This window comes from Nostoc sp., assembly GCF_054880495.1.
The window spans coordinates 1-42000 of sequence record NZ_JBTYKD010000403.1; the positions used below are offsets into that span (position 1 = coordinate 1).

The following is a 42000-nucleotide window of genomic DNA, read 5'->3' on the forward strand; positions in this document are numbered from 1 at the left end:
TAAAAACGCCTGTGGAGAACTTGTAAGACCTGGAGTAATTCAGGCAGAGATCGTTGAAGCAGGAATCACGCGACTTTTAGTCGTGTGAGGTTCAATTCTCCCAGTCTGACACAAGTAGGACTTACGCAAAACTACACTCTGTAGGTGCAATTCATGTAGCTTTAGCTGACCGCAGGGTATTGCCCCTAAGAAGAAAATCATTTTTTTCGGCTATTGTTTGCGTAAATCCTGACAAGTTGAAGATTATGGTAGCTAGTAATTCAGCTTTAGAGATTTAAACATAAGGGAAGTTGAATAAATTGGAGAACAAAATCGTGAATAAGGATGATTTTCTGTTTCCTCGTGGTCGCTACTACGGTCAGGTAAAGCCAGAAAACTTGGTTTTTAATGCAAATCTACAGGAATTTGCCCAACGAGTAAGCTACATTTGCAACTTAGAAACAGGTGGAAAAGTGCCTCCAGGTCAAGCTTACGAACAAATAAAGGATTTATGGAAACAGTTGAAACGCTCAAAAAAAGAGCTAAGGATTGGCGAAGACCCGTTTCAGGATGACCAGGGGGAGGTTCAAGGTTGAATGAGGCCATTGGGCATTGGGCATGGGGAGAATAATAAATGACTAATGACTAATGACTACTTAGTAAGCATTGTCCAAATACCATCCCAAGACTCTGGGGGCGGCGTTTGTTGATAATTATGCGCCCGTTCTCGGTAGATATCAACAGCTTGGTCTTGGGGTTGGATGCATTTGGCGGCTTCAAAACAGGCGATCGCTTGTTTTGAAGTTGCGCGATAAATAAGCCGAGTCTTCAGTATGATAGTGAAACAAAAACTCTTGGATTTTGGCATCTAGGGGAGTAGTGCGATCGCTAATTAACTTGTAGATATTCACCCTCAATTAGCACCATCGTCCGCTTAGTAATTCATTACTAGGCGGTTGTTGGAATTGGTGCAAGATTTAAGTTTTAACGGACTCAAAAGCTTACTTTAGCTATGAGATGGGGAATTAATTGGCGGACTAGGGGAAAACGAATTAAATAATTCGTAATTCGTAATGACGCTCGATGACTCGCTAACGCTTCGCTAACGTAATTCGTAATTAAAGACATTTTCAAACGGGGATTTAAACCCCGACTGAAACTGATCGGAGGCGGAGTGGCTCCGACTCCGCGCTACGTGTATACGTAGGGGTCTTAAACCCTTTTATTTACGATAATCCTGCCCAGTCCCCACTCCCCTATTTTGTCAACTGTTCAGAAAATATCACTTTTTGATAGTAATCTTGTAGCTGCTTAGTGGCAGCTGCCCAACCCCAACTTTCTGCTTCCTGGCGAGCATTTTGACGGATGATGTCTCGTTGTTGTTTTTGTTCTAAGAGGCGAACAGTAGCAGCGATGGCTCCTTGAACATCTGCTGTTGGCTCAAAAAGATATCCATTTACTCCATCTGTCACAATATCGGGAATTCCCCCCGAACGGGCTGCTACCACTGGACAGCCAGCAGCCATCGCTTCTAGTAGTACTAAGCCTAATGTTTCTGTACGGGAAGGAAACATAAAGGCATCAGCACTTGCAAAGGCAGAACCTAATTCTTGGCCGATGAGATACCCAACAAAATAAGTGTTTGTGCCAGCAAAGTGTTTTTGCAATGCTTGACGGTGTGGGCCATCCCCAACCAATGCCAACCGCGCTTGGGGAATTGCCTCTAAAACTGGTTTAATGCGCTCAATTTCTTTTTCAGCAGAAAGCCGCCCAACGTAAAGTAGCAATGGACTTTCTGGATGATTTTGCGATAAGCGCGATCGCATCTCTACACTAGCTAAATCGGGGTGAAATAATTCCGTATCCACCCCACGCTGCCACAAATCTACACGTTCAATACCGTGTGCTGTCAGTTCCTCTACCATAGCTGTGGAGGTACACAGATTCAAAGCTGCTTGATTATGAGCGCTTTTCAGCAATTCCCAAAGAAGCCCTTCTAGCATCCCCAAGCCGTAATGTTGGAGATATTGGGGTAAATGCGTATGGTAAGATGCCACTAAGGGTATTTTGAGGATTTTGCTATAGAATATGCCAGCTAAACCCAAAACTGCTGGATTTACGACATGAATAACATCTGGCTTAAACTCTTCTAAAATATAACCAATGGCTGGGCGGGGTAATGCCATTTGCAATTCTGGATACAATGGCAGAGGAAAGCCACTAATGCCGTAAACTTTAGCGCCTTTGTATTCTGTGATGCCTCCATCAGGGGCAATTACCAGCACTTGATTACCACTGCGCTGTAAATGATCAACGGTATGGCGCAGGCGCGTTACAATGCCGTCAACCTTGGGTAAAAAAGTTTCGGTAAATAGAGCAATTCTCATATAAAACTATTCAGTACAGGCAGATAATCTCAGCTTTTCTTGCGTTTCGGTATCAAACACAGAATAGACTCTCTCCTGTGGTGTAATCAATTCTGCACAGTCAGACTTAATGTTTTGCCGCTCTTTTTGTACAAAGTCCGAGATGTCCTCAATATTCACAATCCAATCTTTGGCGTAAGCGGCTAGCACTTGACCACGTAACCCTAACTGAATAGCGCGTCGTTCTAATTTTGTCCCAGATGGGTGATGGTCTGGGTCCCATTGTAGGCTGACTTGTGATTGCTTCAATGCTCTTTGCCATGCACTTTTATCGGGATAAAGTTCTGGAACGTAGCTGGAATGAACAGCCGCCGCTAAAATTTCATCAAAAGCTGAACGCATAATCCAAATAGCTAATACTACCTCTTGCCCATTTTGTGTACCCCATCCAGAACGATACATCATCCAGAGGAAGTTAGGTTTGATCCAACTCATGCGGTTAAAACTGAACTCACCACCAAAATAACCGTAGGTGGCGGCGAAGCCACCAATAGCTGGACGATACGCCTGATAAACAACAATTGAATGGTCGTCATATTGTGCTAAAATATGACGACCATTTTTAGGCCAATTACTGACTTGAGTTAAATAAGGTTCTGTTATCAGCCGCACGCAGGGTTTACCCTAATTTCTGTGCCAAGAGACTTTCGGCAGAATTTGTTTGTGATCAACTCGTTTTTGATACTTGATGGCAAAGTTTAACAGAGAATCGAGTAGAGAATCAGAGAGCAAGTGTGGCTCTAACCCTAAATCGAGCAATTTAGTGTTTTTAGCGTTGAAGTAATGTTCTTCTTTCTCGACTCTGGGATTATCTAGGTGATTGATTTCTACATTCAATCCCATAGCGCTACCAGCTTTTTTCACCATCAATGCCAATTCGCCGACGCTGAATTGTTCGGTAAATTGGTTAAATACGCGGAATTCACCAGCCTCGGCAGGGTTAGCGATCGCTAATTCTACACATCGGACTGTATCCCGAATATCCAAAAATCCCCGAGTTTGCCCACCTTTACCATAGACGGTTAAGGGGTGTGCGATCGCTGCTTGAATACAAAAGCGGTTCAGTGCCGTACCAAACACACCATCGTAATCCAGCCGATTTATCAATAGTTCGTCCATCCCCGTTTCTTCGGTTAAGACGCCGTAAACTACACCCTGATTTAAATCCGTTGCCCGCAATCCCCAAATCCGGCAAGCAAAGTGGATGTTATGACTATCATGGACCTTGCTTAAATGGTACATTGAACCGGGCTGCTTGGGATAAGGTAGGGTATCCTTGCGTCCATTGTGTTCAATGGTGATGTAGCCTTCTTCTATGTCGATATTGGGTGTACCGTATTCACCCATTGTCCCCAACTTCACCAAATGACAGTCTGGGAAATCTTCCCGCATGGCGTACAACAAGTTCAACGTACCAACTACATTATTGACCTGGGTAAGAACTGCATGTTCACGGTCAATCATCGAAAATGGAGCCGAACGCTGTTCACCAAAATGCACTAGGGCATTTGGCTGAAATTGATGTAACGTTTTATGGAGAAATTCGTAGTTAGTAATATCGCCGATGAACAAGTCGATAGATTTGCTAGTCAAATCTTGCCAGCGCTGGAGACGTTGCTGAATTAGTGCGATCGGCGTGAGAGTTTCGACACCCAGTTCATTATCCCAGTGCCGCCGCACCAAACTATCTAAAATTCCAACTTCATAACCTCGATTGGAAAGGTAAAGAGCAGTTGCCCAACCGCAATACCCATCGCCACCAATAACCAGGACTTTCATCTTAACCAGTTTTTACTCGCTGATAGCTAAATCTATCAGGTTTCTGTCCTATCTCACTCATCATTCTGGGGGAGATAAGAAAAATTTTCCTAACTTCTAACCCTTCTCTACGAGACGCTACGCGAACGCCAGGGGTTACAGGTAGCTCTGCCGAACTGCTCAAAGCATCGCTTCTCACTCTTAACTCCTAACTCAAGATTTGGAAATCCGATACTGCTGGGCAATGTAATAAAAGAAACGATAGTAATCTGGAAATTCTTGGCTCTTGCTTCGTCCTTGCCAGTAATATTTTACTTGACTCTGAGTTAGCGTTAGTGTCATCGAACCTACTCGTTGATCAACTTCTACAACCATCACCCCAGCTACTCCTTGGGTAGTCTGAAAGTTAGGTTTGATCTTTTTCATAGACTCTTGGTCTGTAACAATCGAATTTGGTAGCTGCTGACTTGCCCACCCCCGAATTTCCACTGAGTTATCCTGTAGTGAAATAAACGCAATTCCATCATCATTTGCTGGCGCTGCTAAAGAAGTCCAGTTACTCGGATATGGAAATTCAAAGCCATAACGGGAGTTGCGATAAGTTTTCCAGGCGATCGCTCCGGCGTGAAAATCATTTGCAGTACAACCCCACAGAATTATTAACAAGGCAATGACTCCGAAGAAGCTGGCGGCAAACCAATAAATTTTTCGCCCTAAACTACAGGTTTTCTTAGCAGTAGCCATTTACATTACGCATTTTGCCAAAGTTACTGATTTTATAGAAATACCAGAAACTCAGATCAATACCTTCCCCAATTTATGAGTTATTCCCGAATCGGGAAACTGCACCAAAAGAGCGCTCATTAAAAATTCAATATGCGATCGCTAATTCCAATCAAGGTTTCAGGCTTAGAATCCGTAAGTCCTGATTAATTCTCAGAGGTTTATAGGCAGCATTTATCACTCAATCAACAGCATTTCATCTCCGATTGTAAACAAATATAACAAAACTACCGTTAAAACGTTTTACCGTCTTGACAACCAACAAAAGAACCGATAACTTGATATACATACCCGGGTAAGACCGTTAAAGAGTTATATGCAAACGCAAACTAAGCAAAAGGTCACTTTGTATTTATCGCCAGAGTTGCACAGAAAACTGAAGATTCGTTCAGCAGTCGATTCCGAACCAATGTCAGAACTAGCCGAACGCGCCCTCGTTTTTTACCTGTCTAATGCAGAATTGGTTGACGAGGTAGAAGATTCTTCTTATGGGCGGACTCATAGAGTTTATTCATGTCCAACTTGTGATAGCTCATTAGTCTTACGTGATGGGGAACTGGTTGGTTTGGGCAATCAACCAGGATTAGTTGGTCAAAAACATCATTCCATTGATATGGATGAAGATGAGACCAATCCCAAGGGTGAGGAAGAGTTAGTTCCTTGCTAAATAGATCGGAATTATTTCGGTTGTTTTTACCAGAAGCAATGTCTCTACTGTCTCTATAAGGTCTCAAGTAGGTCGAAGTATGAAAGAAGAGCTCAATATCCTAATTCAAGCTCAATACCCTTTAATCTACCTTGTTACCTCCGAGGAAGAGCGGGCCGAGCAAGCAATTTCCGCAATCGCCCAGTCAGAGTTAAAGCCTCAGCGCCGAGTATTTATTTGGACAGTAACACACGGGATTGTGGAGTATGGTCAACCCCGGAATGTCACCCAACATAATACCGTGTCTCCAGAGGCGGCGATTGAGTGGATTATCCGGCAGAAAGAACCTAGTATATTTATTCTTAAAGATTTACATCCATTTATAGATGCGCCTGCAACTAATAGATCGTTGCGTGATGCGATCGCCAGCTTTAAAGGTACGCAAAAGAATATCATTTTGATGTCGCCGATGCAGCAAGTACCTATAGAACTGGAAAAAGAAGTTGTCGTTCTCGATTTTACATTGCCAGATATGGCTGAGTTGAATAAGGTATTAACTCTCCATATAGAGCAAAATCGTGGTCGGCGGGTGACAACAGAAGCCAGAGAAAAGCTTCTCAGAGCCGCTTTGGGTCTAACTAAAGATGAAGCTGAGAAAGTCTATCGGAAGGCACAGGTAACTACCGGGCGTTTGACGGAAGATGAAGTAGATATCGTTTTATCTGAGAAAAAGCAACTAATTCGGCGCAATGGGATCTTAGAATACATTGAAGAAGATGAAACCATTGAGGCTGTAGGTGGCTTAGAAGAGTTAAAAAGATGGCTCAAACAACGTTCTAACGCTTTTACAGAAAGAGCGAGAGAGTATGGTTTGCCTCAACCAAAGGGGATGTTAATTCTCGGAGTTCCCGGTTGCGGTAAGTCGTTAATAGCCAAAACTACTTCCCGGCTGTGGGGTTTACCACTGTTGCGGTTGGATATGGGGCGAGTCTACGACGGCTCAATGGTGGGACGAAGTGAGGCAAATCTGCGAAACGCCCTGAAAACAGCAGAATCTATTTCCCCAGCGATTTTGTTTATCGATGAATTGGATAAATCCTTTGCTGGTAGTGGAGGTTCTTCTGATTCTGATGGGGGGACTTCCAGCAGAATCTTCGGTTCTTTCCTCACATGGATGCAAGATAAGAAATCACCAGTGTTTGTGATGGCAACTGCCAACCGAGTAGAACGCTTACCTGGGGAGTTCTTGAGGAAAGGACGCTTTGATGAAATATTCTTTGTGGATCTGCCAACACCGGAAGAACGGCAGCAGATTTTCAATATTCATCTGACCAAGCGCCGTGAAGACATCTCTCGATTCGATCTTGAGCAACTAGCCAAGATGTCTGACGGCTTTTCTGGGGCAGAAGTTGAGCAAGCGATCGTTGCGGCAATGTATGAAGCTTTTGCCCAAGATCGGGAGTTCACCCAACTAGATATTATTGCTGCACTGAAGGCAACATTGCCGCTGTCTCGAACGATGCAAGAACAAGTAACGGCTCTGAGAGATTGGGCCAGACAGCGCGCACGCCCCGCAGCATCCTCCGTAGCTGAATATCAGCGAATGGAGTTTTAAAAGCTTTCCTCTGCCATCCCAGGGGGAAAGGCTAGCTCCCAATGCTAGCAGTTATAAGAAAAGCCGCATCCTGATAAGCGCGGCTTCGCCGAAAACAAACCGTTGTCGTTTTTCTCAATCTTCTCATTGGAGGAAACCCAAATGTCTCACTTTAGCACCCTGCGTACCAAGATCACCGATGCCGAAATCCTCAAGGCTTCCTTGCGCGACTTAGGTATCAGCGTAAAGACTGAAGCTGATGTCCGTGGTTATAACGGTCAGCGTGTCCGTTCTGACATCGTTGCTATGTTGGATGGCGAATATGACCTCGGCTGGTCTCGCAACAGCGATGGTTCTTTTGACCTAATCGCTGACTTGTGGGGAGTTGCTAAGAAGCACAACCAAACCGAGTTGATCAACTCTATCAACCAAAAGTATGCAGTTAACAAAACTTTGGCTGAAGTAAAACAACGCGGTCTGCAAAACGCTAACGTGAAGTTGGTATTGCAATAACAATTTCTCTGCGCGTTCCCAAAGCTGCACGGGTTAACTATATAAATAGCGGTTAACCCGCTTTTTTATCGGGACTGAGATGTATTTCTCAGTCCTGATTTTTATCATGTTTTACTTTTTACTCGTACTCAGCTAAACATAAATAAGTCTAGTTCATCTAAATTGTGAATAATATTTGAATCAGGAACGCCATATGACTCAGCTAGTTTAATGCTAGCTTCCAATCTCAATTCTAGGTTTAATTTAGGGTCAAAAGCTGCTCTAGCTAGGTCGCCCAATTTGTCATAAGTAGCGATAATATTAGCAATAGTAGTTTTGTAATCCTGATCAATTTGAGCAAGTAACTTTTGATAATATTGTTCTACTTGTTTGCACAGTTTTGTATTTTCTCCTAATAAATTTTTGCATAAATCGGAAACTATACGACCAGCAATTGAACCAATAACCGCACCAATAACAGGAACAGGTATCAATGCTTGTCCTATAGCTGCTCCAGTTGCCACTATTGCAGAATCTGCACAAGCAAATAAACTTAATTCTACAAATTCTTCTGAAGAAATTTCTCTGCGATTCCAACTTCTGACCAAACTGGCAACTTCTATACCAGCACTGACAAATGCACCAGCTAAGGGTGCAGACATCCAACTAAAGCTGCACCTCCAATAGCCCAGCCAACAGGTCCAGCCATTGCTAGTAATGCACTTCCACCTGCCATGCCAGTACCTTCAGCAATAAGCGCACCACCTCCTAAGAAGGCTAAAGCAGCATTAGTAGCCGCAGCACCGGAAAGAGAAGATATTGCCACACCTGTTGATGCTGTACCGAAAGTGGTTGCAAACGCCATTGCAGCTGTTGGCCCAAGAAAGGCAACTCCAGCTCCCGCGACTAATCCAGCACCAGCAGTAGAACCTGCTACGAAGTTTTTGTTGGTATTTGCATCAATTAGCTCCCAGTCTTTACCTGTAATTTCTTTAAGCTGAAATTTAAGTTCAGCAATAACTTTGCTAAATTCTTTTGGTGAATTTGCCAGTGTGTTTATGTAACTTTCGCAAAGTTTAATAGTCTCAACCCCACGCTTGACTCGCTTTTGATAAAGACTTGCAGCCGCATCTTGTAAAGACTTATAGATGTTTTCGTATTTATCTACTGCACTGCGTAGCCTCTGTTGAGCCTCTTTCCGGTATGTTCTTTTAAACATTGATTCCTCAAAAAATAAAAATAAGTGTTTGGCTTCAGATGAGCCATTGAAGACAATATATTCAAAATATAATTAAAATGATAATTGTATAAATACTTAAATCATCCTCTGAAACCATTTTTTTAATTATGATCTGAGCATCAAATTATTTTAATTTAAAGTAAAAGATATAGCTTATTGATTTAATAGTATAAACTTAGTTTCCTGAAAAAGTTATTAACTGTTTAAACTTATTGATAAAATAAACTTAGGATAAAGTATACACTCTAATTAAGTAATATTTCTATAGCAATTTTTCTGTGATCCCCAAAAATTTATATACTTGTTAAAAGTTTGAATTCATTCTCTAGCAAACCTGACTTAAATCTAAAACAACCCCAAGTACCAAAGCTTCACAGTATAGTGTCTTAAATTACATTCTTCATTTATGACCCTGAAACACATAATTACTAATTGCAAGTGAGAATAGAGAGGAGTATTTACAAGAGCTATGAGTACCCAAATCATCATTACCCTGCCAGACGATATTTACCAACGTGCAGAACGCTTTGCACGGTTGGCAAATAGTGATGTCGCCAGCATTTTAGTAGATACTATTCAACTTTCAATTCCGCCCGTCAGTGGGGACGTTACCGACCTTGAGCCTGTCTCTGTCCTTTCTGATGAACAAGTCCTGGTGCTGACCGAACTGCAAATGGAACCAGAACAGGATGCCCGGCTAAGCGAACTGCTCGCTCGCCAACAATCAGGGACTCTTACTGAAGGCGATCGATCAGAGTTACAAACCCTGATGCAGGTCTATCAAGAAGGACTTTTAAGAAAAGCCACTGCGTTGAGCGAAGCTGTCAAACGTGGGTTGATTGAACCCTTAAGCTAGTGAGCCAGATTCCTGAAGAAGTCCGGGCGCAGATACGGATACAGGCGAATCATCAGTGTGGTTATTGCCTTAGTCTGCAAAAGTATGTTTTAGGAATTTTAGAAATTGAACACATCATTCCCAGAGCAGCAGGCGGTACTGACGATGAGGAGAATCTGTGGCTTGCCTGTAGGTTATGCAATGCCTACAAAGGTATTCAGACCCATGCCAGAGATCCAGTAACGAACCGTAAAGTCAAACTCTTCAACCCTCGTCAACAAAAATGGTCGCGTCATTTCACTTGGGCAAACAACGGCACTCAGATTACAGGTTTGACTGCCTGTGGTCGTGCAACTGTATTAGCTTTGCAACTGAACAATTCTTATGCTGTAACCGTTAGGCAAGCTTGGGTGTCTGCTGGCTGGCATCCACCAACTGAAGTTTGAGCAAAATTACAGGCAAACTAAACCCACCACTGGAACCCAAACATTAGCGGTTAGCCTACTTTTTTATGACTTCAAATCTTCACGCCATGTAAAAATAATTTGCTCCTCAGCTTGCCTAAATTCAATATTAAATTTATCAAATACAACTTCTCGCCCTAAAAGCAATTGTTCTCCGCCTGTGTTGATTTGTAACCATGCTACAGGAGTAATAAAATTGTGTCCATCAATTGTCATTTCAACATTGCGTAAAACATACTCAACTCTGCCACCTATAGTTTCTGCCAACAAAGTTGATTCTGAATCAGCCAAAGCATAGCCTAAATCTTGACCAACTTTCAATGAAATTAAACTTAATTCAGCACCAGAATCTACTAACATTGTTGTATTAGATTCTATATCTCTATGTTTTAAAATAACCCTATAATTTGGTTGCCAATCATGACGAGCGACGGTGCGGAAGCGAATTGGTAAAATTTCTATAGAAGCAGTGCGACGGGGAACTAAGTAAATTAAAAAAGGCTGTTTTGCAGCATTAGCTAATGCTAAAACTTCGCGTAAGTTTTCGCTGTGAGCAATTATTCCATTTGCATTATAAGCGATATATTGATTTTTATATAAGTCTAATAACATCTGGCGGTTACGATTCAACCACTTGAACATTTCATCTGTTTCTCTTTTAGAGGGCGTTGTGTTCATATATTTAATATTGTGCGTGGATGTCGAATATCTCTGGCACTATTTTTAATCGTTTGGTGTAAGATGTGAGCTACCAAACCTGACTTAAATCCAAAAGAAAACTAGATAGCAACGTTTCACGGCAAAGGGTTCTAGGGTTATTTAAAACTTCAATCGCAGTATTAGGACGATAAATAAAAACTTGGCGTTGTTTTCTATCAATTAACCAACCAAGTTGTGTCCCATTATCAGTATACTCTTGCATCTTATCTTGTAAAACTTGCAAGCAATGCCTACGGCGGTAAACTACGCTCTGGGAACGCAACTCAATCACGAATTCAGGACAAATCGGTGCAAACTTTTTTCGCAGTTCTGGTGGTATCGCTTCCCAGCGATCGCGTTTTATCCACGCTGCATCCGGCGATATCTACGACGGCTACGCTTACGCACCGCACCATTGGGCAAAGTAAACCCACCACTGGAACCAAACCCTACACCTGTACCATCTTGCTTTACCCAAATACCCAACTGAACAATAACGTCAAAGTTATGTTGAGCAGTTTCGCAACCAGTAGGGGGCATAATCACTAATTCTCCAGCAGGATTACGTTCGATGCCAAAATCGCGGTTTAGTAAAACTGGTCTTCGGTTAGTGCGATCGCAGGTTGCAGCTACAACACCATTGGTACAATTTCTGTAATGACTGGTAAGTTGGTGGTCATAATTACAAAGAAAGGCAGAGGGCAGAGGGCAGAAGGCAGAAGGAAAGAAGTACTAATAAAAACTTTAGTTCTGGGTCTAAAGCCCAACTTTTGATTGATGAACGTCGTGGTCGCATGGTTACATAGGGATTTTAGGGATCTTGGTTGAAGCTAAAAGTCAAAGGCTGATTTCTGCTGTGAAGCCTTTGTTTAGATGCTCTGATTAACCAAGCAGGATTCTGGGTGGCTGAACCTTTATACAAGAGCGTTTTGCAGCTTGTTGATGAAAATTAATTTTTGATCCTGTCCAAGTAGCTTACATAAAAAAAACATCAGTCAGCCAAAAAACCCAGGATAATGAATCATAATTAACCTCTATAGCTTTGAGCTATCAGCCATCAGCCACCAGTTCAAAGCCGGAAGCTGAGATGCTGAATGCTAAAGGCTTTTGATTCAACTTAACTAATTGACTATGAATTCTGAAAAGGTCAAAAATTCTCTAAATATTTCGCCAGCTATCCGCGTGGGAGTACTAGGTTTTGGCGGACTAGGACAAGCAGCCGCCAAGCTACTTGCTGGCAAACGGGAAATGATTTTAGTTGCAGCAGCAGATCATAAAGGCTACGCTTACGCTGCTGATGGTTTAAATACTCAAGAATGCATCGCCACCTACCAGTCCCAAGATTCGGTAGGTCATTTAGAGCCAGTTGGTACTTTAACAAATCAAAGTATTCAGGATTTAATTGAAATAGCTCAATCTGTGGATGGGTATTTTCTGGCTTTACCCAACTTGCCAAATGACTTTATTCCCACTGTAGCCAAGCAGTTTATCAAATCTGGTTGGCGTGGGGTGCTAGTGGATGCGATTAAGCGCACTACTGCTGTAGAACAGCTATTGGCGATGAAAGAAGAACTGGAAGCAGCCGGGATTACCTACATGACAGGCTGTGGTGCTACACCGGGATTGTTAACCGCCGCCGCCGCATTAGCCGCCCAAAGCTACGCCGAGATTCATCAAGTCGAAATCACCTTCGGGGTGGGAATTGCTAACTGGGAAGCTTACCGTGCTACCGTTCGAGAAGACATTGGGCATATGCCTGGTTATACAGTGGAAACTGCCAGGGCGATGACTGACGCACAAGTAGAGGCACTACTAGATAAAACTAATGGTGTGCTTACCTTGACGAATATGGAACACGCTGATGATGTAATGCTAGAGGTAGCGGGAATTTGCGATCGCGATCGCGTTACTGTTGGTGGTGTAGTCGATACTCGCAATCCCAAAAAGCCCCTCAGCACCAACGTTAAGGTAACAGGGCGCACCTTTGAAGGGAAGATTTCCACCCATACATTTACTCTGGGAGATGAAACCAGTATGGCAGCGAATGTCTGCGGTCCTGCCTTTGGCTATCTCAAAGCTGGTAAACAATTGCACCAACGCGGCATTTACGGAATATTCACTGCTGCCGAAATTATGCCCCAATTTGTCAGGTAATAGTTAGGAGAGACGCGATTAATCGCGTCTGTACAGGAATTAGGAGTTAGGAGAGACGCGATTAATCGCGTCTGTACAGGAATTAAAAGTTTGGAGTTAAAAACCTAAACTTGAGACTTAAAAACCTCTAGCTTTGTTCAAAATTTGCAATTTAAAACTCTTAACTCCTCACTCCTCACTTTTTCTAAGCTGGTGGAATTTGTGGAGAGAAAATATCTGTGAAATTCTCCTCAAGTAGCGAATCTAGTGTTTGCATAATAAATGGAAGTTCGGCTCCCACTAAACCTCTTTGGATGCGTTCTAAAGTCTCACTAAAAACGACAAACAGAGGATATATGATATTAGATCCCTCACTCAAAATATGACTGTGGCGCAGAGGCATCAACCACTCATAATCATTTTCCAGCCAAACTTGGGTTTGTCGCCAACGTCCTAACAAATCAGAAAAGTCTTCATGAGCGCGATGAATAAAGACTAAAATTTCTGGTTCAGTTTTGATTTTCCACTCAGGATCGCACATCAAAATTGCCACATCACAGGGTAAGCAAATCGTTTGTGGGGCTGTGGTAGCAGTGTTGTGAAAACGGACAATTGGCAAAGGTATAGTGATCACACTTTCATCTGGACGGCGCAAACTGGGAATCATCTCCAAGTATGGCCGATATTGCTTTAGTAAGGCGATCGCAGCTAGATGATTACTGTACTCTGCCAAACTCGCTTCGTACTGAGATTTTTGCACAGTCATAATTTATTAAATAGTGAGTAGTTAGAAGTGATAAATTAAGAATCAAATTTATAAGTTAGAAGTTAGAAATACAAGTTTTAACTCCTAACTCTTAACTCTTAACTATTAATCCTCTATCCCAAGGTTTCAAATACTTTAAACATAGGTAGATACATCGCTAGCAAAATGGTTCCAACCATCCCCCCTAGAACTACAATCATCACTGGTTCCAAAATACTGGTCATTGCTTTTACTGCCTGCTCAACTTCATCTTCATAGAAATCGGCAACTTTCATCAACATTGCATCTAATTCTCCAGTTTCTTCTCCGATACTAATCATCTGAATTGCCATAGCCGGAAAAACGGTTTCACCTTGTTGTAAAGCAATGCTAATCATACCTCCTTGTTGAATCTCAAGGCGGGCTGCATCTATGGCATTGGCAATCACTTGGTTTCCTGATGTATCTCGGACAATTTCTAAGCAAGTTAAAATTGGCACACCTGAACGAGTCAAAGAACCAAAAGTTCTACTAAAGCGGGCGACTGAAGATTTTTGAATTAAGTCGCCAAACAACGGTACCTTCAAGGAAAGACGATCAATTGTTAGGCGACCACCAGGAGTTTTACCGAATTGTCCATAGGCAATTTTCAGTCCGACAATAATAAAGAGAAGGATGACAGCCTTCGGACTTCTCAAAAATTTACTAGTATCCATCAAGAATTGCGTTAGAGGTGGTAATGTAATTCCAATTTGTACAAAAATCGTGGCAAAAATGGGAATAAGAAAAATGGTCATGCCGAGGAAGATAGCAACTGCTATAAAACCCACGACCACTGGATAAGACAATGCTGATTTAATTTGGTTTTGTAAGCGGGCAACATCTTCTAACAACTTAGCTAAACGATTCAATACTTCGTCTAGAACACCACCAACTTCGCCAGCTTGAATCATACTCACATATAATCCATCAAAGCAGTCAGGATGTTTCCGCATTGACTCTGAAAGATTCATTCCACTTTGAACATCAATGCTAATCTCCACAAGAGCTTGTTTCAGTTTAGGGTTACTACACTGTTCAGAAAGTACCCCCAGACTTCTAACGATCGCAACTCCCGCATTCATCAAAACGGCAAATTGACGAGAAAAAACGGCTTTGTCTTTCACAGAAACCTTAACTAAGGAATTCTGGAATTTTTTTAAGTCAAAATTTAGCTGAAATCCTTGAGATTGTTTCAGTTCTTGAACTACAAAACCTTGATCTCGAAGATTAGTTCGAGCTTGTACCAAGGATTCGGCAACAATTTTTTCTGATCGGGATTTTCCTTGAGAATCCCGCACACGGGCAACATAGTTTGGCATAAATTAATTAAAAATGGGCATTGGGCACTTGTACTGACTTGTACTGACTTGTACTGACTTGTACTGAGCGAAGTCGTTGGCGCAGCCTAAGAAGAGAAGTAGCGGCATCGTTGGCGCAGCCTAAGAAGAGAAGTATTGGGCATGGGTTATTCTCCTCATCTCCCTCATCCGCCCAGTTCATTTAATGCGCTTTGGCAGCCGCACCGGGTTTCGCACCTGCTGCCTGGGGCGGTGCCGTAGTACCGATGAGACGTTGGATTTCATCTGGCTTAGAAGTCTTAGACATCGCCGCTTCAAAGGAGATCGTTCCGGCTTTGTACATATCGGCTAAAACCTTCTCCAGAGTTTGCATTCCCAATTTGCCGCCAGTTTGAATAGCTGAGTAAATTTGAGATGTTTTGCCTTCTCGAATCAAGTTGGAAATAGCAGGAGTGACAATCAGAATTTCTTGAGCCATTACCCGACCATATTCACCGGGTTTAGGATTTTTCTTAGACACCAAGGTTTGGCTAAATACCGCCACTAACGAGTTTGACAACTGCACCCGCACTTGGGTTTGTCTTTCATGGGGGAAAACGTCAATAATCCGGTCAACTGTCTGGGCGGCGGAACTGGTATGTAGCGTACCAAATACCAAATGTCCTGTTTCTGCGGCGGAAATAGCCAAAGAAATCGTTTCCAAATCGCGCATTTCCCCCACCAGAATAATATCTGGATCTTCCCGCAAAGCTGCTTTCAAAGCATTAGCAAAGCTCTTGGTATCTTCACCCAGTTGCCTTTGGTGAACTAAGCTTTTAATTGGTTCGTAGACAAATTCAATCGGGTCTTCTACCGTTAAAATATGCTCTGCTTTGGTGCGGTTAATCAAGTCAATCATTGCCGCTAGGGTAGTTGTCTTGCCGGAACCTGTAGGGCCTGTCACCAGAATTAATCCTCTGGGCTTATCTGTCATTTCCTTTACCACATCTGGCAAACCTAATTTTTCAAAGTTAGGAATCTTAGAACTTAATGCCCGTAAGCAAGCAGCATAAGAACCACGTTCTTTATAGACATTGACCCGGAAACGAGCCAAACCCTTAACACCATAGGAACAATCCAACTCCCAGTTCTGCTCCAAGGTTTTACGCTGGGTATTGTTGAGCATACTAAAAATCAGTCTTTGACACTGATCAGCTGTCATTACATCCTCACCTATGGGGGTGAGTTTGCCACTGATGCGGAAGTAGGGAGGCAAACCTGCGGATAAATGCAAATCTGAGCCACCTATTTCAATCAATTGCTCCATCAGGTCTTCAATCATCATTTCCATAGTTCTGCTTCCTTTTAATGTTTATTCTTTGTCATTTGTCATTTATTTAAAGTTACTAAGCATCGACTAATGACTAATGACCAATACTTCTCTTCTTAGGCTGCGCCAACGACTTCTCTACTTCGACCCTTCTCTACGAGACGCTACGCAAACGACAGGCTCAGGGCAGGCAAGCTCAGTACAAGTCAGTACAAGTGACTAATGACTACTTTTGAAACCGAGATGTCATACAGTAGGGACAATCCAGCCATTCTGGTTTTAATGTGGCATCGCAAGTCAGGCAGGTAAGACCAGTCTTGCGTTTGGCTTTTAACTCGGCTTCCAAACCAGTATCAGTAAAGGTCACTCGTTCTACTTCTTCTAGGGTGGTAGAACCTTGGCGCACTAAGTCCAAACTGTAAGACAGCAAGGTTTTCATGCCCTCTTCTATTGCCACTTCCTTGATACGTTCTGTGGGTGCATCTTCGTTGATCAGAGTTTGCAGGTTTTCGGTAACTCGCATGACTTCATAAACACCACAACGCCCTTTGTAGCCGACGCCATGACATTTTGGGCAAAGCTGATTTTTAGTTTTGGCTTGGGCGATCGCATCTAATGTCAAGGTGTTAGCTTTATAGAAGGTGACTTCGACATCTGAAGAAGCTAATAGACCATAGCGAGCCAATTCCTGGACGTTAGGAGTGTAGGGAATACGACATTCAGAACATACACGCCGCACCAAACGTTGGGCTAAAACGCCAATTAGGGAACTAGAAACCATGAACGGCTCAATACCCATTTCTCCCAAACGAGCGATCGCTCCTGGGGCATCATTGGTATGTAAGGTAGTTAATACCAAGTGACCCGTCAACGCAGCCTCAATTGCTGTTTTTGCCGTTTCTTTATCCCGCGTTTCACCCACCAGCAGCACATCTGGATCTTGCCGCAAGAAAGCCCGCAGAGCCGTAGCAAAATCCAGCCCTTTTTCCCGAATCACCTGTACTTGAGTAATCCCTGGAAGGCTGTACTCAATTGGGTCTTCCACAGTACTGATATTAATTCCGGGATCATTCTTTTCTGATAATGCAGAATACAGCGAGGTTGTTTTCCCAGAACCAGTTGGCCCAGTCACCAAAATTAGACCAAAGGGACGACATACCATATCCTGGACAATTTGTAAAGTCTCTGGGTCAGTAATTAACTTATCCAATCCCAATTGGGTGGAAGAGTTATCCAAAATCCGTAGCACCACCTTTTCCCCATAACGGCTGGGTAAGGTGCTGACGCGGAAATCTACTTTACGTCCCTCAAACAGCCGCCGGATGCGTCCATCTTGGGGTATACGCCGTTCCGCAATGTCTAGATTGGAGATGATTTTAAATCGCGCTGTCACCGCCGGGATGATTTTTTTCGGTAGGGGATCGAAAGCTTCGCGCAGTATGCCATCCTTGCGAAAGCGAATGCGTAAGTTTTCTTCTTGCGGTTCGATATGAATGTCAGAAACGCCCTCATGCAAGGCTTTAGCTAGAATTCTGTTGACTAGGTTGATGACTGGGGCATCCTCTGCACCCTTCATCGCCGCCCCTAGATCAGTCTCCATTTCTTCTGGAGCATCCGCAAGATCAAGATTGCCGAGATTTTCTAAATCCTGATTAATATCTGTAAACTTTGCTTGTTCCAGGTGCTTTTGCTTAACAGCCATTTCATCCAGGTACTGGTTGATTAGCTGTTGGTAGTCTTCCTGTGTAATCACCATCCGCTGCAATACCAAGCTTTGGGGGCGCAAGATGCGGTTTAGGTCATCGGAAGCCTCGAGATTATCTGGAGCAACCATCGCCACTAAAACAGAGGGCGGAGTTTGGTCTTGGTGTTTCGACAGTGGTACTAAACGATGGCGACGACAAATATCCACTGGGATGAGGGTTTCAATCAGGTTCGCCATCATCGTGGTGTCAAAGGAGTTGACTTCTGGATCGAGGAATTCAACACCGTATAGTATTTTAAGTTCAAATAGCTGCTGTTTTTTATATTGCCTGAGTAACTCAGGTGATAGTTGTTGACCAGTGATTGACTCTAGTACTTCCGTTAGGGGTATGCTAGATTTGCGGCTTTCAATTAGTGCCTGCCTCATCTGGTCGGTATTGACATAACCAGATAGCACTAGCTTGTTGCCGAAGGGCGAAAACTCTGTTTTGGTAGTTAGAGCGGTACTGCGCCGATGTGCTGACGAGTTCATAAATGAGCAATTGATTTGGGGAAACCTCTGTTTAGAGTATTCCCGTACTGGGAGACAGAATTCTCATTTCCCAAAAAAGTCCTAAGTCGCCCAACTTCTGAGCAACGAAAGCCGCCGATTTGCTCAACGCTTCCTCCTGATTCGAGCCGTCGTTTCGCGTAATTCTATCTACGTATTTCTCCTGTTATAAGTAGCCGTTCTATTTTTATTTTTTATTACCCAAAAGCATACTCCTCTCCGTTTTTTCTAACTGGAGGGGAGTATGCTTTTGCGTAGGTGTAGCCCGCACTTCTCTACCAGACCCTTCTCTACCAGACGCTGCGCGTAGCTTGCAACTCCTGCGGAGTACGGCAAAGCTCAGGGCAAGCAAGCTCAGTGACCATCGTAGACATCGCTTTCTCAAATAACTATAGGAATCATATTTGATTTCTGAAAAAATCTCGGTAGTCTTGTGTAGCCCCTCTTGGCTAGAATGTTGCAGAAAAATTGTCGGTTGGGGAGCCACTGCGTTGCGCGGGTTTCCCGCGTTGTAGCAAGTGGCGTTGGAGGCTTTGCCAAAGCCAACATCCTGATAATCAGTTGGGTTGCGCTCCGCTCCACCCAACCTACGTCTAATGCACTATTTTAGCCTAGGGGTCCACTACGTGCATTTCAAAAATCAAATACTAGTCCTATAGCAACTTGGGTTAATATATCTTCAGACTTATTGATATAGATATGCATTAAGTTAATGGTATATTTCAGCTACTTGCAATTTTTCTCAGGAGGTAACGCCTTGACAAGAATGGCTGTTCAAACAGGGGAGTCGGTTCCCTGGTGGGCAGGGAACGCCCGGTTAACTAAACTCTCAGGGCAACTTTTGGGCGCTCACGTTGCTCATGCGGGTTTCTTTTTCTGAGTTGCACGAACTTGGCAAAGGTATCGTTGCGTAAATTATTGCGATCGCGCAGCGTCTCTGAAAGATAATCGTAAAACCATATATCAGGTGACAATATGTCGAAAAAAATCGGTCTGTTCTACGGTACTCAAACTGGCAACACTGAATCTGATGCTGAAAAAATTCGGGATGAGTTTGGTGGTGATCTTGTAACATTACATCCCATTTACGAGGCGGATACTAGCACTTTTGCTGAGTATGAATTGCTGATTATTGGCTCTCCCACTTGGGATATTGGTCAACTTCAGAGCGATTGGGAAGGCTTTTTCCCCGATCTAGATCAAATAGATTTTAAGGGTAAGCTAGTTGCCTATTTTGGTGATGGAGACCAATATGGCTATGCCGATAATTTCCAGGATGCAATTGGAATTATCGAAGAAAAAATTTCCCAGCGGGGCGGTAAAACTGTTGGCTATTGGCCAACAGAGGGATATGACTTTGAGAATTCTAGAGCATTGAGAAATGGCAAGTTTGTCGGATTGGCACTTGATGAAGGTAGTCAATCTGAGTTAACAGACGAGCGAATTAAAACTTGGGTTGCTCAATTGAAGAAAGAATTTGGTTTGTAGAAAGTCAACTTAAAACCAGGGCGAATAGAATTCGCGGCTACACAGGGAAAGTCCGCCTGCGCGGACTAAGGAAAAATTGAGTGTTTGAAACCCACCTCCGTGGGTTTTGCCTGTATAGACGCGGTTTCTAACCGCCCTTTTAACTGAAATTGATAATTTAGAAGTTATAGGTATGCGTCAAGTAGAAAAGCACGTAGTCAAAGAAGAACATGACTGGTTTGATTATTGCAATGATATTACCACCCTTTCCCGGCTGCTTTACAACACCGCTCAATTCACCCAGCGTCAAGGCTATTTCTACGGCTGGGGAACACAAACACAAGCTAGTTTAGACACTTTATTTAAACAAAACGAGAACTACAAAGCAATGCCAGCCAAAGTAGCGCAACTCGTTTTGAAACAGAATGCAGATGCCTGGATTGCTTACTACAAAGCATTGTCAGCCTATAAACTTGATTCAAGTAAGTTCACAGGTAGACCAAAGCCACCTAATTATGTTGATGATAAAAACTTAGTTAAGTTCAATAATCAAGCAACTGGTAAAAGGGAATTTAGCAGGGGTACAATCGTCCCATCAATGTCGCCAATAAGAATTCCGGTAAAACCTGGACTCAAGTTTGACGACTTGTGCGAAGTGCGGATTATCCCAAAAACCGGATGCTTTGTTATTGAAATAGTTTATGAAATTCCAGAGTTGTCAGCAGGCTTCTGTAGTTTAAATCCTGGGCTGAACGCGGCGATAGATATTGGTTTAGATAATCTAGCAACAATTGTTTTTAACGACCTAGAGATACAGCCAATTATTGTAAATGGCAAACCATTGAAATCAGCAAACCAGTTTTACAATAAACAAGTTGCCAAGTTTCGAGGCTTTCTCCCCAATGGTAAAGGCAAATCAAGCCGAATTGTGAATATCCTTCGTAATCGTAATCATTTTGTAGATTCATATTTACATCAATCCACGAAAATGATTGTGGATGAGTTTCTATCTCTTGGTGTAACCCACGTATCAATCGGGAAAAATGAACAATGGAAAACACGTCTTAATTTAGGGAAGCGTACAAATCAAAATTTTACTCAAATACCACATGCTAAACTTATTGAGATTCTGACTTATAAATTAGAACGAGTCGGCATCACTGTTAAGGTTGCAGAGGAATCTTACACGAGTAAGGCTTCTGCGATTGATTGGGACATTATTCCAACTTATGACCCTAACAACAAGGTAAGGCATCTTTTCTCAGGAAGACGTGTAAAAAGAGCGTGGTATGTAAGTAAAAATGGTTTTAAGATTCATGCCGACGTGAACGCTGGGTATAACATCGGCAGAAAAAGTAATCCTGAAGGGTTTGACTCTCTCAAATTCATTCTAAGGGATAAGGGATGTCTGGTAGTACATCCAAGGCGGATAACTCCACTATTTAGGCGTGTCCATGCTGAAAGTAGGGTTGCTTAAAGCTAAGTTGCACTCTTTCTGACTATATTTGACTATGCAATTTGGAACTATTTATGTCTGATTCATTTGATGTTTTGTGGTTAAGTGCCAGCCCTGCTTTACAGCGTTTTGATAAACCATTACTTAATTATTTATCTGGGTATATAAAGGTCGCCCAGTGGGAATACCAGCAAACTAAAGATGAAGCCAGTTCCATAGATCAAGCTGTGGAGTTGCTGTATGACTTTTTAGAATGGCGCGATCGCCCCGTGCATCTAGCAGGTCATAGTATGGGTGGTGCGATCGCCTTAAGCTATGCCCGTCGATTTCCTCAAAAAGTGCGATCGCTCACTCTCTTAGCTGTAGCAGCTCAACCCGCCAACACTTGGCAAGCTCACTATTACTTTCAACGACAACTTTTTAGCATCAGCCGCGAACTAATTTTGGCAAGCAACGTTCGCAGTCTTTTTGGAAATCAACCACCTCATACCACTAAGAAGTTAGTAGCTGCCTTAGATAAAGATTTAGAACAATCTCCCTCGTCACACTCTTTATTTAAGTTGGTTTATTTACCCAAGGGTGGAGTTTCTATGCCAATGATGGTATGTGGTAGCAACAGTGATCCCGTAGTCAGCCCACCTGCATTGCATGATTGGTTGAATTGGTTGAAGCCAGAAGATAAGCTTTGGGAATGCCCACAAGGGTATCATTTTTTTCACTACTTTTATCCTCAACAGGTTGGCGAACAGATTTTGAGTTTTTGGCAACACCATCATCCGCATCTACTGGAAGCATCTGCACTATCCCTAAGCACTTCTACATATTCATAAAGGCAGAAGAACTCACACTTAAAAACTAATATTTGCTTGCATAGTTTGAGCGGTGATAGTTACTATTATCGCTCCGTTTACGTTGCCTATTTTTCCTCCTGTTTTGATGATTACATTTTGTAAAGAGATTGGCTAAATAAGAATGCTTTCAATAAACTAAATTTGTAATCTTAATAATTAGTAATTAGCTTCAACAAGTAGAGTATGTGGCAATCGGTAACGCCTGCGGTGAATTGGAAGAAGACATCCTCCTGGTAAAAGCTTTGCGTCTACTGTGGCAGCACTGAAGCGACATTTCATTGCTGAAATAAAAACTAATTAATTGAGTATTACTGGCAACAATTACTAATCAGCTTAACAATGCAGACATACGGCAATCCCAACCTCAAATTTGATTGGTGGACTGGTAACGCCCGCTTCGCCAACCTCTCTGGCTTATTTATCGGCGCTCATCTGGCACAAGCAGTACTGACGAGGCTCTGGGCTGGGGCATTTATGAGTCGTGATGCGTAAAGCCCCCGCGCTTCAGCCGGGGGATATACCCCTCTTCTGTCACTCTCCGAAAACATTTGCCATTTCTGAACTCTAGAGCTTTTATCTACCAAGGGTTCACACGATTTTTTCTAATAACAAATACAACACCCATTTTTTTCTAATAGGATAGCTTGTATTGATTGCCTGATGAGGCTTCTAACTATTACCCTCCCGGAGAGTGACAAAAGAGGGTTAAAGAGCCAAGTTTCCTTGGCAGACTACTGGAGGGTACACTACTGGTTCGGGTTCCCGCCTTAGTCGCGTCTGGGCTAAGGTGTTCACCATTTGTCACAATAAGAAGACGGTTACATCACTTCCAGGAACTTGTCGGCAACAAAATCGGCCCCAGTGGCAAATCGTGAATGACGACGGTTGCAAGCTGTGGAGATACAGTGCCATAAATAGCATCTGGAATGAGTAGACAATAATGGATGAAAATAAACAGATAAACAACACAAGCCAGCAATTGGGTGAACCAACAGAGGTAAAGCAAGCAATGAAGAGTGACTCCCCAGCCCAAATTAATTTCAATGAATCTGGTAGCGAGGTTACAGAGCAAGTGGCAGCCCAAACAAATGTATCGGGGACGGCTACTTTCAATCCAGAAAATGGCGGCACGGCAACCGAGAAAACTGGAGTGGAAACAGCAGCTTTGGCAGAACTGACTCAACAAATCGAGTCCCTGAAAACCCAATTAGAAGAGCGTAGTACTCAATATATGCGGATTGCCGCTGATTTTGAGAATTACCGGAAACGCACTAGCAAAGAAAAAGAAGAGCTAGAGGCGCTGATGAAGCGGAACACGATTTTGGAATTGCTGCCAGTGGTCGATAATTTTGAGCGGGCGCGATCGCACCTCAAACCGCAATCTGATGGCGAAATGACTATGCACAAAAGTTACCAAGGCGTTTACAAACAATTAGTAGATAGCCTGAAGCGCTTGGGTGTAGCACCAATGCGTCCTGAAGGTGAAGAATTTGATCCTAACCTGCATGAAGCAGTAATGCGGGAACCTACGGATGAACATCCTGAAGGAAGAGTGTTAGAAGAGTTAGTGCGCGGATATTACTTGGGCGATCGCGTGCTGCGCCATGCAATGGTCAAAGTAGCTGCTCCCAAGGAAGATACACTTTCTGCACCAGAAGATCAGTCGAGTCAAGCCTTCAGTTAAGCTGTAGTCGTTCGCCTCTCTGACCAAAAGTGCCTGGGTTCTAGCAAGAACGAGCATCGCGTATCTAAACAACGACAAGGCTTTGGATAACTCTGTGTGTTTCAACTTCTCTTTTGCTACCAGCAACAGGGGTTACACAGACGTTATCCGCTAGCCTTGGTTCAAAGCCACAAACTTAGTCCGCGACAGATTACAGCAGAAAAAGTCAGTAAAAATACTGGTAATTATGGGAAAAATTATTGGGATCGACTTAGGCACTACTAACAGTTGCGTCGCAGTTTTGGAGGGCGGTCAACCACTTGTGATTGCCAGTTCTGAAGGTGGACGAACTACTCCTAGTATTTTGGGATTTGGCAAGAGTGGCGAACGCTTAGTTGGTCAATTGGCAAAGCGCCAAGCCGTAACCAATGCCGAAAACACAATTTACAGTATTAAACGATTCATCGGTCGGCGTTGGGAAGACACTGAAACAGAACGCGATCGTGTTCCCTACAACTGCGTCAAAGGTCGAGACGATACTGTTGATGTCCAAATTCGGTCAAAAAATTACACGCCACAAGAACTATCCGCGATGATCTTGCAAAAGCTCAAGCAGGATGCAGAAAACTTTTTGGGTGAGGAGGTGACTCAGGCAGTGATCACCGTACCCGCATATTTCACAGATGCCCAAAGACAAGCAACTAAAGATGCTGGCACGATTGCAGGCTTAGAAGTCTTGCGAATCATCAATGAACCAACAGCCGCGGCTTTAGCTTTCGGATTGGAAAAGCAAGACCAAGAGCAGCTAATTTTAGTATTTGACTTGGGAGGCGGTACCTTCGACGTCTCGATCCTACAACTTGGGGATGGCGTTTTTGAAGTTAAGGTGACTTGTGGTAACAACCACTTAGGTGGAGACGACTTTGATAATGCGATCGTGTTCTGGATGATGGAACGCTTCGAGCAAGAGGAAAAAATCAACCTTTCCCAAGATAAGATGGCACTACAACGCCTGCGGGAGGCAGCAGAAAAGGCAAAAATTGAACTCTCCAGCACGGTGAATACCTCCATCAACTTGCCCTTTATCACGGCTGATGACACCGGGCCAAAGCATCTGGAGATGGAACTCAGCCGCTCTAAATTTGAAGAACTCACAGGAAAATTAATTGAAGCGACCATCGAACCAATGATCCAAGCGCTCAAAGATGCGGATATCAAACCACCAGCGATAGATCGGATTATTTTGGTAGGTGGTTCTACCCGTATTCCCGCAGTTCAAAACGCGCTAATTAAGTTTTTCAATGGCAAAGCTCCCGATCGCTCTATCAACCCTGACGAAGCTGTAGCATTGGGAGCGGCGATCCAAGCAGGTGTATTGGGTGGCGAAGTCGATAATCTCTTACTATTGGATGTCACCCCTTTGTCCTTGGGAATTGAAACCTTGGGTGAAGTGTTGACCAAAATCATTGAACGCAACACCACAATTCCTACGAGTAGATCACAAGTTTTTTCCACAGCAGTTGATGGGCAAACCTCAGTCGAAATTCACATCCTCCAAGGTGAACGGGCAATGGCACGAGATAACAAGAGTCTCGGCAAGTTTTTGCTAGCCGGAATTCCCCCATCTCCCCGTGGTGTGCCGCAAATTGAAGTTGCCTTTGAAATCGATGTCAACGGCATCCTGAAGGTTTCTGCCCAAGACAAAGGTACAGGTAGAGAACAGAGTATTCGGATTACCAATACAGGTGGCTTGAGTACCAACGAAGTCGAACGGATGCGCCAAGAGGCCGAACTGTTTGCCGAAGAAGATAGAAAACGTAAAGAACTGGTTGAACTCAAAAACCAAGCAGATAATCTATTGTTCAGTTACCAATCCACCATCAAGGATAATGGCAACCTGATCGGTGAACAGATGAAAACCTTGGCCAGTGAAAAAGTTTCACAACTCCAAGCTGCCATGATTGACTCCAGTGTTTCCACAGTGGAATTTAAACAGCACTTAGAGGACTTCCAACAAACCCTGCTGGCAATTGGTGCTGATGTCTACAATCGAGCTAACAGCCAAATTGATGACAGTGAGGAGGCTTCAGCTAGTCTCTTAACATCAGAAATGGAGTCACCAATGAATGGCACACTAATACCACAATTCAACTTTGATTTTGAGGAAGAAAATACCGCACAGGCTGATTATGAGGCGATAGATTAGGGATTGGGCATTGGGCACTTGTCCTGACTTGTACTGAGCTTGCCTGCCCTGAGCCTGTCGTACTCCGCAGGAGTTGCAAGCTACGCGTAGCGTCTCGTAGAGAAGGGTCGAAGTAGAGAAGTCGTTGGCGCAGCCTAAGAAGAGAAGTATTAGGCATTAGGCATTCGTTATTTTCTCTTTGTCCCCCTCATCTCCCTCATCTCCACTCCCCATTTAATAAAATTAATTATAAATTTAGTGAAGTTTCACAACACCCCAGCAGTTTGCTAGATTGTAGAAGCAAATTACTTTGGGCTAGGCAGTGCGCCAGTTCAGATACAATCCAAAGCATATGGGTGGTTTTCCACACCTAATGGTGCGGCTAGCTCCTCTGGTTGATGGGCGGGGTTTTCTTCTGGTACGTAGCACAATTGTAAAAGAGACAGCCGACTCCGCAGTGAGAAGTTTCAGCAGAGGCTTACAACCAGCTCTAAACTTCTATAGCTTTTGTCGTCTCCCACGAGGAAAGCAACTGTTGCTCAAGATTTGTCGGTGATTTTTGTGAAAGGGAAAGGGTAAAATCAGTTATTAACAAAAATTAATTTTATCCTCTGCCTGACATTTGCCAAGCCGCCCTCTGAAGGACACTGCATTGCTCTTCCAGAGTCTTTAGGCAATAACGCCTTCCCATAGGGTAGCAAGTGACCGTGAGCGACGTTCTACTGCCCTTCGGGTGACGGTCCTAACGTCGCTAACGCCAGTTGCTAATGGGGAGCCACTGCGGTCTTGGGGTCTCCCCAAGTGAAGCAAGTGGCGTGGAAACCCCCAAAACCGCGCAAGCTCACCTTCTGCTTTCTTCCTTCTAACTTTTACCTTTGCTATATGGCCCGCGACTATTATGAAATTCTGGGTGTCTCTCGTGACGCCGACAAAGAAGAAATCAAACAAGCCTATCGCCGTTTAGCCCGGAAGTATCACCCAGATGTGAACAAAGAACCGGGGGCGGAGGATCGCTTTAAAGAAATTAACCGCGCTTATGAGGTACTGTCGGAAGCAGAAACCCGCGGTCGTTACGATCGCTTTGGTCCAGAGGGTGTGTCTGGTGCTGCTGGCGCAGGCTTCCAAGATGTCGGCGATATGGGTGGTTTTGCCGATATCTTTGAAAGCATTTTTAGTGGCTTTGCTGGCGGTATGGGTAGTCCCACGCAACAAAGACGGCGCAGTGGGCCTGCCAGAGGTGATGACCTGCGGCTAGACCTGAAGTTAGACTTTCGGGAAGCGGTATTTGGCGGTGAAAAAGAAATTCGCATTTCGCATCTAGAAAATTGTGAAGTCTGTAGCGGTTCTGGTGCTAAACCTGGAACTCGCCCTCGGACTTGTTCGACTTGTACCGGTTCGGGTCAAGTACGCCGTGTCACTAGAACACCCTTTGGCAGTTTCACCCAAGTCTCGACTTGTCCCACCTGTAATGGCACAGGGATGGTAATTGAAGACAAGTGTGAAGCCTGTGATGGTAAGGGGGCAAATCAAGTCACAAAGAAACTCAAAATTACCATTCCAGCTGGGGTGGATAATGGCACACGCTTGCGGATTTCTAGTGAAGGAGATGCAGGTCAACGTAATGGACCTGCTGGGGATTTGTACGTTTACTTGTTCGTGAATGAAGACGAGGAATTCCAACGGGATGGCATTAATATTCTCTCAGAAATCAAAGTTAGCTACCTGCAAGCGATTTTAGGTTGTCGGTTAGAGGTAGATACGGTAGATGGTCTGGTGGAACTGATAATTCCAGCAGGAACCCAGCCCAATACGGTGATGAAGTTGGAAAATCGCGGCGTACCCCGCTTGGGTAATCCCGTAAGTCGTGGGGATCATATGCTGAACGTATTAATTGATATTCCTAACAAAGTGAGCCCAGAGGAGAGGGAACTGTTGGAGAAGCTAGCTAAAATTAAGGGAGATCGCACTGGTAAAGGCGGTCAAGGATTCTTGGGAAATCTATTTAAGTAATGAAGCCCTCTGTTGTTTTAACTCCTGATGCTCAACTTGATTTACGCGGCACACCTTGCCCAATTAATTTTGTGCGGACAAAACTACGTCTAGAAAAAATGCCATTGGGAGGTTTGCTAGAAGTCTGGCTAGACCCTGGTGAGCCGATTGAGCAGGTTCCCGATAGTCTGACAATGGCAGGCTATCAGGTGGAACAAATTACAGATTGCACTAGTTATTTTTCTCTGTTAGTGCGCCGTCCAGTTGCTAGCCAATGACAGGTGAAAATTTTGCTGCAACTCGACAGTTGTTGGGTACGGTGGTTGCTGTACAGGCTAATTTTTACCGAGTACAGCTAGATGAAGAAGATGGGGAGATGAGGGAGATAAGGCAGATGGGGAAGCAAGATCCTCCTCATCTTCCTTATCCCCCTCTCCTACTTTGTACCCGGAGAACACGCCTGAAAAAAATCGGGCAACAGGTGATGGTAGGCGATCGCGTTGTCGTAGAGGAGCCAGATTGGGCTGGGGGACGGGGAGCGATCGCTGAGGTTTTAACCCGCCAAAGTGAGTTAGATCGTCCAGCGATCGCCAATGTCAATCAAATTCTATTAGTATTTGCCGTTGCTGATCCACCTTTGGAACCTTATCAGCTGAGTCGGTTTCTAATTAAGGCTGAATCTACTGGTTTAGATGTGCTTTTATGCTTGAATAAAAGTGATTTAATTTCACCGCCAGAACAGCAGCAAGTTAGCGATCGCCTACTTGGTTGGGGCTATCAACCAATATTTATTAGTGTTAAAGATGGTATAAATACTGACCAAGCAGCCAGATATTTGAGCAATAAAATTACTGTAATTGCTGGGCCTTCCGGCGTGGGCAAATCTAGCTTAATCAATTCGCTGATTGACTCTCTTGAGCTGCGAGTAGGAGAAGTTTCTGGCAAACTAGCTCGTGGTCGTCATACCACTCGCCATATAGAATTATTTGAGTTGCCTAGCGGTGGAATGCTTGCAGACACTCCCGGCTTTAATCAGCCTGACATGGATTGTAACCCAGAAGAATTAATTCGTTATTTCCCAGAAGCAAGAGAGCGGTTAGCAGTTGCTAGCTGTCGGTTTAGTGATTGTCTGCATCGAGACGAGCCGGAGTGCGTGGTGCGGGGAGACTGGGAACGATATCAACATTATTTAGAATTTTTGGACGCTGCGATCGCTCATGAAACTCAGCTGCACCAACAAGCTGATCCAGAATCCACTATGAAGTTAAAAAGCAAAAGCAAAGGCAAAGGGCAAAGTCAATACGAACCCAAGTTAGAAAGCAAAAAATATCGCCGGATTTCCCGCAAGACTCAGTTACAGGACTTGCAGGAGTTATACCGGGATGAGGAATAAGGAGTGCGATATCTACGATGGTTACTGAGCTTGCCGTACCACTTCGTGGAAGCAAGCTACGCGCCGCGCGATGCCCATGAGAGAACATGGCGTGCGTCACTTCGGTGCAGTTTTAGCGTGGAGTGATTGGGAGACGCTTGCAAATCGCCTTGATGAAATGAGGGTTCAGTTCAAGGTAAAGCCAAATGTTTCTGGTGTGGGTACCGACGCAGAGCAAGCGAAGATGCTATTAAGCGATCCGAGTGGAAATACGATTGAAGTAAAGGCATACAGAAATCTATCTGTCGCCTTGGAAATAAAATGACTTGCAAGAGTGTTCAGTAACCCAAATAACCTAAAATTACAAGGGTTTCACATCGTTGATGGGCAATACCAAGAACTTGTACCCACTGAGTCGGGTTGGTTGTGGAGTCAGCAATTAGGGCTGTATTTGGCAGTATATTTGGGCAAATTACGCTTTTTTACACCAGATGGACAGCTGGTGATGTTGCCAGAAGACGAAGCAAACCAACAGTTACAGCAAGCAAATCAACAACTAGAACAAGAACGTCAACGGGCTGCAATATTAGCAGAACGCTTACGAGCAGCAGGTATTGACCCTGAGCAAATATTCTAAAAATAAAACTTTATTTCCTCTGATTGCGATCGCTTATCTATTGAAAGCGATCGTTGAGTCACAATAGGATAAAGACAAAAAAGTGCGTAGTTTAGCGCCGCAGGCATCGCTATGTCTCAATCTTTTGCCACTGCTTCTCAAGCTGATGTCACTGAGAGTATAATTTTTCCACCAGGCGACATCTATAGTGATGAACCCCCCTTGGAATCTGACTTACACCGCGAACAAATCGATTTACTGATCCGCCTGATTAAGTGGTGGTGGCGTGATCGTCAGGATTTTTATGCCACCGGCAACCTGACTATTTATTTCAGTCCTAATCAGAAAAAATCAGAAGAATTTCGAGGACCTGATTTCTTTGTGGTTTTAGATACAGAAAAAAAAGACCGCAAAAGCTGGGTTGTGTGGCAAGAAAATGGTAAATATCCCAATGTAATTATTGAGATGTTATCTGATTCCACTGCCTCAGTTGATAAAGGTTTGAAAAAGCAAATATACCAAAATACATTTCGCACTCCTGATTATTTCTGGTTTGACCCAAATAACCTAGAATTACAGTTACAGCAAACAAACCAACAACTAGAACAAGAACGTCAACGGGCTGCAATATTAGCAGAACGCTTGCGAGCCGCAGGTATTGATCCTGAGCAAATATTCTGAAAATAGAATTTTATCTCTAAACTAGGTATGGAAAATAGTGCTATGAACCAAACAATATCTGATCAAGTCCGTTGGACAACCTCAGACTTAGAATTACTCCAAACTGACGAATGGAAGCGCTATGAAATTATTGACGGAGAACTATTTGTGACTAGAGCGCCTCACTGGAGACATCAAGGAACTGCGGGTAATATATGCTTGGAATTACAAATTTGGTCTCGCTCTAGTGGGCTTGGGGAAACCCGTCAAACTCCCGGCATAATTTTTACGGATACCGATAATGTTATACCCGATGTAGTTTGGATCAGTCATCAACGGTTAGCACGATTATTAGATGACGAAGGGCATTTGAGAGGAGCGCCAGAACTTGTTGTGGAAGTACTTTCTCCTGGGACAACTAACGAACGTCGAGATCGAGAAGCCAAGCTAAAACTATACTCATCCACAGGAGTCCAAGAATATTGGATTGCAAATTGGCAATTACAGCAACTAGAAGTATATCGCCGAGAAGCTGCCCAATTAAAACTGATTGCAACCTTGCTGGCTGATGACGAAATCAGATCACCACTGTTACCAGGTTTCGGCGTTCGAATTCAGCGTTTTTTTGGATAATTCTGGCCGCTCTTCAAACTCAACTTCATCAAAGAAGGTATAATTAAAAATTCAAAATTCACGCATTGTTCGCGTGGTCACTGAGCAGTTCGACAGGCTCACTGTGGCACCTTGCCGAAGTGCAGCATCTCGTAGAGAAGAGAGTTATATAAGAGGATTTAAACCCCGATGGTTCCTGAGCTTGTCGTTCGCGTAGCGTCCCGCAGGGAAGGACTGTAGCTTGCTTCCTGCAGGGTAACTGAAGCTAGGCGAAGGCGGCTCAAAAATAATTATTAAACTGCTAAGGCGCAAAGCTCACAAAAGGACTATAACTTAGAAACCCGATTTTTATACTGCAATAGGACTTACGTAAAACTATATGCTGTAGGGGCAATTCATGAATTGCCCCTACCTAAAAATCATTCTTTTCAGCTATTGTTTGCGTAAGTCCTGTGCAACAAGCCAACCAGCAACTAGACAGAAATGACAATGGGCTTAAAAATTGGCACAAGGCTTTTAACTCAATTGAAAACTGCTATATATCTACCTGACGATCGCCATAAAGTCTTAGAATATTGTTGATTTCTGCCCAACCTCTCGACCTTCAACTTACAAGTATCACCCCAAAATCACTATGGCTATCGGCTACGTCGCGCTTGTACTCCACGCACATCTGCCCTTCGTTCGTCACCCGGAAAGTGACTACGTGCTGGAGGAAGAATGGCTCTATGAAGCCATCACAGAAACCTACATCCCCTTATTGAAAGTATTTGAAGGCTTAAAGCGAGACGGTATCGACTTTAAAATCACGATGAGTATGACACCCCCTCTAGTGTCAATGCTTCGTGATCCTCTGCTTCAAGAACGCTATGAAGCACACTTAGCCCAACTAGAAAAACTTATACAACTAGAAGCAGAACATAATGTCAATAATGGACATCTTCGTTATTTAGCTGAACATTACGTTACTGAGTTTAAGGAAGCGCGTCAGCTATGGGAACGCTACAACGGTAACTTGGTGACAGCTTTTAAGAAGTTCCAAGACAGTAACAACCTGGATATCATCACTTGCGGCGCTACCCACGGCTATTTGCCGTTAATGAAAATGTATCCAGAAGCAGTGTGGGCGCAAATTCAGGTAGCCTGCGAACATTACGAACAAACCTTTGGACAAGCACCCAGAGGCATTTGGTTGCCAGAATGCGCCTACTATGAAGGTTTAGAGCGGATGCTAGCCGATGCTGGGTTACGCTACTTCCTCACCGATGGGCATGGCATCCTTTACGCCCGTCCGCGTCCGCGCTTTGGTACTTATGCCCCAATTTATACAGAAACTGGTGTTGCTGTCTTTGGTCGAGATCAGGAATCGTCCCAACAGGTATGGTCTTCTGAGGTAGGCTATCCTGGGGCGGCGGAATATCGAGAATTTTACAAAGATTTGGGCTGGGAAGCAGAATACGAGTACATCAAGCCCTACATTATGCCCAATGGCCAACGGAAAAATACGGGGATTAAGTATCACAAAATTACTGGACGTGGTTTAGGGCTGTCAGAGAAAGCACTCTACGATCCGTATTGGGCTAAGGAAAAGGCAGCAGAACACGCTGCTAACTTTATGTATAACCGAGAGCGGCAATCGGAGAATCTCCATGCGATAATGCAGCGATCGCCAATTATCGTTTCGCCTTATGACGCAGAGTTATTTGGACATTGGTGGTATGAAGGACCCTGGTTCCTCGATTACCTATTCCGCAAGTCATGGTATGACCAAGGAACATATCAAATGACCCATTTAGCAGACTATTTGCGAGATCAGCCAAATCAGCAAGTCTGTCGGCCTTCGCAATCGAGTTGGGGTTTCAAGGGTTTCCACGAGTATTGGTTAAATGAAACGAATGCGTGGATTTATCCGCATTTACACAAAGCCGCAGAACGGATGATTGAAATCTCCCACCTGGAACCAGAGGATGAGTTGGCGGAGAAAGCACTAAACCAAGCGGCGCGAGAATTATTATTAGCACAATCTTCTGACTGGGCATTTATTATGCGGACGGGAACAATGGTACCCTATGCAGTTAGACGGACGCGATCGCACTTGATGCGCTTCAATAAGCTCTACGAAGACGTTAAAATTGGCAAAATTGACAGTGGTTGGCTAGAAAAAGTCGAGTTAATGGATAATATCTTCCCCGAAATCAACTATCGCGTCTACCGTCCGTTGTAGTTTTACACAAAGCAATTAACAGTAGTAGGGTGGGCAAGACCCACCTTATATTAGTAGTGAGGAGCGTTTACTTCGGCAAAGCTCAGTACAAGTATTTTACCAACAACAGAGCAAGCCTTAGCCTGTGTGAGGGTTTGTCAAATGCTGTCAAATCTTTATAAAGACATCCGCTTATTTCGATTTGACGACAAAATCGGAGAAGTTTACATTCTATCTGCGGATGAACTGCAAATTATTGTTTATCGCAATGGCGAATGGGAGTTTGTCAATGAACCCGAATTATGAGCAAATGAGTTTTACAGAGTTGAGAGCTTATGTCGTGGAAAACCGCGAAGACATTGAACCTTTACGTTTTTTGATGAGCAAACGCGACCCTAATTCTCCAAAGTATCCTATGCCTGTGACAGAAGCTGATATGCAAGCCCAGATGGAAATCATCAGGCGCAAGATTAACGGAGAGCTTTGAAATTATTGTCTAACTTTAGTAAGCATAATTAGGGTGGGTAAATCATACTCACCCGATTATTTTATTAACACTGTCGGATTTAGCTAAAGGCTATCTGGATCAATATTTAATTCTCGGAGTTTAGCAGCTAATCTTTGCGTTTTCTCTTCTGCGGCTTGTCGTGCAACTGCTTCCTCTTCATGAGTTAGGAGTGTTTGATTCCTAGCTGGATTGTAAAAACGCAGTTTTCCCGCTTCCAGGCGTAACTCTAGTCCCAAAACTTCACTGAGTAGGGATACTGTACCATCTGGCAGGGTATTGGTTGCCACTGGGAAATAATTCCCATCGACCAAGTGTAAACCCTGGATCTGGGGATTGAGATAATCGCCTGTGGGGTCATATTGGAAATATTCACGCACTCCCAAAAAGGCGTAAATTCCTTTCTTTGCACCTTGGTCTTTACTGCGGGTGCTTTTTGAGGTAATCTCTAAAACAAAATTTGGGGTTTGATTATTTTCTTCCCAGGTTTTGTAAGAGCGTCTGTCACGGTTTTCCACTCCAAAGACTACAAATACATCTGGTGCGACAACCGATTCTGGATAACCTTTTTCGTAGTAAATAAATAGATTACCAGCGACGTATACATCTGGGTGATTTTGGAAATAAATTTCCAGCACAGTGGTAGCGTATACGAGACACTTGCGCTGTAAATCACCTTCAGCTATTGGCTTACCGTCCTCATCTGGGTACTCAATCGGGGTAATGGGGATATACTCTATTGAGACTGTCACGGGCTAATACCTCAACTCAACTAGGGCTAGGTTTAATAATATCGCTCAAAATGCGATCGCCATAACCGGGAGGTTGAGAAATCACCAAAAACTCCAAATCGTATAGGCGTAGCCAGCCGTAGACATCGCTAGTGATAATGTCTCACTTCAAAAGTCCCTGGCGGTATGGCGTTCATAATCTTCAAATCTCAGGTTTGCAATTGTGCTTCTTGAAATGATATTTATCCGCTCACACAGGTTATAATTTTCAACATTTGGTTGCCCCCTTTTTGAAATTCGTAAGGAACAGGCTGAACCTTTACATCAAATCCGTGACTGGAAAACGTTTGGATTACTGGCTCGATATAGGGTGATACTTCACAATCAAGTTTCAACAAGGGAAAAATCCTCACCTCTGGAGAGATTCTCAGGAGTTCATGAATAGATGCGATGTGAAAATCGAGTGATAGCTGCTCAGAGTAAAGAAAGAGGAAATGGGAACACACACATAACCCAAATTGATTGTTAGCTAGTTCTAGATTTGGTACAGATAGCGGCAAGTAGCGCCCTGCTGTTCTACCAGCTTCATAGTCCAATAAAAATTTCTCCATTGCTGCCAGACGGGCATAACCAAGTTCATCTGCATCACGAAAGTTTTTCCAAATGTAGCGGTTTGAATTTTGTTTAGTCTGGTTTATGACTGGCTCGTAAGTTTCTAGAACTCGTTGTTTGATTTGTTCAGCAGAAAACTGATAGAGAGGATCAATAGACACAACTGAATGTCCGACTTCTGTCATTTCAGCATTAAAGCTGGCAGGGCCATCGCCACACCCAAGAATTTTCCTGTTCAGATCTGCATCTGATAAGGCAAACATCAGTTTGTACTCTTCAAGAGTTCTACCCCAGGGGACAACCTCATTTAATTTCATCGGTAATTATAATTCCCGTAAATTGCCAACCTACTAGTACCGCTTCGCGTAATTCGTAATTCGTAATTACGTTTTAGCAAGGGTTTCAAAGATTACAAATGGGTGGCTTATTTACGCCGTGCTGTACTAGGGTGTTTAGTTATGGAGTTGAGCTTCTTTAAGTCAAGGAAAAGGCTGATCATAATTAATGCCCTCATCTTCATCACCTTCATTAACATTATCGGTTTGTTTTTGCTTTGAACTGAGCGTAAAACTCTTGGGGAGCCTCATCGAAATACTTAAATAGAGCAGGGCAAAGCCATCCTTCCCGATCTAAATCTGCACTGTAATACCAGTTACCTCCATATTCTTCACGCCGCCAGTCAAACTTGAGTTGATAGCCAGGAAAAGGAGATGCAGAAAATATCAAACTGAACCCTGACTCTGCATCTGGAATGTGTGACACCATTCTTTCAATAATTTCGTCCGCCCCTGCCACGAAAGGCTCTCGAACTAAACCTACATTGTCATCATCAAACACCCACATCTCGCCGAACTTATAGGGATGAATAACCATGATTGAGTTCATAAAGTTTACTAGCAGTTAATACCGTTTCACTTTAATAATGATACAAATATGTTGGTAGGGGTACAGCAATGTTCCCTATGAGAAATTTATATAGCAATCCTAAATCATTCGTGAAAAGTTAGATCCCCGACTTCTTTGAGAAGTCGGGGATATGTGACTAAGTACATATACTCCCGAAGGGAATTTGGATATAAATATCTAAGTCTCATGCACAGCTTCTTCGTCTTCAACCTCTTCTTCCGCACAACTATAGCAACGGACAGTAAGCTTAGGACAACGATAAATTCACAACGTATCCTGTTGAAGGCATCTATCGCCAAGTTGTCCTAACGGCTTTGGCGACTGCTATATTATCGCGTATAGTCCCATCAGGCATAGTGGTATTACAAAAATACGAATAATTCAGGATTGCTATAGCAGTTAAGTCCCAAATTTCTAAGTTTTGTGTAACTAACGTTAAAAAAGACAGGCAAGATGCCTGTCCTACAAGTAATGATTTAGCAAAGAATTTAGAAATTCATCTCAGCAGCTTGAACTTTTTCAACCTGCTTCTTCTTCAGCACTAGCATAACTTGAGCTAACATTACAAGAGCGATGAACGCAATCAACCATTTGACTCTAGAAGCATCTTGAAGTACGATTTCTGCATCTTTTTGACCGAATCCACCGACGACGTTCGGGTTGTTGGTCAAAGCATCACCAGTCTTAACTGTTTGCCCTTCGGAAACAATTAGTTCTGGTCCTAAAGGAATCGGATCAACGACAACATCACCAGATTCGGGTTGAATGTTTACTAGATATTTGACGTTACCATCTGCATCTTCCTCTTTGGCAATCTTGGTAATTGTGCCAGTAGCGGAAGCGTTGTAAACAGTGTTGTTGCTCTTTTCGCCAGTGGGATAAACTTGTCCGCGTCCCCGATTAGCACCTACGTGAACTGAATATTTACCGAAGTGGATATTTTTATCGGTTGCGGGGTTGGGAGAAAGAACTGGGAAGACAATTTCCTGATACTGTTCACCGGGTAAAGGTCCGACGATGACGATGTTTTCTTTGTCTTCGCTGTAGGGTTGGAAGGGAGTATCGCCAACTTCTTTTTTAAGTTCCTCGGAAAGACGGTCTTCAGGAGCAATCTTAAAGCCTTCGGGTAGCATCAGGACAGCACCGACGTTCAAGCCAGCCTTGGAACCGTCAGCACCAACTTGCTGGGCGCCCAAATCGTAAGGGATTTTCACTACAGCTTTGAATACAGTGTCAGGTAGCACCGATTGGGGAACTTCCACTTCTGTAGGCTTGGCTGCTAGGTGACAGTTGGCACACACAATCCGCCCGGTTGGTTCGCGGGGGCTTTCGGGATAGGTTTGCTGTGCCCAAAAGGGATAGGCGGCAGCAGATTGGGGAAGGGCGAGATCGCTGGTGAAGTAGAATGTCAGGGTAGCGATCGCTATGAGCAATGTTTTGATGATCGCTCTAGCACTGCGAGTTAACCTCGCTATTAAGAAAGCATTTCTCATCTCTATAAGGGCGACGATTGAATTAGTCATTAGTCATTGGTCATTAGTCATTAGTCATTAAGCCCTGAATAAAGGAGAAATGACTAATGAAAAAATTATTATGACCACCAAGGTGCATCACCGGTGCGGAAGTCGGTTTCAGTCCAAGGGGTCAACACAATTTTGTCGTCGTTTACATTGGTATGGGCCAAAGGCAGAGACAGAGGTGCTGGGCCGCGAATAACCTTACCAGTTTCGTTGTATTGAGAACCGTGACAAGGGCATTTAAACTTGTTCTCAGCAATGTTCCAGGGGACAACACAACCTAAGTGGGTGCAGATGGCGTTAATGCCATAATCTCTGATCGCCTCTTTGCTGTCTACCACAATATAGGTCGGATCTCCCTTTAGTCCTTGGACTAGGGTGCGATCGCCTGGGTTATGGCTTGCTAAAAATTTACTAACACTAACATCGTTACCCAACTCGTCTTTTCCCGTTGCACCGCCACCAGCAGCGCCACTAGAGGGTGGAATAAAGTACTTGACAACGGGATACAATGCACCCAGAGCTACTCCAGTCACAGTCCCAAAAGTGAGCAGATTCATGAACTGACGCCGACCCATATCGGGCACGTCTGCTGATTCAGAAAATTGAGCCATAATCTACGCGCTCTTTGTATATTTTGTTAAGCATTTTGACAAAAGTACTAGTGCTTGAGTAACTCTTGTCTAAGTCGAAATGCTAGCGCTGACAACGATGCCAGACTTCTCTATTCCAAGATATATTTAGCATCTTGTCTGTTAGCATTACATTTCTTTATATCCTTATCATACTGGAGTCACGGAACTTAACATCATAACTAAATGTAAAATCTGATTGAGAAAAGCTATGACAGGACAGGAATTACGTCAGATGTTGCTTGATAAGTGGGGATACTCTTACGATGTCCAGTTGCGGCGGGTACAGGGAAAGATATTTTTGCAAGTGATGTGGAAATATCTGGAGCAAGCTTCTTTTCCCTTGAGCGAGGCGGAGTACCAAGAGCATCTTGATAGCGTTGCCAATTATCTTCATGCCTTGGGTGGATCAACACAAGTACAAACATTTATTACTCAAACACGCGATCGCCCCCGGCTCGGCAAAGCTGTCAGCATTCCTCTAGATTTGGGCGATCGCGCTTCGGAATGGATATTATGACCCACTATTCCATTAACATTAATAAATTTCTGAATAATTACAGTATTTTTTATCCAAAAATAGCGCTGAAAATCGAAGGAAAAATTTTCTTATACCGTTGGTTTGGTATGCCCAAATTACCAAAATCTATCCACAACTTATAAGCTGATTTTTTAGCTCTGGGGAACTCTTCTACTTTGATGATTTTGCCAACATAAATCTCGATTTTTTCAAAATCAGTATAGCTAATAAACATTTGATCAAAAACCCAGCATGAAAATCTTTTTACATATTCCCTATGTTATTTACCTGTGAGCTTAACCAGTCCAACACCACCGAAGTAAAGCGCTAAAACTGCTCCCGCTAAGAGACTTTGAGTTAGAGGGTCAGTAGAAGGTGTCAGAACGGCTCCTAAAACTACTGCTCCCATAATCACGTAACGCCAACCAGAAACCATCTGTTTAGACGAGACTATGTTCAAATTACCGAGCAACAGTTGGATGATCGGAATTTGAAATGCTAAACCAGTGCTGAATAACAGTAACAGCACAAATTCAAAATATTTATCAATTGACCAAAGTTGTTCAACAACATCTGCTCCGTAGCTGATGAAAAATTTCAACGCTGCGGGGATAAGCAGTAAATAGGCAAATACTAATCCCCCCGCAAATAGCACACTCGAACCCAAAACCACAGGCCCCAGTAAACGGCGTTCGCGGCGAGTCAGTCCTGGAACCACAAACTGGATAATCTGGTAAAGAATGAAAGGACTAGTAAGTATGAAGCCTGTGTAGGCTGCAACTTTTAGGGAGACAAAGAAATATTCTCCAGGTGCAAGTTGAAGAAATTTTACTCCTTGTGCTGGAACCTCAAGTAACTGGACAATGGGCTTAACAGCAAAGAAACAGCCGATAATGCCTACTACTACGGCAATCAGCGAATAGAAAATTCGCTGTCGCAACTCTTCTAGGTGATCGAAAAGGGACATTTCGATTTCACCTGGCAACTCATCAAGAGGATCGGTGTCTGAGTTGTCATATCCTTCTGGGTCGATGTTAGGAAGGTTTACAGTATCTACGTCTTGTGAAGGCGTCACGTCGCTTCGCTCCGAATTCAAAATTCAAAATTTAAAATTGTCTCGTTCCCAGTCTCCGACTCTTAATGCATTCCGAGAGGGCTGCCGCCTCAAGACTTGCGGCAGAAGCCGCAATGAGATGCATTTCCAGCTAGAGGCTGGAAAGGAGGTTTTAAAAGGGTTTTGGCTTAAGTTGACACCAATGTTCATGAATTGCCCCGGAGGGCGTGTAGTTTTGCGTAAGTCCTCAGCACTTTTAACTCAGCACTCTTCATTATTTTATCTGGGGAATGCAGCCACCAAGATATGTTTTTGGATGCTGTGGGTTTTTTGTCCTGTTTTTCGGGGTTGCATCTGCATAAGTTAGTAGTAAGCCATCTTGTAGGCAATGCCTAACCTAAAAAAGGGTGGAACCGATAATTTAGAAATCACGTCTTTGCGGCTAGTAACGCTGAGTAAATTGACACAACATCAACATATAATATTCAGTTTTGAAAATCCGGTTCATCAAGGTGGCATCTATGATATAGCGCAATCGGAAATTTTTAGTTGAGGTTGGGTATGAACCGGACAATTTGCATTGCCCTGATGGCATTGCCTGTTTATTTATACAATGTTGAGCTAGGCAATATTTGTAGTCGTGACGTGTCAATTGTCAAAAACCAGCTTCCGATGATGGCTGCTGTAATAGTTTACAGGACAAATACTCAGTCATGTATATTGCCGTGGAAAATATCAGCTAGAGATGACCAAACCGAAGATTGCCTTCGCGCGGGTACTTGCAAAGATTGATACTAATTCGTATTTACGGCAGTCTGCTCATAAAAAAAATTAATGGTTACAGAAAATCAACTTACAGTAGTGGTTACAGGAGCATCAACAGGAATTGGTCAGGCGTGTGCTTTGCTTTTAGACCAGTTGGGCTTCTCTGTTTTTGCTGGCGTGCGTCAAGATGTTGATGCTCAAACACTGAAACAGAAAGGGTCACAAAGGCTGATTCCGATTTTTTTAGATGTTACTGACGCTGAGTCGATCGCAGCTGCGGTTGATCAAGTAACAAATGCAGTCGGTGGAGCGGGGATTTTAGGTTTAGTGAATAATGCCGGCATTGCTGTCCCTGGCCCGTTGGAATTATTAGCGATCGCAGAATTTCAACACCAGATGCAGGTTAATGTTACCGGACAATTAGCAGTCACACAAGCATTTCTTGGTCTATTACGCCAAAGTCGGGGTCGAATTGTCAATATGGGTTCCATTAGCGGTAGAAGTCCGACGCCGTTCCTGGGAGCTTACAATGCTTCCAAGTTTGCGCTCGTTGCACTCAATGATGTGCTGCGGATGGAGTTACGACCTTGGGGAATCTCGGTTTCTATTATCCAACCTGGTGCGATCGCTACTCCAATCTGGGAAAAGTCCCTAAGTCAATCGGAAATAGCACAGCAGGATTTATCACAATCGGCACAAAATCTCTACGGTCAGGCGATGAATATTGTACGTAAGAAAATGCAGAATCTCGCATCTGGGGGAATTTCTGCCGATATTGTCGCTCAGGCTGTTGTCCATGCGCTGACTGCAAAGCAGCCAAAGACATGCTATCTCATTGGACGAGATGCCAAAATTGGATCTGTGCTGAAGCATATTTTACCCGATAAGCTGCATGACCGGATAATTTTATACTCAATGGGTTTGTAGGGTTGCCCTCATCCCCTAACCCCTTCTCCCAATATGGGAGAAGGGGAACTAGAGAATTTG

At 43.6% G+C, this 42000-nt stretch carries 50 protein-coding genes and 5 pseudogenes; 30 read left to right on the forward strand and 25 right to left on the reverse strand.

Annotation, left to right across the window (positions count from 1 at the left end; translation table 11 throughout):
* The first annotated feature begins 311 nt into the window (after window positions 1–311).
* Window positions 312–575 carry a DUF7219 family protein gene (locus ACYTXL_RS33635; RefSeq protein ID WP_461928405.1) on the forward strand — a complete coding sequence of 88 codons (264 nt, stop codon included), beginning with the start codon at window positions 312–314 and terminating at the stop codon, window positions 573–575.
* A 56-nt stretch (window positions 576–631) separates the two neighbouring features.
* Here ACYTXL_RS33635 and ACYTXL_RS33640 read toward each other — a convergent pair.
* From ACYTXL_RS33640 to ACYTXL_RS33660, 5 genes and pseudogenes are all read right to left on the reverse strand, one after another.
* Window positions 632–890 (reverse strand): annotated as a pseudogene (locus ACYTXL_RS33640) (hypothetical protein); the annotation flags it as partial.
* Window positions 891–1235: 345 nt separating this feature from the next.
* The gene (locus ACYTXL_RS33645) at window positions 1236–2366 is read right to left on the reverse strand and encodes a glycosyltransferase family 4 protein (protein ID WP_461928364.1); all 1131 of its coding nucleotides are present in this window, start codon (window positions 2364–2366) and stop codon (window positions 1236–1238) included.
* A gap of 6 nt (window positions 2367–2372) precedes the next feature.
* A complete protein-coding gene (locus tag ACYTXL_RS33650) occupies window positions 2373–3017 on the reverse strand; it encodes a DUF4291 domain-containing protein (protein WP_461928365.1) in 645 nt (214 codons plus the stop codon).
* A 12-nt stretch (window positions 3018–3029) separates the two neighbouring features.
* On the reverse strand, window positions 3030–4184 hold the full coding sequence (locus tag ACYTXL_RS33655) for an NAD-dependent epimerase/dehydratase family protein (protein WP_461928366.1): 1155 nt from the start codon (window positions 4182–4184) through the stop codon (window positions 3030–3032).
* A gap of 192 nt (window positions 4185–4376) precedes the next feature.
* Window positions 4377–4907 (reverse strand): hypothetical protein, encoded by a 531-nt coding sequence (locus tag ACYTXL_RS33660; protein WP_461928367.1) that lies wholly within the window; start codon window positions 4905–4907, stop codon window positions 4377–4379.
* A gap of 355 nt (window positions 4908–5262) precedes the next feature.
* Here ACYTXL_RS33660 and ACYTXL_RS33665 point away from each other — a divergent pair, with 355 nt between their 5' ends.
* From ACYTXL_RS33665 to ACYTXL_RS33675, 3 genes are all read left to right on the forward strand, one after another.
* Window positions 5263–5613 (forward strand): slr0373 family blue light stress response protein, encoded by a 351-nt coding sequence (locus ACYTXL_RS33665; protein ID WP_461928368.1) that lies wholly within the window; start codon window positions 5263–5265, stop codon window positions 5611–5613.
* Window positions 5614–5692: 79 nt separating this feature from the next.
* The gene (ycf46, locus tag ACYTXL_RS33670; RefSeq protein ID WP_461928369.1) at window positions 5693–7207 is read left to right on the forward strand and encodes a stress-responsive protein Ycf46; all 1515 of its coding nucleotides are present in this window, start codon (window positions 5693–5695) and stop codon (window positions 7205–7207) included.
* Window positions 7208–7348: 141 nt separating this feature from the next.
* Complete coding sequence (locus ACYTXL_RS33675) at window positions 7349–7699, forward strand: DUF1257 domain-containing protein (protein ID WP_012407317.1); 351 nt, start codon at window positions 7349–7351, stop codon at window positions 7697–7699.
* Between the two features lie 128 nt (window positions 7700–7827).
* Here the strand turns inward: ACYTXL_RS33675 and ACYTXL_RS33680 are convergent, their stop codons facing one another.
* On the reverse strand, window positions 7828–8340 hold the full coding sequence (locus tag ACYTXL_RS33680) for a hypothetical protein (protein WP_461928370.1): 513 nt from the start codon (window positions 8338–8340) through the stop codon (window positions 7828–7830).
* Entirely contained in the window at window positions 8325–8897 is a 573-nt protein-coding gene (locus ACYTXL_RS33685) for a hypothetical protein (RefSeq protein WP_461928371.1), read from the reverse strand. Before ACYTXL_RS33685 ends, ACYTXL_RS33680 begins: the two co-directional genes overlap by 16 nt.
* 490 nt (window positions 8898–9387) lie before the next feature.
* Here ACYTXL_RS33685 and ACYTXL_RS33690 point away from each other — a divergent pair, with 490 nt between their 5' ends.
* Window positions 9388–9774, forward strand: a complete 387-nt coding sequence (locus ACYTXL_RS33690; protein WP_461928372.1) for a hypothetical protein — start codon at window positions 9388–9390, stop codon at window positions 9772–9774.
* Entirely contained in the window at window positions 9774–10199 is a 426-nt protein-coding gene (locus ACYTXL_RS33695) for an HNH endonuclease (RefSeq protein WP_461928373.1), read from the forward strand. The genes ACYTXL_RS33690 and ACYTXL_RS33695 overlap by 1 nt, the downstream gene beginning before the upstream one ends.
* A gap of 63 nt (window positions 10200–10262) precedes the next feature.
* Here ACYTXL_RS33695 and ACYTXL_RS33700 read toward each other — a convergent pair whose 3' ends face one another.
* The 3 genes from ACYTXL_RS33700 to ACYTXL_RS33710 form a co-directional block, all read right to left on the reverse strand.
* Window positions 10263–10895 carry a DUF5678 domain-containing protein gene (locus ACYTXL_RS33700; protein WP_461928374.1) on the reverse strand — a complete coding sequence of 211 codons (633 nt, stop codon included), beginning with the start codon at window positions 10893–10895 and terminating at the stop codon, window positions 10263–10265.
* Window positions 10896–10965: 70 nt separating this feature from the next.
* On the reverse strand, window positions 10966–11301 hold the full coding sequence (locus tag ACYTXL_RS33705; RefSeq protein ID WP_461928406.1) for a Uma2 family endonuclease: 336 nt from the start codon (window positions 11299–11301) through the stop codon (window positions 10966–10968).
* Window positions 11277–11456 carry a hypothetical protein gene (locus tag ACYTXL_RS33710; RefSeq protein WP_461928375.1) on the reverse strand — a complete coding sequence of 60 codons (180 nt, stop codon included), beginning with the start codon at window positions 11454–11456 and terminating at the stop codon, window positions 11277–11279. Before ACYTXL_RS33710 ends, ACYTXL_RS33705 begins: the two co-directional genes overlap by 25 nt.
* A gap of 280 nt (window positions 11457–11736) precedes the next feature.
* Here ACYTXL_RS33710 and ACYTXL_RS33715 point away from each other — a divergent pair, with 280 nt between their 5' ends.
* Both ACYTXL_RS33715 and bioU read left to right on the forward strand, forming a co-directional pair.
* Entirely contained in the window at window positions 11737–11802 is a 66-nt protein-coding gene (locus ACYTXL_RS33715) for a hypothetical protein (RefSeq protein ID WP_461928407.1), read from the forward strand.
* Between the two features lie 245 nt (window positions 11803–12047).
* The gene (gene bioU, locus ACYTXL_RS33720; RefSeq protein ID WP_461928376.1) at window positions 12048–13070 is read left to right on the forward strand and encodes a (S)-8-amino-7-oxononanoate synthase BioU; all 1023 of its coding nucleotides are present in this window, start codon (window positions 12048–12050) and stop codon (window positions 13068–13070) included.
* Window positions 13071–13254: 184 nt separating this feature from the next.
* Here the strand turns inward: bioU and ACYTXL_RS33725 are convergent, their stop codons facing one another.
* The 4 genes and pseudogenes from ACYTXL_RS33725 to ACYTXL_RS33740 form a co-directional block, all read right to left on the reverse strand.
* Complete coding sequence (locus tag ACYTXL_RS33725) at window positions 13255–13815, reverse strand: hypothetical protein (protein WP_461928377.1); 561 nt, start codon at window positions 13813–13815, stop codon at window positions 13255–13257.
* A 113-nt stretch (window positions 13816–13928) separates the two neighbouring features.
* Window positions 13929–15155 carry a type II secretion system F family protein gene (locus tag ACYTXL_RS33730; RefSeq protein WP_461928378.1) on the reverse strand — a complete coding sequence of 409 codons (1227 nt, stop codon included), beginning with the start codon at window positions 15153–15155 and terminating at the stop codon, window positions 13929–13931.
* A 7-nt stretch (window positions 15156–15162) separates the two neighbouring features.
* Window positions 15163–15336, reverse strand: a complete 174-nt coding sequence (locus ACYTXL_RS33735; RefSeq protein ID WP_461928379.1) for a hypothetical protein — start codon at window positions 15334–15336, stop codon at window positions 15163–15165.
* Window positions 15337–16467 (reverse strand): annotated as a pseudogene (locus ACYTXL_RS33740) (type IV pilus twitching motility protein PilT); the annotation flags it as partial.
* Window positions 16468–16540: 73 nt separating this feature from the next.
* Between ACYTXL_RS33740 and ACYTXL_RS33745 the strand changes: the two are divergent.
* Window positions 16541–16666, forward strand: a complete 126-nt coding sequence (locus ACYTXL_RS33745) for a hypothetical protein (RefSeq protein WP_461928380.1) — start codon at window positions 16541–16543, stop codon at window positions 16664–16666.
* Between the two features lie 3 nt (window positions 16667–16669).
* Here ACYTXL_RS33745 and ACYTXL_RS33750 read toward each other — a convergent pair whose 3' ends face one another.
* Window positions 16670–18679: a GspE/PulE family protein gene (locus ACYTXL_RS33750; RefSeq protein WP_461928381.1), complete on the reverse strand. Its 2010-nt coding sequence runs from the start codon at window positions 18677–18679 to the stop codon at window positions 16670–16672.
* A gap of 205 nt (window positions 18680–18884) precedes the next feature.
* Window positions 18885–19283 (reverse strand): hypothetical protein, encoded by a 399-nt coding sequence (locus ACYTXL_RS33755; protein WP_461928382.1) that lies wholly within the window; start codon window positions 19281–19283, stop codon window positions 18885–18887.
* A gap of 126 nt (window positions 19284–19409) precedes the next feature.
* Between ACYTXL_RS33755 and ACYTXL_RS33760 the strand changes: the two are divergent.
* Window positions 19410–19565: pseudogene (locus tag ACYTXL_RS33760) on the forward strand (hypothetical protein); the annotation flags it as partial.
* On the opposite strand, the gene ACYTXL_RS33765 reads toward ACYTXL_RS33760, so the two are convergent.
* Entirely contained in the window at window positions 19519–19671 is a 153-nt protein-coding gene (locus ACYTXL_RS33765; protein ID WP_461928410.1) for a hypothetical protein, read from the reverse strand. The pseudogene ACYTXL_RS33760 and the gene ACYTXL_RS33765 sit on opposite strands and share 47 nt — an antisense overlap.
* A gap of 1 nt (window position 19672) precedes the next feature.
* Between ACYTXL_RS33765 and fldA the strand changes: the two genes are divergently transcribed.
* From fldA to dnaK, 6 genes and pseudogenes are all read left to right on the forward strand, one after another.
* On the forward strand, window positions 19673–20185 hold the full coding sequence (gene fldA / locus ACYTXL_RS33770) for a flavodoxin FldA (protein ID WP_461928383.1): 513 nt from the start codon (window positions 19673–19675) through the stop codon (window positions 20183–20185).
* Between the two features lie 172 nt (window positions 20186–20357).
* A complete protein-coding gene (locus tag ACYTXL_RS33775; RefSeq protein ID WP_461928384.1) occupies window positions 20358–21641 on the forward strand; it encodes an RNA-guided endonuclease InsQ/TnpB family protein in 1284 nt (427 codons plus the stop codon).
* Window positions 21642–21694: 53 nt separating this feature from the next.
* Window positions 21695–22450 carry an alpha/beta fold hydrolase gene (locus tag ACYTXL_RS33780; RefSeq protein WP_461928385.1) on the forward strand — a complete coding sequence of 252 codons (756 nt, stop codon included), beginning with the start codon at window positions 21695–21697 and terminating at the stop codon, window positions 22448–22450.
* Window positions 22451–22810: 360 nt separating this feature from the next.
* A pseudogene (locus ACYTXL_RS33785) lies at window positions 22811–22945 on the forward strand (chlorophyll a/b binding light-harvesting protein); the annotation flags it as partial.
* Window positions 22946–23408: 463 nt separating this feature from the next.
* Window positions 23409–24155 (forward strand): nucleotide exchange factor GrpE, encoded by a 747-nt coding sequence (grpE, locus tag ACYTXL_RS33790; protein ID WP_461928408.1) that lies wholly within the window; start codon window positions 23409–23411, stop codon window positions 24153–24155.
* 226 nt (window positions 24156–24381) lie between these two features.
* Window positions 24382–26340 (forward strand): molecular chaperone DnaK, encoded by a 1959-nt coding sequence (gene dnaK, locus ACYTXL_RS33795; RefSeq protein ID WP_461928386.1) that lies wholly within the window; start codon window positions 24382–24384, stop codon window positions 26338–26340.
* Here dnaK and ACYTXL_RS33800 read toward each other — a convergent pair.
* Window positions 26282–26497: a hypothetical protein gene (locus tag ACYTXL_RS33800; protein ID WP_461928387.1), complete on the reverse strand. Its 216-nt coding sequence runs from the start codon at window positions 26495–26497 to the stop codon at window positions 26282–26284. The two genes, dnaK and ACYTXL_RS33800, sit on opposite strands and share 59 nt — an antisense overlap.
* Before the next feature lie 704 nt (window positions 26498–27201).
* Between ACYTXL_RS33800 and dnaJ the strand changes: the two genes are divergently transcribed.
* The 10 genes from dnaJ (at window position 27202) to ACYTXL_RS33850 (ending at window position 34258) form a co-directional block, all read left to right on the forward strand.
* A complete protein-coding gene (gene dnaJ, locus ACYTXL_RS33805; RefSeq protein WP_461928388.1) occupies window positions 27202–28329 on the forward strand; it encodes a molecular chaperone DnaJ in 1128 nt (375 codons plus the stop codon).
* Window positions 28329–28586: a sulfurtransferase TusA family protein gene (locus ACYTXL_RS33810; RefSeq protein WP_461928389.1), complete on the forward strand. Its 258-nt coding sequence runs from the start codon at window positions 28329–28331 to the stop codon at window positions 28584–28586. The genes dnaJ and ACYTXL_RS33810 overlap by 1 nt, the downstream gene beginning before the upstream one ends.
* The gene (rsgA, locus tag ACYTXL_RS33815) at window positions 28583–29701 is read left to right on the forward strand and encodes a small ribosomal subunit biogenesis GTPase RsgA (RefSeq protein ID WP_461928390.1); all 1119 of its coding nucleotides are present in this window, start codon (window positions 28583–28585) and stop codon (window positions 29699–29701) included. The genes ACYTXL_RS33810 and rsgA overlap by 4 nt, the downstream gene beginning before the upstream one ends.
* A 70-nt stretch (window positions 29702–29771) precedes the next feature.
* Window positions 29772–30005, forward strand: a complete 234-nt coding sequence (locus ACYTXL_RS33820; protein WP_461928391.1) for a hypothetical protein — start codon at window positions 29772–29774, stop codon at window positions 30003–30005.
* Window positions 30006–30014: 9 nt separating this feature from the next.
* Window positions 30015–30317 carry a hypothetical protein gene (locus ACYTXL_RS33825; RefSeq protein ID WP_461928392.1) on the forward strand — a complete coding sequence of 101 codons (303 nt, stop codon included), beginning with the start codon at window positions 30015–30017 and terminating at the stop codon, window positions 30315–30317.
* A gap of 111 nt (window positions 30318–30428) precedes the next feature.
* Entirely contained in the window at window positions 30429–30977 is a 549-nt protein-coding gene (locus ACYTXL_RS33830) for a Uma2 family endonuclease (RefSeq protein WP_461928393.1), read from the forward strand.
* Window positions 30978–31019: 42 nt separating this feature from the next.
* Window positions 31020–31589 (forward strand): Uma2 family endonuclease, encoded by a 570-nt coding sequence (locus tag ACYTXL_RS33835; RefSeq protein WP_461928394.1) that lies wholly within the window; start codon window positions 31020–31022, stop codon window positions 31587–31589.
* 613 nt (window positions 31590–32202) lie between these two features.
* Window positions 32203–33792, forward strand: a complete 1590-nt coding sequence (locus ACYTXL_RS33840) for a glycoside hydrolase family 57 protein (RefSeq protein ID WP_461928395.1) — start codon at window positions 32203–32205, stop codon at window positions 33790–33792.
* Window positions 33793–33885: 93 nt separating this feature from the next.
* Entirely contained in the window at window positions 33886–34077 is a 192-nt protein-coding gene (locus ACYTXL_RS33845; protein ID WP_375443083.1) for a DUF6888 family protein, read from the forward strand.
* A complete protein-coding gene (locus tag ACYTXL_RS33850) occupies window positions 34061–34258 on the forward strand; it encodes a DUF6887 family protein (RefSeq protein WP_461928396.1) in 198 nt (65 codons plus the stop codon). Before ACYTXL_RS33845 ends, ACYTXL_RS33850 begins: the two co-directional genes overlap by 17 nt.
* An 83-nt stretch (window positions 34259–34341) precedes the next feature.
* Here the strand turns inward: ACYTXL_RS33850 and ACYTXL_RS33855 are convergent, their stop codons facing one another.
* From ACYTXL_RS33855 to petC, 5 genes are all read right to left on the reverse strand, one after another.
* Window positions 34342–35028: a Uma2 family endonuclease gene (locus tag ACYTXL_RS33855; RefSeq protein WP_461928397.1), complete on the reverse strand. Its 687-nt coding sequence runs from the start codon at window positions 35026–35028 to the stop codon at window positions 34342–34344.
* 221 nt (window positions 35029–35249) lie between these two features.
* Window positions 35250–35936, reverse strand: coding sequence for an SAM-dependent methyltransferase (locus tag ACYTXL_RS33860; RefSeq protein WP_461928398.1), 687 nt, complete (start codon window positions 35934–35936; stop codon window positions 35250–35252).
* Between the two features lie 217 nt (window positions 35937–36153).
* Complete coding sequence (locus ACYTXL_RS33865; RefSeq protein ID WP_461928399.1) at window positions 36154–36504, reverse strand: DUF6717 family protein; 351 nt, start codon at window positions 36502–36504, stop codon at window positions 36154–36156.
* Window positions 36505–37013: 509 nt separating this feature from the next.
* Complete coding sequence (petA, locus tag ACYTXL_RS33870; protein WP_461928409.1) at window positions 37014–38018, reverse strand: cytochrome f; 1005 nt, start codon at window positions 38016–38018, stop codon at window positions 37014–37016.
* Between the two features lie 98 nt (window positions 38019–38116).
* Entirely contained in the window at window positions 38117–38656 is a 540-nt protein-coding gene (petC, locus tag ACYTXL_RS33875) for a cytochrome b6-f complex iron-sulfur subunit (RefSeq protein ID WP_461928400.1), read from the reverse strand.
* A gap of 229 nt (window positions 38657–38885) precedes the next feature.
* Between petC and ACYTXL_RS33880 the strand changes: the two genes are divergently transcribed.
* On the forward strand, window positions 38886–39194 hold the full coding sequence (locus ACYTXL_RS33880; RefSeq protein WP_292792677.1) for a DUF3067 family protein: 309 nt from the start codon (window positions 38886–38888) through the stop codon (window positions 39192–39194).
* Between the two features lie 106 nt (window positions 39195–39300).
* Here ACYTXL_RS33880 and ACYTXL_RS33885 read toward each other — a convergent pair.
* Together ACYTXL_RS33885 and tatC are read right to left on the reverse strand one after the other, a co-directional pair.
* Window positions 39301–39429, reverse strand: a pseudogene (locus ACYTXL_RS33885) (tRNA-binding protein); the annotation flags it as partial.
* Window positions 39430–39474: 45 nt separating this feature from the next.
* Window positions 39475–40269 (reverse strand): twin-arginine translocase subunit TatC, encoded by a 795-nt coding sequence (tatC, locus tag ACYTXL_RS33890; protein ID WP_461928401.1) that lies wholly within the window; start codon window positions 40267–40269, stop codon window positions 39475–39477.
* A gap of 367 nt (window positions 40270–40636) precedes the next feature.
* On the opposite strand from tatC, the gene ACYTXL_RS33895 reads away from it, so the two are divergent.
* Genes ACYTXL_RS33895 through ACYTXL_RS33905 form a run of 3 tightly spaced genes read left to right on the forward strand, consistent with a single transcriptional unit; the run spans window position 40637 to window position 41940 of the window.
* Window positions 40637–40801 (forward strand): hypothetical protein, encoded by a 165-nt coding sequence (locus ACYTXL_RS33895; RefSeq protein WP_461928402.1) that lies wholly within the window; start codon window positions 40637–40639, stop codon window positions 40799–40801.
* Window positions 40802–40809: 8 nt separating this feature from the next.
* Window positions 40810–41040, forward strand: coding sequence for a hypothetical protein (locus ACYTXL_RS33900; RefSeq protein WP_461928403.1), 231 nt, complete (start codon window positions 40810–40812; stop codon window positions 41038–41040).
* A gap of 42 nt (window positions 41041–41082) precedes the next feature.
* Window positions 41083–41940 (forward strand): SDR family oxidoreductase, encoded by an 858-nt coding sequence (locus ACYTXL_RS33905; protein WP_461928404.1) that lies wholly within the window; start codon window positions 41083–41085, stop codon window positions 41938–41940.
* Window positions 41941–42000 lie beyond the last annotated feature (60 nt).

Coding starts and splice junctions, on each gene's coding strand:
- ACYTXL_RS33745 (WP_461928380.1), top strand. CDS start 16,541: ATGACCAATACTTCTCTTCTTAGGCTGCGCCAACGACTTCTCTACTTC.
- ACYTXL_RS33800 (WP_461928387.1), bottom strand. CDS start 26,497: ATGCCTAATACTTCTCTTCTTAGGCTGCGCCAACGACTTCTCTACTTC.
- bioU (WP_461928376.1), top strand. CDS start 12,048: ATGAATTCTGAAAAGGTCAAAAATTCTCTAAATATTTCGCCAGCTATC.
- ACYTXL_RS33735 (WP_461928379.1), bottom strand. CDS start 15,336: ATGAACTGGGCGGATGAGGGAGATGAGGAGAATAACCCATGCCCAATA.
- ycf46 (WP_461928369.1), top strand. CDS start 5,693: ATGAAAGAAGAGCTCAATATCCTAATTCAAGCTCAATACCCTTTAATC.
- fldA (WP_461928383.1), top strand. CDS start 19,673: ATGTCGAAAAAAATCGGTCTGTTCTACGGTACTCAAACTGGCAACACT.
- ACYTXL_RS33725 (WP_461928377.1), bottom strand. CDS start 13,815: ATGACTGTGCAAAAATCTCAGTACGAAGCGAGTTTGGCAGAGTACAGT.
- ACYTXL_RS33645 (WP_461928364.1), bottom strand. CDS start 2,366: ATGAGAATTGCTCTATTTACCGAAACTTTTTTACCCAAGGTTGACGGC.
- ACYTXL_RS33820 (WP_461928391.1), top strand. CDS start 29,772: ATGCCCATGAGAGAACATGGCGTGCGTCACTTCGGTGCAGTTTTAGCG.
- ACYTXL_RS33750 (WP_461928381.1), bottom strand. CDS start 18,679: ATGAACTCGTCAGCACATCGGCGCAGTACCGCTCTAACTACCAAAACA.
- ACYTXL_RS33810 (WP_461928389.1), top strand. CDS start 28,329: ATGAAGCCCTCTGTTGTTTTAACTCCTGATGCTCAACTTGATTTACGC.
- dnaK (WP_461928386.1), top strand. CDS start 24,382: ATGGGAAAAATTATTGGGATCGACTTAGGCACTACTAACAGTTGCGTC.
- ACYTXL_RS33880 (WP_292792677.1), top strand. CDS start 38,886: ATGACAGGACAGGAATTACGTCAGATGTTGCTTGATAAGTGGGGATAC.
- ACYTXL_RS33830 (WP_461928393.1), top strand. CDS start 30,429: ATGTCTCAATCTTTTGCCACTGCTTCTCAAGCTGATGTCACTGAGAGT.
- ACYTXL_RS33700 (WP_461928374.1), bottom strand. CDS start 10,895: ATGAACACAACGCCCTCTAAAAGAGAAACAGATGAAATGTTCAAGTGG.
- ACYTXL_RS33685 (WP_461928371.1), bottom strand. CDS start 8,897: ATGTTTAAAAGAACATACCGGAAAGAGGCTCAACAGAGGCTACGCAGT.
- ACYTXL_RS33660 (WP_461928367.1), bottom strand. CDS start 4,907: ATGGCTACTGCTAAGAAAACCTGTAGTTTAGGGCGAAAAATTTATTGG.
- petA (WP_461928409.1), bottom strand. CDS start 38,018: ATGAGAAATGCTTTCTTAATAGCGAGGTTAACTCGCAGTGCTAGAGCG.
- ACYTXL_RS33710 (WP_461928375.1), bottom strand. CDS start 11,456: ATGCCCCCTACTGGTTGCGAAACTGCTCAACATAACTTTGACGTTATT.
- ACYTXL_RS33835 (WP_461928394.1), top strand. CDS start 31,020: ATGAACCAAACAATATCTGATCAAGTCCGTTGGACAACCTCAGACTTA.
- ACYTXL_RS33675 (WP_012407317.1), top strand. CDS start 7,349: ATGTCTCACTTTAGCACCCTGCGTACCAAGATCACCGATGCCGAAATC.
- dnaJ (WP_461928388.1), top strand. CDS start 27,202: ATGGCCCGCGACTATTATGAAATTCTGGGTGTCTCTCGTGACGCCGAC.
- ACYTXL_RS33665 (WP_461928368.1), top strand. CDS start 5,263: ATGCAAACGCAAACTAAGCAAAAGGTCACTTTGTATTTATCGCCAGAG.
- ACYTXL_RS33690 (WP_461928372.1), top strand. CDS start 9,388: ATGAGTACCCAAATCATCATTACCCTGCCAGACGATATTTACCAACGT.
- ACYTXL_RS33900 (WP_461928403.1), top strand. CDS start 40,810: ATGAACCGGACAATTTGCATTGCCCTGATGGCATTGCCTGTTTATTTA.
- rsgA (WP_461928390.1), top strand. CDS start 28,583: ATGACAGGTGAAAATTTTGCTGCAACTCGACAGTTGTTGGGTACGGTG.
- ACYTXL_RS33655 (WP_461928366.1), bottom strand. CDS start 4,184: ATGAAAGTCCTGGTTATTGGTGGCGATGGGTATTGCGGTTGGGCAACT.
- ACYTXL_RS33905 (WP_461928404.1), top strand. CDS start 41,083: ATGGTTACAGAAAATCAACTTACAGTAGTGGTTACAGGAGCATCAACA.
- ACYTXL_RS33680 (WP_461928370.1), bottom strand. CDS start 8,340: ATGTCTGCACCCTTAGCTGGTGCATTTGTCAGTGCTGGTATAGAAGTT.
- ACYTXL_RS33895 (WP_461928402.1), top strand. CDS start 40,637: ATGCCTAACCTAAAAAAGGGTGGAACCGATAATTTAGAAATCACGTCT.
- ACYTXL_RS33840 (WP_461928395.1), top strand. CDS start 32,203: ATGGCTATCGGCTACGTCGCGCTTGTACTCCACGCACATCTGCCCTTC.
- ACYTXL_RS33775 (WP_461928384.1), top strand. CDS start 20,358: ATGCGTCAAGTAGAAAAGCACGTAGTCAAAGAAGAACATGACTGGTTT.
- ACYTXL_RS33730 (WP_461928378.1), bottom strand. CDS start 15,155: ATGCCAAACTATGTTGCCCGTGTGCGGGATTCTCAAGGAAAATCCCGA.
- ACYTXL_RS33865 (WP_461928399.1), bottom strand. CDS start 36,504: ATGAACTCAATCATGGTTATTCATCCCTATAAGTTCGGCGAGATGTGG.
- ACYTXL_RS33850 (WP_461928396.1), top strand. CDS start 34,061: ATGAACCCGAATTATGAGCAAATGAGTTTTACAGAGTTGAGAGCTTAT.
- ACYTXL_RS33780 (WP_461928385.1), top strand. CDS start 21,695: ATGTCTGATTCATTTGATGTTTTGTGGTTAAGTGCCAGCCCTGCTTTA.
- ACYTXL_RS33860 (WP_461928398.1), bottom strand. CDS start 35,936: ATGAAATTAAATGAGGTTGTCCCCTGGGGTAGAACTCTTGAAGAGTAC.
- petC (WP_461928400.1), bottom strand. CDS start 38,656: ATGGCTCAATTTTCTGAATCAGCAGACGTGCCCGATATGGGTCGGCGT.